The organism is Chitinophaga sp. CF418, assembly GCF_900142925.1.
Lineage (GTDB): Bacteria > Bacteroidota > Bacteroidia > Chitinophagales > Chitinophagaceae > Chitinophaga.
The window spans coordinates 115,343-173,013 of the sequence record NZ_FRCN01000010.1; the positions used below are offsets into that span (position 1 = coordinate 115,343).

The 57,671-nt window shown below is 46.1% G+C and carries 38 protein-coding genes (2 of these 38 running past the window's edge); 17 read left to right on the forward strand and 21 right to left on the reverse strand.

Annotation, left to right across the window (positions count from 1 at the left end; all coding sequences use genetic code 11):
• Positions 1-525, forward strand: partial view of a glycoside hydrolase family 43 protein gene (locus F3I09_RS21570; protein WP_149697123.1) — the 3' end only. The gene continues 576 nt to the left of window position 1, outside the view; the window shows 525 of its 1,101 coding nt (coding positions 577-1,101); the start codon falls outside the window, past its left edge; it ends in the stop codon at positions 523-525.
• 96 nt (positions 526-621) lie between these two features.
• Here F3I09_RS21570 and F3I09_RS21575 read toward each other — a convergent pair whose 3' ends face one another.
• Positions 622-2,190 carry a RagB/SusD family nutrient uptake outer membrane protein gene (locus tag F3I09_RS21575; protein WP_149697124.1) on the reverse strand — a complete coding sequence of 523 codons (1,569 nt, stop codon included), beginning with the start codon at positions 2,188-2,190 and terminating at the stop codon, positions 622-624.
• A gap of 21 nt (positions 2,191-2,211) precedes the next feature.
• A complete protein-coding gene (locus F3I09_RS21580) occupies positions 2,212-5,397 on the reverse strand; it encodes a TonB-dependent receptor (RefSeq protein ID WP_149697125.1) in 3,186 nt (1,061 codons plus the stop codon).
• Positions 5,398-5,767: 370 nt separating this feature from the next.
• On the opposite strand from F3I09_RS21580, the gene F3I09_RS21585 reads away from it, so the two are divergent.
• The gene (locus F3I09_RS21585; protein WP_149697126.1) at positions 5,768-6,559 is read left to right on the forward strand and encodes a DNA-binding response regulator; all 792 of its coding nucleotides are present in this window, start codon (positions 5,768-5,770) and stop codon (positions 6,557-6,559) included.
• Here the strand turns inward: F3I09_RS21585 and F3I09_RS21590 are convergent, their stop codons facing one another.
• The 8 genes from F3I09_RS21590 to F3I09_RS21625 form a co-directional block, all read right to left on the reverse strand.
• Positions 6,560-6,829 carry a hypothetical protein gene (locus F3I09_RS21590; protein ID WP_149697127.1) on the reverse strand — a complete coding sequence of 90 codons (270 nt, stop codon included), beginning with the start codon at positions 6,827-6,829 and terminating at the stop codon, positions 6,560-6,562. It abuts the gene before it with no gap.
• Between the two features lie 43 nt (positions 6,830-6,872).
• Entirely contained in the window at positions 6,873-8,228 is a 1,356-nt protein-coding gene (locus F3I09_RS21595; protein ID WP_149697128.1) for a TlpA disulfide reductase family protein, read from the reverse strand.
• Positions 8,229-8,240: 12 nt separating this feature from the next.
• Complete coding sequence (locus F3I09_RS21600) at positions 8,241-9,734, reverse strand: PKD-like family lipoprotein (protein ID WP_149697129.1); 1,494 nt, start codon at positions 9,732-9,734, stop codon at positions 8,241-8,243.
• A gap of 49 nt (positions 9,735-9,783) precedes the next feature.
• Positions 9,784-10,533, reverse strand: coding sequence for a DUF4843 domain-containing protein (locus F3I09_RS21605; protein ID WP_149697130.1), 750 nt, complete (start codon positions 10,531-10,533; stop codon positions 9,784-9,786).
• Positions 10,534-10,552: 19 nt separating this feature from the next.
• Positions 10,553-12,004 (reverse strand): RagB/SusD family nutrient uptake outer membrane protein, encoded by a 1,452-nt coding sequence (locus F3I09_RS21610; protein ID WP_149697131.1) that lies wholly within the window; start codon positions 12,002-12,004, stop codon positions 10,553-10,555.
• 10 nt (positions 12,005-12,014) lie between these two features.
• A complete protein-coding gene (locus tag F3I09_RS21615; protein WP_149697132.1) occupies positions 12,015-15,386 on the reverse strand; it encodes a SusC/RagA family TonB-linked outer membrane protein in 3,372 nt (1,123 codons plus the stop codon).
• Positions 15,387-15,504: 118 nt separating this feature from the next.
• Positions 15,505-16,659, reverse strand: a complete 1,155-nt coding sequence (locus tag F3I09_RS21620) for a FecR family protein (protein WP_149697133.1) — start codon at positions 16,657-16,659, stop codon at positions 15,505-15,507.
• A gap of 62 nt (positions 16,660-16,721) precedes the next feature.
• Positions 16,722-17,294 carry an RNA polymerase sigma-70 factor gene (locus tag F3I09_RS21625; RefSeq protein WP_149697134.1) on the reverse strand — a complete coding sequence of 191 codons (573 nt, stop codon included), beginning with the start codon at positions 17,292-17,294 and terminating at the stop codon, positions 16,722-16,724.
• A gap of 301 nt (positions 17,295-17,595) precedes the next feature.
• Between F3I09_RS21625 and F3I09_RS21630 the strand changes: the two genes are divergently transcribed.
• The 6 genes from F3I09_RS21630 (at position 17,596) to F3I09_RS21655 (ending at position 25,836) form a co-directional block, all read left to right on the forward strand.
• Positions 17,596-18,003 carry a hypothetical protein gene (locus F3I09_RS21630; RefSeq protein ID WP_149697135.1) on the forward strand — a complete coding sequence of 136 codons (408 nt, stop codon included), beginning with the start codon at positions 17,596-17,598 and terminating at the stop codon, positions 18,001-18,003.
• Positions 18,004-18,163: 160 nt separating this feature from the next.
• Positions 18,164-19,246 carry an efflux RND transporter periplasmic adaptor subunit gene (locus tag F3I09_RS21635; protein ID WP_149697136.1) on the forward strand — a complete coding sequence of 361 codons (1,083 nt, stop codon included), beginning with the start codon at positions 18,164-18,166 and terminating at the stop codon, positions 19,244-19,246.
• A 26-nt stretch (positions 19,247-19,272) separates the two neighbouring features.
• The gene (locus F3I09_RS21640; RefSeq protein WP_149697137.1) at positions 19,273-22,440 is read left to right on the forward strand and encodes an efflux RND transporter permease subunit; all 3,168 of its coding nucleotides are present in this window, start codon (positions 19,273-19,275) and stop codon (positions 22,438-22,440) included.
• Positions 22,433-23,866: a TolC family protein gene (locus F3I09_RS21645; RefSeq protein WP_149697138.1), complete on the forward strand. Its 1,434-nt coding sequence runs from the start codon at positions 22,433-22,435 to the stop codon at positions 23,864-23,866. Before F3I09_RS21640 ends, F3I09_RS21645 begins: the two co-directional genes overlap by 8 nt.
• Positions 23,867-24,209: 343 nt before the next feature.
• Positions 24,210-25,337, forward strand: a complete 1,128-nt coding sequence (locus F3I09_RS21650) for a glycoside hydrolase family 130 protein (RefSeq protein WP_149697139.1) — start codon at positions 24,210-24,212, stop codon at positions 25,335-25,337.
• Between the two features lie 67 nt (positions 25,338-25,404).
• The gene (locus F3I09_RS21655) at positions 25,405-25,836 is read left to right on the forward strand and encodes an SRPBCC domain-containing protein (RefSeq protein ID WP_149697140.1); all 432 of its coding nucleotides are present in this window, start codon (positions 25,405-25,407) and stop codon (positions 25,834-25,836) included.
• Between the two features lie 24 nt (positions 25,837-25,860).
• On the opposite strand, the gene F3I09_RS21660 is transcribed toward F3I09_RS21655, so the two are convergent.
• From F3I09_RS21660 to F3I09_RS21695, 8 genes are all read right to left on the reverse strand, one after another.
• The gene (locus F3I09_RS21660) at positions 25,861-26,313 is read right to left on the reverse strand and encodes a hypothetical protein (RefSeq protein ID WP_149697141.1); all 453 of its coding nucleotides are present in this window, start codon (positions 26,311-26,313) and stop codon (positions 25,861-25,863) included.
• A complete protein-coding gene (locus tag F3I09_RS21665) occupies positions 26,288-27,460 on the reverse strand; it encodes a DUF4221 family protein (RefSeq protein ID WP_149697142.1) in 1,173 nt (390 codons plus the stop codon). Before F3I09_RS21665 ends, F3I09_RS21660 begins: the two co-directional genes overlap by 26 nt.
• A gap of 63 nt (positions 27,461-27,523) precedes the next feature.
• Positions 27,524-27,730: a hypothetical protein gene (locus F3I09_RS21670; protein WP_149697143.1), complete on the reverse strand. Its 207-nt coding sequence runs from the start codon at positions 27,728-27,730 to the stop codon at positions 27,524-27,526.
• 155 nt (positions 27,731-27,885) lie between these two features.
• Positions 27,886-29,799 (reverse strand): glycoside hydrolase family 97 protein, encoded by a 1,914-nt coding sequence (locus F3I09_RS21675; protein ID WP_149697144.1) that lies wholly within the window; start codon positions 29,797-29,799, stop codon positions 27,886-27,888.
• A 23-nt stretch (positions 29,800-29,822) separates the two neighbouring features.
• On the reverse strand, positions 29,823-30,953 hold the full coding sequence (locus F3I09_RS21680) for a glycoside hydrolase family 105 protein (RefSeq protein ID WP_223233333.1): 1,131 nt from the start codon (positions 30,951-30,953) through the stop codon (positions 29,823-29,825).
• Positions 30,954-30,984: 31 nt separating this feature from the next.
• Positions 30,985-32,697, reverse strand: coding sequence for a RagB/SusD family nutrient uptake outer membrane protein (locus F3I09_RS21685; protein WP_149697145.1), 1,713 nt, complete (start codon positions 32,695-32,697; stop codon positions 30,985-30,987).
• 58 nt (positions 32,698-32,755) lie between these two features.
• A complete protein-coding gene (locus tag F3I09_RS21690; RefSeq protein WP_149697146.1) occupies positions 32,756-35,893 on the reverse strand; it encodes a TonB-dependent receptor in 3,138 nt (1,045 codons plus the stop codon).
• 487 nt (positions 35,894-36,380) lie between these two features.
• Entirely contained in the window at positions 36,381-38,480 is a 2,100-nt protein-coding gene (locus F3I09_RS21695) for a chondroitinase-B domain-containing protein (protein WP_149697147.1), read from the reverse strand.
• A gap of 311 nt (positions 38,481-38,791) precedes the next feature.
• Here F3I09_RS21695 and F3I09_RS21700 point away from each other — a divergent pair, with 311 nt between their 5' ends.
• A complete protein-coding gene (locus F3I09_RS21700; protein WP_149697148.1) occupies positions 38,792-40,138 on the forward strand; it encodes an ATP/GTP-binding protein in 1,347 nt (448 codons plus the stop codon).
• 239 nt (positions 40,139-40,377) lie between these two features.
• On the opposite strand, the gene F3I09_RS21705 is transcribed toward F3I09_RS21700, so the two are convergent.
• Complete coding sequence (locus F3I09_RS21705; RefSeq protein WP_149697149.1) at positions 40,378-40,875, reverse strand: hypothetical protein; 498 nt, start codon at positions 40,873-40,875, stop codon at positions 40,378-40,380.
• Between the two features lie 72 nt (positions 40,876-40,947).
• Here F3I09_RS21705 and F3I09_RS21710 point away from each other — a divergent pair, with 72 nt between their 5' ends.
• The 5 genes from F3I09_RS21710 (at position 40,948) to F3I09_RS21730 (ending at position 53,209) form a co-directional block, all read left to right on the forward strand.
• Positions 40,948-45,033 (forward strand): hybrid sensor histidine kinase/response regulator transcription factor, encoded by a 4,086-nt coding sequence (locus F3I09_RS21710; protein WP_223233334.1) that lies wholly within the window; start codon positions 40,948-40,950, stop codon positions 45,031-45,033.
• 203 nt (positions 45,034-45,236) lie between these two features.
• Positions 45,237-48,434 (forward strand): TonB-dependent receptor, encoded by a 3,198-nt coding sequence (locus F3I09_RS21715; protein WP_149697150.1) that lies wholly within the window; start codon positions 45,237-45,239, stop codon positions 48,432-48,434.
• Positions 48,435-48,454: 20 nt separating this feature from the next.
• Positions 48,455-50,098, forward strand: a complete 1,644-nt coding sequence (locus F3I09_RS21720; protein WP_149697151.1) for a RagB/SusD family nutrient uptake outer membrane protein — start codon at positions 48,455-48,457, stop codon at positions 50,096-50,098.
• A 17-nt stretch (positions 50,099-50,115) separates the two neighbouring features.
• The gene (locus tag F3I09_RS21725; protein WP_149697152.1) at positions 50,116-51,375 is read left to right on the forward strand and encodes a glycan-binding surface protein; all 1,260 of its coding nucleotides are present in this window, start codon (positions 50,116-50,118) and stop codon (positions 51,373-51,375) included.
• 94 nt (positions 51,376-51,469) lie between these two features.
• Positions 51,470-53,209, forward strand: a complete 1,740-nt coding sequence (locus F3I09_RS21730; RefSeq protein WP_149697153.1) for an alpha-L-arabinofuranosidase — start codon at positions 51,470-51,472, stop codon at positions 53,207-53,209.
• Positions 53,210-53,255: 46 nt separating this feature from the next.
• On the opposite strand, the gene F3I09_RS21735 is transcribed toward F3I09_RS21730, so the two are convergent.
• Both F3I09_RS21735 and F3I09_RS21740 read right to left on the reverse strand, forming a co-directional pair.
• Entirely contained in the window at positions 53,256-53,723 is a 468-nt protein-coding gene (locus F3I09_RS21735) for a group II truncated hemoglobin (RefSeq protein WP_149697154.1), read from the reverse strand.
• Positions 53,724-53,739: 16 nt separating this feature from the next.
• Complete coding sequence (locus F3I09_RS21740; protein WP_149697155.1) at positions 53,740-54,063, reverse strand: antibiotic biosynthesis monooxygenase; 324 nt, start codon at positions 54,061-54,063, stop codon at positions 53,740-53,742.
• A 174-nt stretch (positions 54,064-54,237) separates the two neighbouring features.
• Here F3I09_RS21740 and F3I09_RS21745 point away from each other — a divergent pair, with 174 nt between their 5' ends.
• The 3 genes from F3I09_RS21745 to F3I09_RS21755 form a co-directional block, all read left to right on the forward strand.
• Positions 54,238-54,603: a helix-turn-helix domain-containing protein gene (locus F3I09_RS21745; protein WP_149697156.1), complete on the forward strand. Its 366-nt coding sequence runs from the start codon at positions 54,238-54,240 to the stop codon at positions 54,601-54,603.
• 78 nt (positions 54,604-54,681) lie between these two features.
• The gene (locus F3I09_RS21750; RefSeq protein ID WP_149697157.1) at positions 54,682-57,117 is read left to right on the forward strand and encodes a bifunctional YncE family protein/alkaline phosphatase family protein; all 2,436 of its coding nucleotides are present in this window, start codon (positions 54,682-54,684) and stop codon (positions 57,115-57,117) included.
• 432 nt (positions 57,118-57,549) lie between these two features.
• On the forward strand, positions 57,550-57,671 hold the 5' portion of the coding sequence (locus tag F3I09_RS21755; protein WP_149697158.1) for a TonB-dependent receptor. Its footprint extends 3,064 nt past the window's final position; only the first 122 of its 3,186 coding nucleotides appear in the window; its start codon is at positions 57,550-57,552; its stop codon lies beyond the right edge, outside the window.

Sequence of the window (57,671 nt, forward strand, 5' to 3'; positions counted from 1 at the left end):
ATGTATTTCGGGGGTATCTGGGGCGGCCAGTTACAGCGATGGAACAACAATCGTTATGACTCCACCAAAGGCAACAGAAAGCCGGAAGAACTGGCTATACTGCCAAGAATGGCTAAGCTGGAAACCAACATGAAATATTTCGACGGACCAGTAAAAGAAATACAAATACTGGATGAAAAAGGCCAGCCGTTTCATGAAAAAGATAATGAGAAGCGCTTCTTCGAAGCATCCTGGATGCATAAGTATAAAGGAAAGTATTATTTCTCCTACTCTACCGGCGACACTCATAATCTATGCTATGCCACGGGCGACAGCCCATATGGTCCCTTCACCTACAGAGGTGTGATACTGACGCCTGTTGAAGGATGGACCAGCCACCACTCTATCGTTGAAAAAGATGGGAAATGGTACCTGTTCTACCACGATGTACAGTTATCAGGTAAAACCTACCTGCGCAACGTCAAGATAACAGAGCTGCACTACAATGAAGATGGCAGCATTCAAACTATCCATCCTTCCATATAAAGTATAACGAAAGAATGTAAAAAGGGGAGCCTGCCGGCCTCCCCTTTTTTTTGCTACCATTTATCTACAACATAGTATGCTTGTATTCCAACACTCCTAATACCCGGGATTCTGCGCATCCACACCACCTGATCCCAGCTTAGGGTTATTGTCAATTTCCTGCTGAGGAATTGGTAACAGTTCATCCCTGTTCACCCTGAAATAACTGATCGGATCTGTTGTGAAATATCCCTTTTTTCTCCATCTGAGGATGTCACGGTTCCTTATCTCCTCTCCTCCCAGTTCCACCATCTTTTCGTGCATAAGTGCCTTCGTTACCTGGTCTTTGCTGGATACGGGGAATTGAGCGGTCGGATAATGCGGCATCAATACAGAAGGCCTGTCCCTTACCTGGTTAAGATAATCTACCGCAGCCACTGTATTACCCAGTTCATTCTCACATTCCGCCAGCATCAGCAACACTTCCGCATAGCGAATGATACGCTGATTGTTTCCTCCGGGATGATAGGACGCAGTAGATACGCTCTGCTTATAGATCAGCATAAACTTGCGCCAGCTGACCTTTTTCGTCACACCACGTACAGTGGAAGCATTACCATTCTGCATGGCATCTGTCAGTACGTCTGCATCGTTATTGAATTTGTCGCCTGTTTCATATACTGACTCTTTATACCGTGGATCTGTTTTAGCAGCACCACTCGCCGTATTCTCAAATTCGTTGAGATATTTATCGGAAGGAATAAGGTTCCTCCATGCCAGCGGACAATACTCCTGGTTGCGGATAGTAGATTGCGCCGTTCCTGAACCGTCGCCGGTACCATTCCAGTCAAAGCTATTGTCTCCCCTATCGAAGTATACCGCTTCCCATATGGACTCGGCATTAAATTCTGTTTCTTCAAGGAAGTTGTCGCTGTAATTATTCACCAGGCGATACAGCCCTGCACCCGTCACTTTCAACAGTGCTGCCTTTGCTGCTGCATAATCGCCCTTTTGCATGTTCACCCTGCCCAGCATTGCATTCGCTGCACCGGATGTTGGCCGGCCCAGGTCTGCTGTTCCATATGTAGCTTTTAATACACCACCGGCCTCTGTCAGGTCTTTGATGATCTGAGTATATACAGCATCTTCAGTAGCCCTTGCCTGGAACTGATCAGGACCACTCACCACAGTGGTATACACCGGTACTGGTCCCCAGAGGCTCACCAGTTCAAAATAAGCCCATGCCCTGAAGAATTTAGCTTCTGCAACACATTGGTCTCTTACCGCATCATTGTCGGTCACATCAGGCGCACTACCTATCACGGTATTAGCGCGGTGAATAACAGTATAGAGGCCCCTCCATACGCTATTCATCACAGAATTGTCGGAAGTAGTTGCACCGTTCAGCATCTGCGCCCTTGGCAGTTCCAGCTGTCCGCCGCCGGAAGCAACGTCATCACTTCTGAGATCTTCCACGAAGAACCATTCACGGGCAACGAGATTGCCTGCGTGAAAAGAAGAATAAATGGCATTGGTGCCTTTCTGCATCTCAACGCTATTCTTAAAATATTTATCCAGTGTGGCATAACTGGGATTTGTTTTATCCAGGTCCTTATTACAGGCTATGGTGAAAACTGCCGCCATTACAACGGCTATAGTGATCCTATTGGAAATATGTTTTTTCATGTCTGATTTTTTTGCTGCTCATTAGAAACCTACCTGCAGGCCAAACTGGAAAGATCTTGCAGAAGGATACTGGCCATAATCGATACCATTGGTGAGTGTTGTGTTCTTTGATCCGATCTCAGGGTCCCATCCTTTATAGGAAGTGAAAGTGAGCAGGTTCTGGGAAGAAACATATACCCTGAAACTGCTTACTGCTCCATGCGCAAAGTTGCGCAGGGTTGAAGAAGGAATAGTATAACCCAGGATCACATTTTTCAACCTCAGATAAGAACCGCTCTCGATCCAACGGTCCGATACGCGGGCATTCTGGTTAGGATCGCCGCTAATGGCCCTTGGCATGTCGGCATTGCGATTCTCAGGCGTCCATGCATTCAGCACTTCAACACCTGCCCCGAACAAACGGGCCATACCTTCACGCAGTACCCTCGTACCATTGAAGATCTTGTTGCCCTGTACACCCTGGAAAAAGAGTGAAAGGTCAAAGTTCTTATAGTTGGCACCGGCATTGAGCGCATATGTGAATTTAGGGATATAGGACCCCAGGAAGGTACGGTCAGCAGCTGTGATCTTACCATCGTTGTTAAGGTCTTTGAACTTGATATCGCCCGGAGCAGTTGATTTAGCCGGATTACTACCTGGTATCTGCACAGGGCTCTTGTTCACATCGTCCTGGCTCTGGAAAATACCGTCCACCACATATCCATAGAAAGACTGAATAGGCTGCCCGGCTACAGTACGGGTAATGCTACCGTTACCAAAATCGGCATCAGCGCCATCATCGATAGTAGCGCCCGGGGTATTCAGGCTTAATATTTTGTTCCTGATAAAGCCGATATTACCGGTTACATTCCATTTAAAGCTACCGCCTGTTTTGTTGTACCCTAACTGCAGGTCAACACCGGTATTCCTCATGGACGCAGCATTCAGCTGGGAACCCGTTCCACCGAAACCGAAGCTGTAAGGAGTTGGAATAGTCAGGATCAGATTATCTGTTTGACGGCGGTACCATTCTGCCGTAAAGGTGATACTGTTATGGAACAATCCGAGGTCCAGACCAACGTTCAGCTGTTTGGTCTTTTCCCATTCCAGGTTGCTGCTCGCCAGCTGATTGTAATAAGATGCATTGCCCACAGTAATGGTATTACCAAAAGGATAACTGGCGCCATTCGCCTGCACCACTGCCTGCCATGGATATTCATTGGCCAGTACAGAGTTCTGCAGGGCAGGGAAAATGCCGATTGCATTCAGCCCTGTAATACCCCATCCGCCACGCAGCTTTAACTCGGAGATCGCAGCCACCTGTTTGATAAAGGGTTCCTGGTCCATCTTCCAGCCTGCGGATACAGATGGGAAGTTCTGGAACTTCCTGCCAGGCGCCCATACAGAGAGCCCATCACGGCGGATAGCGCCACTCAGCAGGTACTTACCTGCGAAATCGTAACTGACACGGCCGATATAAGATTGTATCAATGAAGCGGTACGCGAAGAAAATGCTGTCACATTGGTAGCGCCTACAAGCGTTTCCCGGTCATTGGAACTCTGGTTACCCGTCTGTGATTCGCCAAAGTTATTCGCCTGCTGCCGCTCATATACAGCTACGGCGTTGATATGATGATTGCCGAAGGTTTTGTCGAAGGTGAGCTGTTCAGTGTATAATAATGTGGTCCTGTTCGCCCGCTCATCTGTAATAGTAGCGACAGTGGCATTCCTGCCCTTATCATTGTAAATAGGAGCGAAAACATGCTGAAACTGTGTAACATAATCGGCCCCAAAGGTAGAGCGGAAACTGAGCCAGGGGGTAAAGTTCACCTGTGCATACGCGGTACCCAGCAATTTAAAGATCTGGCGGTGTGCATCTCCCAACAACGTTGCATCCTCCACCGGGTTGGTAGGGTCAGCACCATCCACACTGTTTTCTGCATTCCGGTAGCCTCCGTTCGTAGTCGGATCATATACCGGCAGGTAAGGCAAGGCTCTTACCACATTGGCCAGGCGGGTCCTGTTGCCGGAAGTATTATCATAACGCTGTTTGGAATAAGAGAGGAGGATATTCTCTCCTACCGTGAACACCTTATTGATATTATGCTCGGAATTAATACGGAAATTGCCACGCTGATAATTCACGCCCTGTGTAATACCGTCCTGCTTAAGGTGACCGGCCGACATATAATAACGGGAAGCATCACTACCGCCGCTTACAGACACATTGGACTGTGAGATCAGGGCTTTCCTGAAATAGGCATCCTGCCAGTCGGTATTTGTCTTTGCATAGGTCTGTGAAGTACCGGTATATATAGGCTGATTGAAATTAGCGTCTTCCAGGCGGGGAGGCTTCGCAATGCCGGCTGCACCGTTCAATGCGCGCTCATACTGCAGGTACTGCTGTGTATTGAGCAGATCGATAGTTTTCCAGGCAGACTGCACGCCTACATAAGAATCGAAGTTTACATGTGGCTTACCATCGCGGGAGCCTTTTTTGGTAGTAATAATGATCACCCCGTTTGTGGCACGGGAACCGTAAATAGCCGCCGCACTGGCGTCTTTCAATACCTCAACCGATTGTACATCCCTGCTGTCAAAACTTGCCAGGTTGGAAGTTGGAAAACCATCTATCACATACAAAGGGTCTGATGCATAACTGATGGAACTGATACCCCTGATCCTCACAATAGGATCAGCTCCCGGCGTACCATTGTTGGTAACGGTTACGCCTGCAACCCTTCCCTGCAGCGCCTGTTGAACGCTGACAACGGGCAGCTCGCTGATCGTTTTGCTGCTTACCGAAGCCACCGAACCAGTGAGGGAGCTTTTCTTCTGTGCACCATATCCTATCACCACCATCTGTTCGAGCGACTGCATATTCGGGGCAAGGCTTATTTCATAATTTGCCCCACTCCCTACAGTGACATGGTTGGGAGTATACCCTATGAAGCTGAATTGCAGCACCTCTCCGGAAGCTGCATTAATAGTATAGGCTCCCTCAGCATTGGTAACCGTCCCCCTGCTGGTATTCCTGACAGAGACCGTAACCCCCGATAGTGGCTTTCCTGTCTCGTCAGTGACTTTACCTTTTATTGGCTGACCGCCCTGACCGTACACTACAGTAAACAGCAATAATGCTAGTACAGTCAGCAACGCCGGAAGTAACCGCTGCCTCCTGCCGGAAGCCGGACATCTCCGGAAAAAAACTCGTAAAGCAAGTTTCATAACGCGTGAATTGATAGTTTTTTAAATGATAAAATGGTAACAAAACAAAAAAATGTCAATTTAACACCTATAAGTAATCCCATGACGGCGTAAGGCCAATTCCGGGTAAACACAGTAATTTCAAACGGGAATCAAATCGGGTCTTACTTATCTTGGTTCTTAAGCTCAATCGCAGCGTGAAGTACATACATAATTGGCAGATTATTTGGTCTAAGCTTATCAATAATTGGTTAATATTTCTCAAATCACAATCGGTTGCGTAAATTGAGATCGTAAACCCGAAAGAATAAACAAAAAAAGATCAGGGAACAGGAACAAGAACATTGTAGTACTGATACATTAATTATTGTATTCATTTTACACACCACGTATGCAAGACACACTATTATTAGTAGATGGCAATAGGGATAAGCTGCAAGTCCTATCAGAAAACCTCGGTGAAGACTACCTTATTTTCACTGCAGAAAACGGGCAACAGGCGCTCGACATGATAGAAAAACACTCTGTCCGGATGATCATTTCCGATAGCCATACTCCACAGGTCAATGGCTTCGACCTCTGTACCCGGTTAAAAACAAGCCTGAACTACTCACATATTCCCATCATTCTGCTGACGGCCCCCAACAGGTTGCAATCCAGGCTGGATGGCCTGAAAGCGGGCGCCGACGCCTGTATTGAGACCCCATTCTCTCCTGAACATCTGAAAGCACAGATCAGCAACCTGCTGAATAACCGTAAGAAGATCAGGGCCTATTACACCAGGTATCCCCTGGCACATATGAGTACAATGGCTTATTCCAGGACAGATGAAGACTTCCTGATCATACTGCACAACCTGATCATGGAAAACATAGAAAACCCGGAACTGGATGTGGAGCTGCTGGCAAAACTGATGAACATCAGCGTACCTACCTTATACAGAAAGATCAAAACCCTGTCTGATCTTACACCAAATGAGCTGCTGACTGTAACAAGAATGAAGAAAGCTGCGGAACTATTGACGGGTACGGGTTATAAAATATTCGAAGTGGCCATCATGGTGGGGTTCAACTCTCAGAGCAGCTTTGGAAAGGCTTTTTTGAAACAGTTTAATATGACGCCTACCGCATTTCAGCAAATAAGGAAGGAAGAAAGATATTCGGCCAGAAAATTTACGCTGTAATTATCCTCTCAGCCATCTGATCATTGCCGGAAATGGCTTTGCGCCATTCTTCTGTGCATTGACGGCATCATAACAAAACCCTGCCCATTGCAGTAATGGCAGATAAAGCATATTTCCGGCGCCATATTGTTCCAGATACCAATCTGACGATCCTTTGTAACCATAAGGATGAAAAACGACCGCGGGATCAATGTTGAGATGCACACAGGCCGCATAACTCCAGGCGATAGCCATCATTTCCTCGCAGGCCTCCGCTGCAAAAAAAGGCACCCGTATAAAACGGATGCCCTTGTTCCTCTTTTATAGAAAATAATCACAGCAAACTTTCCAGTAAAGGCTTCAGTTCCGGCATAGAAGGCCTGGGAGCATCTACAGAAACAATATTACCTTGTTTATCAAATACCATAAAACGGGGAATACCTGTTACGCCATAAAATTTCGCCATATCAGACCAGCCACTGGCAAACAACTGGATACCTCCCAGTTGCTTGTCTGTTACGAAGCTTTTCCATTTTTCCCTATCCTTTGCCTCATCGACAGAAATACTTACGAAGGCAACGTTCTTACCCTCCATAGCAGATTCCAGTTCCTGCAGATATGGTAGCTCTTTTTTGCAGGGCCCACACCAGGTCGCCCACATATCCACAAGCACCACTTTGCCTTTCAGGCTGCGCAGGCTAACGGTATCTCCTGCCATATTCGGATAGGCAAAGTTATATCCTGTCGTGCCCTTTTTAAAGGTGCTGAGGGCCTTACGGGTATCAAAAAGGGCCTTCTGCATGTTGGAGGTTAAAAGATATTGCTGATTGGCAGTGAATACCTCATCAAATTTCTCCAGGGATTTGTAGGATTTGAAGTCATTGACCAACCATACTCCCTTCAGTGTATCGTTGCAGATCCTGGATATGGATAATTGTACACGGTTACTAAGGGTCATGCTGTCATGCGCTATTGACGACAGTAAAGCATAACGCTGTATAAGATCGCTACCCTCGCCTAAAGCAAGAACATCCGCGGAACAATACCTGCCAGACTGGAGGATGCCCACGTAGTAACCGGGATAATATCCTTTGGAAGGCAAGGCGCTACGGGGCACTAACAGTATGCTCATTGCGGCAAGCTCGAGATCTGCGTCCACAGTCATTGTCAGCAGGCGGTTAAACACAGTGTTCTTTGTACGGATGTTTTTTTTAAATGCCTCTGCTGATGGCTGAAATGCATCCAATGCCGGAAAGAAAGCCCTGTAAGTAGTAGTGTCGTTCAGGCTTGTTTTATTCTTCAGCGGCGTGATCATCTGCTGCCAGGAATAAAGCAACTGATTCTCGGCACTACCTTTCATCAGGGTATAGCCGCCACGATCATTCTGGATATCCAGTTCTATCTGCTCACCGGACTGCAGATATACACGGATGTAATTCCTGCTGGCCTTATCGTCAACAGACATAGCCAGGTAATAATAACCAGTTGTAGGTATAGGGATAGCAAATGCAAAATTATGCTGTTCATCCAGGGTTGTACTGGCAAATTCCACCAGCTTACCTTCCCTGACGTTATAAAGTTTCATGCCGGTAGCTTTCTCTGGTCCGCATTTACCGCTGATCATCGCTGGCATGGCATAAGTAGTCTGTATACCTGCCAGCATCGCCAGCAGGAAGAATATTTTCTTCATTGGAAAAATGATTTAACGTTCTCTGTAAGTAATGCTTTTGATTTTACCGAAGCCGGCATATGATTCATTCAATATCAGGTTGCCGTTAACACCTGGTACGGTATACAACTCGAAGGTGCCACAGCTCTCTGACGGTAGTGCAGGGTCATACACCCCCACCTGCAATTTGTTATAATAGTTCTTTGCTCCTGTAAGACCGGTGGCCATGAAGCCATCAAACTTGAGGAAAGTGACTGATTTCTGTCCATAGTCAATCATCAGCTTACTTTGTTTAGTGCTGGCATCGTATTCATACAGCTTTCCTCCTACATTGTAAAACACATATCCCATATCCGGGCTTACTGCAAAGTTCTCCGCCTGCGAGATGGAAGTGGCAGGCATTTCGTCATAGTAGGTTTGTACAATATTGGTCGCGATATTAAATCTTGCGAGATAGTATTTTACATGTGCAGAGTCAAGTATTGCATAGGTATCTCCATTATTGAACCTGGTAGTTGCCATGTATACAAGGTCTTTCCCTGTTTTGTAACTAAACACTGTTCCTGCAGGCATTTCCGTACAGTAGGCAGGCAGGCTGTAGATATGCTTTACGAAGCGCTTCTCATCCATATCATACAGAATATGTGTATTGGTAGAGTTGGATACATCGTTATAGTAAGCCACAAACGGAGACACCTTGAATGGAACAGACTGCCCATACATTACATTCACGGGCAGGCCGAAGTAGATAGAGAAGGTATATATGTAGTAGTACATATTACCGTCATTACCATGCAGGTATACCAAAGTTGCGGTACGGGAGGTAATTTTATCTGCATAGAAGCCGGCAGGCAGATCACTAAAGAAATCTGTCTGCAAGGGAGATTTCCATTTTAATGTTTCTCCATCCAGCCTGTGCGTGCCTGTAGTTGTACTTACATAGATGGTTTGACTGGAAGCTGCAGTGGTCAACCTCGCAAACTTCACGTCCACAGGTAACCCACTGAGCGTAAGACCAGCGCCGATATTCCCTAGCAGATCATAAGTAGGTTTATACCCTTCAGTACCTTTAGACAGCATATCCAGCCTGCTTGTGCCATTCACTTCCGATAACAGCAGCCATCCCTCATATACGCTGGTCACAACAGTTATCAGAAAACGCTTGCTGAAAGTAACACCTGTCTTCTTATCAGTTACGCGATAAAAGATGTCATATTTACCCGAAGTAAGGGTGATTCGTTCTTCCAGGTCCCGACTGTAAGATAGCGTATCCACATTGACGGTCTGCCCCGTATTAGCCAGGGATGCCAGCCACATATAACTATAAGCGCTTGTATCAGTACCCTTGTCTTTTGTAAAAGCGAGTATTGGCTTGACAGAGAATACGCTTCCGTAGTTAACAGTATATAAGCTGTCAATACCAGTAATACTTACCTCGTTAATATCAATATAATCATAGTTGCCTTTGTCTTTATAACAACTACTCAATGCGAATACAGAGAGGATATATAAAAGTAGTTTCTTCATGTTAAAGAGATAAAAATGATGGTGAAATGTTTACTGTATCCCATCCGGGTCATTGTGACAAAGTGCCCATGATCATTTCAGTGCCGTCGTCTTCATAGATCGTATTACCGCTGTCCTTTTGCTGATTAAGGTAACGCTGCATCGCCTTTCCGATGTAGATCACTTCTGCTACAGCTATCGTTGTAAAATCGTTCACCGTCATATTCAGCTGACTGCAGATCAGCAGTATCTTTTTGCGGGAGAAAGTACCGAGATACCCATCCAGCCAACGGCCTGGCTTTGCGATCTGATCATCGATATATAATGTGAGAGTCGAGGTGGATACACCTTTTTTGCTGTCAGGCTGCGTAATAGTAGTGTCGAAGTCCTGATTAGGCTGTAGTTGCAATTGCAACCTGTATTGCTGTTGCGACATTTCTGCTGTGCGGTAAATGTGTACCGGTATATAAACTACTGACTGATTGGCCGGCAGCACATATGTAGTTGTCAGTGGCTCATAATGTACACCCGCTATTGCGGTGGTGGCACTGTCTACCACCTGTATGTTAATAGCCCTGTCATGATCTGCCTGTATACCCATCAGGGAGATCTGTACCTTCAATGTACTATCAGTGACTTGTTCATTTGCCAGCGAGAAAGTGAACAGCGTAGTATCTATACGCTCAGGATTCCTTTGGTTGCTGGTATGTAATGAGTAATCAAAGTACAGCAGCGACTTGCCACTGTAGAGATCTATAGTTTCTTTTCTGCAGCCGAGCAGTGCGAAATACAATATGGCTGCTATATAAAATCCTTTCATGATGTCAGTAATAAGAAGATTAACGATAATCCGTTTCGCTCTTTGGAAGTGGCATTACATAGGTAGCGGCAGTCATGGTAAAATTGCCGCTGGCAGCCCCTCCTTTCGGTATAGTGGCCTGGTTCTTCCTTTTATAGTAAAAGAAAAGCTGCCCTTCCCCATAAAACTCTTTCTGATATTCTTTTCTGATCTCAGTTTCCAGTGTAACGGTTTCCGGCAGATCTGTCAGGCCACGGTTATATCTTATTGTATTGAGATACCCCAGGGCCATCACCCGATCTGTTTCACACTCTGCAGCGATATAATACATTTCACTGAGGCGCAGCATAGGAACCCGGTAACGGAACATATCGGCGCTGTCCTTATTCGTTACATCTGCATACTTATAGAAGCAGCGATAGGTTTTGTCGCCTACGCTGGGAATGATCCAGCTTGGATTATAGCGATAGTCGCTCTCCAGCCCTTCAAAAGTAGCAGTGAGCCTGGTCGGATGAGCCGCCAGTATGCCCCTGTCAGCTACGTCTGGTGAGAAGTTAGCGCTATAGGACAGATATAATTTGGGGCAGTATATATCAAAGAGATGTTCTGTAGAGAATGTGCGGTCAGGAAAATCTGCATTACCACTTGCTTTTTTCAGGGTGGTCCATGGGAACCAGGGACCAGCACCTTCAATGACAGTTTTAGCCTGTGCCAATGCGCCTGTTTTATCTCCACGGTAAAGCAATACCCTGGCCTTGAGGGCTTTCACTGCGTAATAGTTCAGGCGTCCGTCACGTTGCTGATAAAAGAAATCCACCTCCCCGGCGCCATGAATACGCATAGGACCGCCGCTAATAACAGGATCTGTCTGCAGGCATCTTTCTGCATGGTCGAGGTCTTCCAGTATACTATCCATCACGTTATTGGCAGGCAATAGCGGACGGGTAGTAATATCCGCATGGGTAATATATGGGATGCTCTCGGAAAGAGAATCTGTTACATAAACAGGTCCATACAGCCGTAACAGATCAAAGTGCATATATGCCCTGATAGCCAGTGCTTCTCCCCTGATAATGGAATCCCGGAACGGTTTGAGCACGCCTGCGTACTTATCCATGTTCTCCAGCAGGTTATTGGCAGACATTACTACTTCGTAAGCGTTACTCCACACCTCTTCTATTGCAGGTTCTACCAGGGAGTTAGTATAGGCATAGTTCGCATGCTGGTACCAGTTATGAGAACTGTTGGTGGAGATATTATATTCCTGCCCCAGTATACTTACCAGCGTAAAACTGAGATCTCCTCCATACAATGCTACCTGTCCCATATCCAGGTAGATGCCGTTAAGGTGATTGATGAATCCTTTTTCACTGGAGTATACAGCACTTTCCACGAACTGATCTTCCGGCTTTACGTCCAGGTATTTGTTACAGGAAAAAAGACCTGCAGACAACATGATTATAATCGCAGAGATCTGTAATGATCTTTTCATAATAATACTTTTAGAAAGTTGCCCTTACACTAAAGGAATAAGAATTGGAGAAAGGATATTCTGTTCCCCGTTCACTTTTAATCGTAGCCAGCCGGAACACATCGTTAGTGTAACCGGAAAACCGCAATACGGACAGTCCTGCATGACGCATCCAGGGTTTATTCAGCAGTTCATAGCTGACATTGATCGATTCACCGGACAGATAGTTATTACGCTGTACGTACCTGGAAGTCATCTTCACCGTAGAGAAATTGTTGATTGCCTTGAACTGCGCTACATCGCCCGGTTGTTTCCAGCGTTCGTACAGCGCACGTTTGTCAAGATTCTCTTCTGCCACTTTCCTGGTAGAGATATTCTCTATACGATCATAAAGGGCATCGTTAAATACGTCTCCGCCGTATGTGTATCTTATATTAGCGCCAAAGGAGAAGGCACTGATACGCAGGTTGGCACTTAATACTCCTTCCATTTTAGGTTGTGCATTTCCTGCTACAACTTCATCAGATGCATCATAGTCAAAAGTCTGCGTACCATCTTTCTTAATAAACACCTCAGCACCGGTACCTGGATCTATGCCAGCAGAGCGTACCGCCCATATGGCATCCGGACTATTCCCGTCACGGAAGCGCTGCAGCGAATTACTTGCTTTCGCCAGATCATTCTGTTTCTCCAGCATATTGTCAAACCCACCGTATTCGCTTTCCTGATAACGGCCGGTAAAGCCAAGTACGAGATAGATATTTTTCCTTGCATTGAATATGGGTGTTACTTTCAGATTCCAGTCAATACCTTTTGTATGCTGATAACCAATATTGAAAGGATAGGCAGAAATACCAGTAGAAGATGGAGTTGTGATCAATGCGATCAGCGGATCCGTATTCTTCCTGTAATAGTCCACCGTCAGTGAAATGCGATTCTGCAGGAAAGCCATATCAGCGCCAATGTCCACCATTAGGGAATTCTGCCATTTCAGGTTGGGATTACCGAGACTGCTCACGTTATATCCTTGTCCGAACTGGTTATTGGCGGAATTGATGGCATAAATAGTTTCGGATGACAGATTCTGGAAATTCTGATTACCTGTCAAACCAATGTTAGCGCGTATTTTCAGCAGATTGATCCACTTGTAATGCCTGAACATGGCATCATTATGCAGATTATAACCGATGCCGGCAGACCAGAAAGGAGAATACTTATTGTTGGTACCAAATGAAGTGGAACCATCAATACGCCAGGAAGCATCCAGCAATAGCCGGCGATCGAACACATAGCTGGCGGTTGCCAGGGCAGCTACACTGCGTTTGGTAGTTTTGGTATACCCGGGAACTCCGTTTTCCTCATAACCATAAGCAAAAGCGGGATTACCAACTGCCCCAACAGGAAAGCCGGTAGCTTCGAAGGAAGTATAATTGTAAGCATCCTCCCTGATCTCACCACGGGCATTCATATTCAGCTGATGTACCTTGTTGATCAGCTTTCCGTAAGAGAGCATCAGGTTGCCGTTGTAACCAAATGTCCTTTCATTGGAGTAATCGTAGGTACCCCGGCTCTCCGCAGTTTTCCCGATGAATGTAGTATTGGAAGGAGACAGAAACACAGTACTGGTAGTATTGCCACTGGTGATATTTAACCCTCCTGTGATGCGCATATCATTGTTGATATCGTAGATCATCTGGAGGTTGTTGCTGATAGCCTGTTCTTTTGTATAATTATAGCTATTGAGCGTTGCATTATACAGGGGGTTCCCCGCCGTATCCCGCTGATTGAGAGAAGTGATATAGATATCAAGATATGGGCTGATGGTGCCATCATCCTGCGTCTTTTTAAAGTAAGGCAATACTTTTACCCAGTCAGCGAAAGAACCATAGGGAGATTCATCCGCCCTGTAACCATTGAGGTATAACTTATTGCTGATATTGAATTTTCCTTTCCGGTACTGCAGGTCAACGTTTGCCCCCCAGGTATTGCGGCCGGAACCTTTCATCACGCCATCCAGGTCTTTATAATTAAGGCCCACGCCATAACGCATCTGGTTGTCGCCACCTTCTGCATAGAGTGCATGGCCATTGGTGATCCCCACACGAAGTGGTTCACTCAGCCAGTAGGTATTTACACCTCTTTTCACAGCAGCCAGGCGCCTTGCATAGAGTTCATCCAGCGTATTCTGCGCATCAAATAGGACAACCGAACTTTTATTGGCAGTATACCTGCCAGCCAGCCGCTCATATTCGAGCTTCTCGCTGGCATTCATCATGTTATAACTGGTGAGGTCGGGTGCTTCCACGCGGAAGTCGTAGGTATAGCTTACGCGCATAGCACCTGGTCTGGGCCTCAGGGTTTCGATCACCACCACGCCATTGGCAGCGCGGGCTCCATACAGGGCGGTGGAGGCAGCATCCTTTAAAACAGTGATTGCTGCCACCCGGTTCATGTCCAGGTCATTCACCACCTGCAGGCTTGTTTCAAAACCGTCTAATATAAATAATGGTTGGTTGGCGTCGGTACCTGTCTGTGTCTGTACAGCAATAAGGCTGCTCTTACCACGCACTTCTATACTTGGCAGAGCATTGGGATTAGCACCCATCACATTATTCTCTACTATTCTGAAAGAAGGGTCCAGTGTTTTCAGGCTTTGTAATATGTTCTGATTCCCCACAGTTTTCAGCTCACCCCCCGTGAAGCTTGCAGCCGCTCCTGTGAAACTTTCCTTTTTACGCGTGAACATCCCGGTCACGACCACTTCTTTTGTGTTGCTCTTTGCCGCCAGTGTAATATGCAGGGAGGTACGGCCTTTTACTGGTATGATCTGTTGCTCCATACCGATATAGGATACTTGCAGCGTAGCGTCTGGCGAAGTAGCTATTTCGAAGTTGCCTTTCTCGTCAGTAAATACCCCTATACGGGCTTTCACATCCTGGATAGTGGCTTTCTCCAGTACTTGTCTATTCTCGTCGGTCACCGTCCCGCGAATAGTGAACTGTTGCTGCGCAGGTTGTTGTGGCGCTTCTGGCGCAATGACACGGCGTTTGATCATCAGCACGCCTCCTTCAATACTCCAGGAGAGCGGATAATTGGCCAATATCCTGTTCAACACATCATCCAGAGAGGCATTTTTCACACGCAGGGTTACCGGCGGCAGTTTTTTCAGCTCCTCCTGATCGAAGATGAAGCGGAGGCCAGCCTGTTTGCGTATTTCATGCAGTAGCGCCGGCACACTGATATTGCGGACATCTAGTGTGATACCGGGACTTGCCGGCGCCTGCGCATATACACCCGAGGGCAGCAGGACCAGGGAAGATAAAAGCCCTCCGGGAACTGCAGCGAGTAGTATCCATACGGCGCTCCGCCACAAATGGCTCCCATAACAATACTTTTTTTTCATTACTTTTAAAGCGATTTTAGATAATAGAACCCCAGCCCTTGTCTCCGACAAGGAACAGGTTTTATTAAGACGGGTCTTGTTGCAACCAGGATCCGTCTTTTTTTAGTTGATAAATGTGCTATTTGTTGACTATATACCCTGTTATTGTTCTCTCATTTTGGTTGATGTTAAAATGAACATCTGTCATTTTCTCCAGTAATTGTAATAAGGTGCTGATTTCTTTGTATTGCGGCAAGTTGGCTTCTATTTTACGTTCTTTGACCTTTCCCTCAGGCAATATGATTGTATAGTTATACACCCGTTCCAGGCGACGGCAGATGTCTTCCAGTGTAGTACCATCGAAGATCAGTTCTCCGTCTTTCCAGGCGGTATATATTTCCGTGTCCACTTTATGTACCTGCACATTGTTATAAGGAGCCTTGCTCATCAGCTGCTGGCCCGGCTGCAGGTAAGTACTGTCCCCCCCATGCAGCACCATTATTTTTCCCTGTACGAGTGTAGCTGCGATGTTACTATCATAAGTATTAATATTAAAAACAGTGCCCAGCACCTTTATAGTGGCATGCGCGTTTTGTACCATAAATGGTCTCTCCGCATCGCTGGCCACTTCAAAATAGGCTTCTCCCTCTACGGTCACAAGACGGGCATCTTTAGAAAATAAAGAAGGATACCGCAGGCGGCTGTCGGCATTCAACCATACCTTTGTCCCGTCTGATAACACGAGATGATAGGTATATCCTCTTGGCACTATCAGGGTGTTGTAGGATATATGTTGCATCGTTCCCTGCGCTTTCTCATATATCAGTTCCTCATTGCTGGCGGTAGTGGTACCTTTTAAGTTCCTGAGCGTGTCCAGCACCACTTCGCTACCCTCTGCGGTCAACAATGTAATGGCAGAAGGTGCTTTCTTTGCGGATGTTTCTCCGGCAATCTGGCGCCCATACCTGTCTGCATCCCGGAAATAAAACCAGGCGGTTCCTGCCAGCAACAACACAACAGCTGCCGCCGCGTATCGCCACAGACGCAGTATTTTGGGTTTCCTGATCATTGCCCAGTCAGCATCCTGCTGTTCCAGTCGTTGTGTCAGCGTCTGCCAGCCATCCTCCACATCAGCCTTCGCCCATTCTTTCAGATCGAGCCGCTCTTTCAACGCCTGGTATTCACGCAGCAATTCCTGCTCTGATTCATTCAAAGCGGAATAATCCTGCCCCTGACCACTTTCCAGGTAGCGGAGCAGTTTATCGTTGTCGATATTCTTTTTACTGTTTCCCATGGGCTGCTACTATAATGACAGGTGAAGTTTAAAAAAGGGTGACTGGCCTCAGCAATTTTTTTTTAAAAAAACAATGAGGTATAGAAAATCTTGAACACTACCAGTGAGATCAGCAGCTTCTCCAAACGTTCGCGTTCCTGCCTCAGCGTCTCATAGGCCTTACGCAGCTGCGTTTTCACGGTATTGATGGAAATATTCAGCTGATCTGCAATTTCACTGTATTTGTACCCCTCTCCATTGCTGAGCAGAAATATTTTACGGCGTTGTTCGGGCAGGCCTTGTATAGCGAGCAATAAGGCAGCCTTCAGCTGGTCTTCCTTTTGCAGGACAGATTCCTCGCTTTGGGGATCGTAGATATCGGGAGCTGCCGACTGTGTGTTGTGTCGGTTGCGGGTTGCGATGCTTTGCTGATAATTAATAACACTGTTTCGGATGGCACGGAAAGCATATTTTTCAAAACTGTCGGGAGTACTAAGCGATTCCCGCTTTCCCCAGCAACGGAAAAAGAAATCCTGCACTACATCTTTTGCAGCATCCATATCTTTCAGATAGCTGTAAGCAAAAAGGCATAATGGTTGATAATGGTCCCTGAACAATTGTTCATACCGTTGCTTGTCTGTCCACGACTCATGCATCAATATCAATTATTGTAATCCTGACTTAGCGAAGGCACAAAATAAAAACAAAATCGGAATTTATTCCAGGAGAAAAAAAGTACTTCCGTGAACCGGTCAGGGGTAATTATAGTTAGATATTGTCCATTTGTCGATATTTATTGTCAATCTGACCAATATTCATCATGATCATATCACATTGCCCTACATATACCATTTTTCAGTAGCTCTCCTTAAAAACACACATCGAATTATTAAATCATACTTAAAATTTGACCATCCCATTTAATTAAGATAAACTTTCTGCTATTTTTGTTACCCGATGACAAGGTTGTTAATAAATTTTTTCTTATCGCTCTGCTTTTTCCTGTTGAAGGGACATGGCCATCTGTATGCAGATACAGATCAGGACTATGTTTACAGGTATATGCTACAGCATTCGGAAAGTACTGTACATATACGCATCGCCGATGTACAGAGCAACCATGCAATGATCAGTAATACGCCTGCTTCCGGCGCCAAAAAAGAAAAGCTCAAGGCCACGGAAGTTGAAGACGAAGAAGAAAGTCTTTCAGGCAGAAAGCATATACAGATCAGCCACTACTACCATTTTAACCCATTGGAACCTGCAGTTTACTACAATTATCTTAAGAACCCATTACCTTTCTGCAACCATTTTTCCTATCTATCTTCTGACAAGTTCATTATACACCGTGTTATCAGGGTGTGATCTTTTACTGTAGCTACAGGCAAAGCATTATTGCCTGACCATCTGAAAATAATATTTATGCCGCCTGCCGTCATAGCATCTGCTATCGGGGTTAGAGAGCTATACACCTTATAAACCACCATTAACAGGGAAACCGCACTTATTTAAAACATATAATACTATGAAGAGAATTGTCATGCTCATGGGCTTATCTGCCATGTTGTGCCATATAGGCTGTAAATCGGCGAAAGAAGAAAAGGAAGGAGATACCAAACTGCTCGTTACCAGCCCTTTGAAAATGGACACGACAATCACCAGTGAATACGTGTGTCAGATACGTTCTATACGTAACATCGAACTGAGAGCCCAGGAGAAGGGTTATCTGCAGAACATTTATGTAGATGAAGGCCAGTTCGTAAAAAAAGGGCAGCTTCTTTTCAAGATCATGCCTACCATCTATGAAGCTGAGCAACAGCGGGCAGAGGCAGAAGTGAATATCGCAGAAATTGAGGTACAGAATACCAAACCTCTTGCCGATAAAAACGTCGTATCAAAAAATGAACTGGCCATGGCCCAGGCCAAACTGATCAAAGCCAAAGCAGAACTGGCATTGGCTAAAGCACACCTGGCTTTCACAGATATCAAGGCGCCCTTTGATGGCTTAGTGGATCTCCTGCACCTGAAACTGGGAAGTCTTGTAGAAGAAGGAGAACTGCTTACTACTTTGAGTGACAATAACAAAATGTGGGTTTACTTCAACGTTTCTGAACCTGAATACCTCGCTTATAAAGCCCAGGCCAACACCGGCAAAAAGCTGGAAGTGAACCTGCTGACGGCCGATAAACAATTATTCAAATATCCGGGTGTTGTTGAAACCATTGAAAGTGAGTTCAACAATGAAACAGGGAACATTGCATTCAGGGCAACATTCCCCAATACAGAGGGCCTGCTGAGACATGGTGAAACAGGCACTATACTGATCAAAAGACCGATCAAAGATGCACTGATCATTCCGCAGAAAGCTACCCTTGAGATCATGGATAAAAAATATGTCTATGTAGTAGGTAAGGACAATGTGGTGAAATTAAGACCCATTTCCATTGCTGCTGAAATACCGGATCTGTATGTAATAAAAGAAGGAATAGCCGACGGAGAAAAGATACTTCTTGAAGGACTAAGAAAGGTGAAAAACGACGATAAGATCGCATACGAATATGAGGAGCCCAAAACAGTGCTCTCTCATTTAATACTGGCATCGGAATAAAGTAAGTATCTAAAAAAAGCAAGAGAATGTTTAACATATTCATGAAAAGGCCCGTCTTTGCGATAGTGATATCTCTTATCATTGTCTTCATGGGCGTACTCGCCATTAATACCCTACCTACCTCACAGTTCCCGTCGATTGCACCTCCGAGGGTAATTGTGAGTGTAGCCTATCCCGGCGCCAGTGCGGATGTACTGGTCCAATCCGTTCTCATTCCGATGGAAAAAGCGGTGAACGGTGTGCCGGGTATGAAGTATATGACCTCCGACGCTACCAGCGCCGGTGAAGCCAATATACAGGTAGTATTCGACCTGGGTACAGATCCTAATCAGGCCGTAGTAAACGTTAAGAACAGGATTGAGCAGGTAACGAGCAGGCTCCCGCCACTCGTACAACGTGAAGGTATCGTTGTGAACATTCTGCAGCCAAACATGCTGATGTACGTGAACGTATACAGTACAGATCCTAAGGCTGATGAGAACTTCCTTTACAACTATGCTAACATCAACATCTTAAATGAGCTCAAAAGGGTAAAAGGTATCGGTAATGCCCAGATCCTTGGTAGCCGCCAATATGCAATGCGTATCTGGCTGAAGCCCGACCGTATGCGCGCTTATAATGTTTCTACAGATGAAGTGATGGAAGCATTGAGCAATCAGAGTATCATCGGCTCTCCTGGTCGTTTGGGTAGAAGTGATGGTAAACGTTCTGAGTCGCTCGAATATGTGTTGACATACCAGGGACGATATAACAAACCTGAACAGTATCAGGATGTTATCATTCGCGCTAATCCGAACGGTGAGATCCTTTATCTGAAAGACGTTGCGGATGTTGAATTCGGAAGTGAATTCTATGATATCTATTCCAACCTGAATGGCCATCCTTCAGCGGCGATCGTGTTAAAACAGACTTACGGCAGTAACGCTAGCGATGTAATTAAAGCGATCAAGCTCAAACTGGACGAAATTAAAAAGAGCTCTTTCCCTCCGGGAATGGATTATGAGATCGATTATGACGTATCCAGCTTCCTGAATGCCTCTATCGAAAAAGTAGTGCATACATTGGGAGAAGCCTTCATACTGGTGGCGATAGTGGTATTCATCTTCCTTGGTGACTGGCGTTCTACCCTCATCCCGACGCTGGCGGTGCCGGTATCGCTGGTGGGGGCGTTCTTCTTCATGCAGCTTTTCGGACTCACCATCAACCTCATCACACTGTTCGCACTCGTACTGGCTATCGGTATTGTGGTGGACAACGCCATTGTGGTGATAGAGGCCGTCCACGCGAAAATGGAGGAAGAACATCTCTCGCCCTATCAGGCAACGATAAAGGTGATACATGAGATCAGCGGTGCGATTGTCGCCATTACCTTCGTAATGACGGCGGTGTTCATTCCGGTGGCATTCATGTCGGGCCCTGTAGGTATTTTCTACCGGCAGTTCGCCATTACCATGGCTACTTCCATCGTACTCTCCGGTGTGGTGGCGCTGACGCTAACGCCTGTGCTTTGTGCGATCATCCTGAAGAATAATCACGGACAACCAAGGAAAAAGACACTCATGAACAGGTTCCTCGATGGTTTCAACCACCAGTTCGAGAAGATGACCGGCAAATATGCCAGCTTCCTGAAACTGATCGTGAACCGTAGAGTAGTCACCTTTGGTATCCTGCTGGCTTTCGGCGCAGGTATAGTAGGCATCAACAGTAATCTTGCTTCCGGCTTTATTCCCAATGAGGATCAGGGTATGATCTACGCGATCATCCAGACACCTCCGGGTGCTACCCTGGAAAGGACCAATGATCTGGCCAAAAGAGTACAGGAAATCGCCGAACATATAGAAGGTATCCAATCCGTTTCAGCGCTGGCAGGTTACGAGGTATTGACTGAAGGTAGGGGTTCCAACGCAGGTACCTGTCTGATCAGCCTGAAAGACTGGTCTGAGCGTAAACATAGTGTGACAGAGATCATCGAAGAACTGGAAAAAAAATCAAAAGACATCCCCGGCGCCACCATCGAGTTCTTCGGACCTCCGGCCGTACCTGGTTATGGTGCTGCAGGTGGTTTCGCGTTACGTCTGCTCGATAAGACCAACAGCGATGATTACAAAGAGCTGGAAAAAGTGAATGATCAGTTCATGGCAGCACTGGGTAAACGTAAGGAGCTGACAGGCCTGTTCACATTCTTCAGTGCCAACTATCCTCAGTATGAGCTGCAGATCGACAACAAGGCAGCTATGCAGAAAGGTGTTTCTATCGGTAAGGCGATGGACAACCTCTCCATCCTGATCGGTAGTACCTATGAACTTGGTTTCATCAGGTTCGGTACTTCTCTGAAAGTATATGTACAGGCGTCCCCTGAGTACAGAAGGCTGCCTGACGATCTGATGAAGTTGTATGTGAAGAATAATAAAGACGAGATGGTGCCTTATTCAGCTTTCATGTCCATCAAAAAGACACATGGTCTGAATGAGATCACCAGGTACAATATGTATACCTCTTCAGCTATCAGGGGTGAGCCTGCGGCCGGTTACAGCAGTGGTGAAGCTACCAAAGCCATCCAGGAAGTAGCTAAACAGACGCTGCCACGCGGATACGACATTGACTGGGAAGGTTTGTCGAAGGATGAGGTAGAACGTGGAAACGAAGCGCTTTACATCTTCCTCGTCGTACTGGCCTTCGTGTATCTGATCCTGGCTGCGCAATACGAGAGCTTCCTGCTACCGCTGGCGGTGATACTCTCCCTTCCTGCGGGTATTTTCGGGGCCTTCCTGCTGGTGAAGGTAATGGGGCTGGCAAACGATATCTACGCCCAGGTAGGTCTGGTAATGCTTGTCGGTTTGCTGGGTAAGAACGCTGTATTGATCGTGGAATTTGCGGTGCAGAAACACCGTGCCGGCGCCACAGTAGTTGATGCGGCCATAGAAGGTGCGAGAACGCGTTTCCGTCCGATTCTGATGACGTCTCTGGCATTTATTGCCGGTCTGATTCCGCTGCTGTTTGCTACCGGTCCGGGTGCTATCGGCAACCATACCATTGGTGCTGCATCTGCCGGTGGTATGCTGTTGGGAACAGTTTTCGGGGTAATTGTCATTCCGGGACTGTACTACATATTCGGCGGTCTTGCAGCAAAACGTAAGCTCATTAAAGACGAAGACGGAAACCCCTTAACAGAAGAAATCGATCACAATGTTTAGAAAAAAAGTATATAAGTATATAGGAATAACCTGTGTTTCCTTAGCTGCTGCGGCCTGTGGCGTACCTGCTTTAACGGAAAAGACAGAAAACAGAACAGTGCCTGCGAGTTATAACAACTCGCAGGACACTGTTAATATCGCCAGGATGAAGTGGAAGGAATACTTCACCGATCCTTACCTGGCTACGCTCATTGATACGGCTTTAAAGAACAACCAGGAGCTTAATATCACCTTACAGGAGATAGAGATCGCCAGGAATGAGATAAGGGCCAGAAAGGGCGAATATTTGCCATTTGTAGGGGTCCGGGGCGCTGCCGGGGTAGAAAAGGTAGGCCGTTACACCAGCCAGGGCGCAGGTGACGCTACCACTGAGATTGAACCTGGAAAAGAAATGCCGGATCCACTGCCTGACTTCCTGCTGGGAGCCTATGCTACATGGGAAGTAGATATCTGGCATAAACTGCACAATGCTAAAAAAGCAGCAGTGACCAGGTACCTGTCGACCGTAGAAGGAAGGAACTTCATCGTTACCACCCTGATAGCAGAAATAGCTAATTCCTACTATGAATTACTGGCGCTGGACAATCAGCTGGGCATTGTAAAACAGAATATCGACATCCTGAACAATGCGCTGGAAGTGGTAAAGCTGCAGAAGGAAGCTACCCGGGTTACCGAACTGGCCGTACGTAAATTTGAGGCAGAGGTACTTAACACCCAAAGTCTTCAGTACGATATTCAGCAGAAGATCACTGAAACTGAGAACAAGATCAATTTCCTGCTGGGTAGATATCCACAGCCCATTCAAAGAAATCTCCAGACTTTTGACAATCCGATGCCGGACATCATTCATTCCGGTATTCCATCTCAGTTACTGGCCAACCGTCCTGATATCAAACAGGCAGAACTGGATCTGGCTGCATCCAAACTGGATATAAAGGTCGCCAAAGCCCAGTTCTACCCTTCCCTGGGTATTTCTGCCTCTTTTGGTTATAACGCCTTCAATCCGGCATATCTTTTCAGGACGCCTAAGTCGTTGATGTATTCTCTGGCAGGCGATCTGATCGCGCCGCTGGTCAACAAAAACGCGATTAAAGCATCCTATTATACTGCCAATGCGAAACAGGTCCAGGCAGCTTACAACTACGAGCGTACTATCTTAAACGCCTATGTTGAGGTCGCCAACCAGCTGATCAAGATCGGCAACCTGGCGAAAAGCTATGATCTGAAAGCAAAGCAGGTACAGACCCTCACCGAGTCAATTACCATCTCCAATAGCCTCTTCCAATCAGCACGGGCTGATTACATGGAGGTACTGCTTACCCAAAGGGATGCACTGGAATCGAAATTTGAGCTGATCGAAACCAAAAAACAGCAGCTGAACGCTATGGTAAATGTTTACCAGGCCCTGGGCGGCGGCTGGAATTAGCATATCCAACAAAAACTGAAAAACGAGGAAAAATCGCCCTGATAACCTTCAGGGTTACATCTTTCCTCGTTTCTTCCATATCGCTTTACCGTCATTTCCATATCACTTTATCGTCGTTTCTATATCGATTCGATATAGACATGACGGTAAAGTGATATCCAGATGACGCTTAAGCGATATAGAGATATAGAAATCAGGTATAACCCAGGTCCTTATTAGGATCCCGTAAGTACTGACAGACAGCCCTTTAGCTTTGTAACCCAATATTTACCAAAGGAATTTGACTACGGCTGTGAAGTATCACCTTCATTTATTATTTTCGTGATAACCCGTTAATAACCACATGAAAAAGTCATTTCCCATCCTCTCTTTCCTGTTAGCCTTTAGTTGCCAGCTCCTTGCACAACAACCGATCAGCCGGCTCCCCGATTGGGCCCTGGGGCCATTCATCAGACCTGCCGGTGTCAATCCTGTCATCTCACCGGACTCAGGCAGCCGCTTTTATGACCCTATGCAACAAAAGCAGCTGGACTGGGAAAGCAATGATACCTTCAACCCTGCCGCTGCCGTAAAGGACAGCAAGGTGTATGTGCTTTACCGTGCAGAGGATAAATCCGGCGTAGGCATTGGGCACCGCACCTCGAGGATCGGACTGGCAGAAAGCAAAGACGGCATTGTGATGAAACGTATGGGCAAACCAGTGCTCTTCCCCGGTACCGACGACCAGCAGGAGTTTGAATGGACAGGAGGCTGTGAGGATCCCAGGGTGGCTGTTACGGAAGATGGAACTTACCTGATGTTATACACTCAATGGAACAAAAAAGTGCCCCGTTTGGGCTCCGCAACGTCAAAAGACCTGGTGCACTGGAAGAAACATGGCCCCATCTTCCAGGACGCTTTCAATGGCAGGTTCCATAACATCGCCTCCAAATCAGCTTCCGTGCTGACTACTTTGAAGAATGGCCAGCTCCGGATCACGAAGTATAAGGGCAAGTACTGGATGTATTGGGGAGAATATCATGTTTACGCTGCTACTTCTGACAATCTCGTTGACTGGGTACCGGTAGTGGATGAAAAAGGTGCACTTAAAGAGCTCATATCTCCCCGTAAAGGACACTTCGACAGTAACCTGACCGAGTGTGGCCCTCCGGCAATATTGACCGATAAAGGCATCGTACTGCTCTATAACGGGAAAAATCTGGGCGGCAAGGATAGAGATACCAACTATACCGCCAACTCTTACTGTGCCGGGCAGATGCTATTTAGTGCGGATGATCCTTCGAAATTCATTACCAGGCTTGATCAGCCATTTATGGTCCCCACCGAACCATTTGAAAAAAGCGGGCAATATCCTGCCGGAACGGTGTTTATTGAGGGACTGGTCTATTTCAAAGGTAAATACCTGCTTTATTACGGGTGTGCTGATTCCAGGGTTGCAGTGGCTGTTTATGACCCGGCAAGGGCGAATTAGCTGAATAAATTTCCTGATATTTGTTGCCTGCTCCTCAAAGCATCTATCGACAGAAATCAAAGTAACAATGGAAGAAATACTAGACAAGAAGATACTGATCAATGCACCGGCAGCCAGGGTATGGGCATCACTTACCGACACAACAGCAATGAAAGCATGGATGGGAGCTCCGGAAATGGAACTGGAAATTACCACCAGCTGGGAAGTGGGTGCTCCTATACTTATCAGGGGGTTTCATCACGTTAAATTTGAGAACAAAGGAATTGTGCTTGAGTATTCACCGGATAATGTAGTTAGTTATAATTTCTTAAGCTCTATATCCCGGTTACCGGACGAAAAGGATAGTTATTCCATCCTCCGGTTTCAGTTAGCACCCGAGGTAGCGCATACAGCCTTATCATTGACGATAAGTAATTTCCCTACAGAAACAATCTATCATCATCTGAATTTTTATTGGAATGGTACACTGGCGATGCTGAAAAAGTATATCGAGCAATGACATGCAGCGTTAAACGGCTCCTGTCTATTTTCTCACCAGGTCATTCAACCCGTCGCTATCCGGACTTTGATAGGTAACCTTATCAATACGATGATCTTTCATGCTGATAATCATCGGATAGATCTCTTTTTCCTTGTCAGGATATGTAATTATATCGGCTGTATCCAGCAATACCTTATTGCTGGTCATGACATCATTCCCCAGTTTTATCTTTAGCAATTTAGCAGATTGTATCCTGGTAAAAATATACCTGATGCTATCAGACATACCAATGTTATTCTTTACAAATGCTTCTGCTGTACTAATACAACCTTCACAACCCTGGTTGGGGATAATCACGTAACTGCCTGTAACAAGTTTATGCTTATCCAATGCATCTATAGCATGACTTAGACCTGCATGTTTATCTGAACAAGCTGATACCAGGAGTATAATGAACAGGAACAACAGCTTACAATTCAATCTTACATTGTACATACTGAGCGATGTTTTGATCCTTATTATTTGCATTCAGAAAATATAAACCCTCACGGGTAACAAAGAAGTTATCCAATGCCAGTGCATCGGGCAATGCAGCTTCTCCCAGGTATTTAAAGTCTTTGTCAAATGCGATCAGGCTGGCTTGTTTTCCCCGCAATTTACCAGCGCCTGTTACTTTACCGGCAGGAGGTAATTCCAGTAACCTGTAATACCTGTCATGATACTGATCGTAAATGATATTGCGGTAAGAAGGCGTACCGGTATAATAATCCAGCGCCAGCTCCGGGTCAAGTATCTGTTTATCACTTTTCGATAATGCCATCGATGTGATGCAGATACTGCTCCTGCTGCCGGCATACAATTCCTTTGTCTGCCAGTTGCTGTCAATGACCTGTATGTTATGATCAACGGGAAGACTAACCAACATCTGCTTTGTCTGCTCATTATAGGCAGCGTATGGCGTACGCATATGCGATCCTCCCCAGTTATGCTGCCAGTAAACTTTTGAATAAGGCTGATGATGACTGATGTTTCCTGCAGACAGATTAATCTCTGTGCAGATGGTACGCCCGTTTACATACTCGTCCTCCTTCTCCCCCAGCAGAAAGCCGGTACCGATAATTTTATTGCTCAGGAAAAAAACGGGTGATGCTGCATTTGCATAAGGCCAGGCAGCAGCATTACCTTTCATGCGGGGAGCTTCACGGTTAATGAAATCAAGGCTTTTGTAAACAGTATCACGGCTCAGTGAATAATAAGAGAGCTTAGCGCTGCCATAGGTGTAAAGAACAAGGCTATCAGCAGAGAGATATTTCATGTAAGATATCTTCTGTTTTATATTCACCGGATGGATACTACCCGGGTGTATCAGCCCTTCTTTTCCAATCGGGTATTGCAGCAGGCGCTTGTTATAGCTATCAAATGTATACAATACATTTTCTTCAGCATGATAATCGACAGGTGTTGAAACGCCCATTACCATCAAACTATCGAGGAACAGGTTCAGTGTATCATTTGTGGATATGGCCAGTGGGATGACAGTACCGGCAGTGTTACAATTTGACCAGGGCTTTTCTGTTACACTGTTACAGGCATAAAGAGATATAACAGCCCCCCATAGTAAAAACAAAAATCTTCCTGACATATGTCTGTTTAGACTTGAAATAAATAAAATAAACAGGGCGGGTCACGCCCTGTTTATCATCCGCTATTCTACATAATACGTACAATTGGTCTCATCCGGATTAACGGCAGATACACAGTCATAGTGGTACACACCACCTACAACAGTGATCCTGCATTTTCCGCGCAGGCCATGATGATCATCCTGGCAGGCACTTCCGGAAGATGATCCTGATACGAACAAAATAATTGCTGTAACAGCAAGGCCAAAAAGCATGAGGGATCTTTTCATCTTGTATTGTTTTAAATGAAGGAAAAACAAGGCAGCAGCACTGACGTTAACAAAATCACAACCGGGCATAACACATTACAGATTACAGGATATTGGCATCAGCGGGTATTCATAAATTTTTCAGTATTACTAAATTTAGGTAAAAAATTTATAATTCACCAAAACTGTTCTGAAATAGCTACGCTCTTGTCCGGAGAGGACGCAACGAACATTGCCACATATCCCCCACCAGGCGCCAATTGCAGGGAGATCGCATCTTTCTGTGTATAGGCAGCCTCTTCTACCTTCACAGCGCCTGTACTATCAGGACTATCTTTCACTACAGACACTTTGTAATTCGCTCCTTTCAGAAAAGAGAGCGGGATGCTTATCTGCTGAGGGGCATCTCCATTCATAACAGCCAGGAACCAGGTAGCGCCCTTACGCCGGGCAAATACTGCCAGCTGGCCTATTTCAGAGGGAGGCAATACGATGGTTTCATCCCAGGTGGAAGGAATCTGCTTTATCAGGCCATTGGCAGGATTATCCAGGATATGTTGCGGCCGGGCAGCATATGTAAGCAGTGGCGCACTCAGGATGGCTGCACTGGCTATCTGGTGAGCCCAGGAAGTATTCTTTCTGCGTTCTCCGAAATGGACTACTGTATACTCTGCCGGACCAGCAAGAAAACGTGTGAATGGCAGCGTGGTTTCATGTACAGCTCTATCGGTGAGCTTACTGGCTTCCATGCCTTTCACCGCTTCGCGTGTCAGTTCATTGGGCCAGGTGCGTGACAGACCCGTTGGTTTGTTAGCGCCATGAAAATCCGTTAAGAGATGATATGTTGCCGTTTCCTGCAGAATAGCAGTATACAGGTCGATCACCTCTTTTGCTTCACTATCAAAGAAATCGATCTTGACACCGGTTATACCCAGGTCATGACAGCGTTTGAAAAAAGCCTGGCGGACAGTTTTATCGCGTAATGCTTTGGAATGCTTCCACACCCAGATACCTACATGATGGCCTTTAGCATCGTTGACCACGTCCCTGATCTGATCGTCTGTCCATTTATCCCAGAAGCCTTCCAGGATATTATGTTCAAAACCTAAAGCGCCTGCTTCTGCAGAAAACTGTTTCATGACGGCGGGCGTACCATCTCCGCCACCATCCAGGTATTTCCATACAGCGCGCCCCGGTCTGATCCAGTCGGTGTGTATACCTTTGGGAAAGAGCTTAGGATCGGGCGGCGGACAAAGATTCTGCACCATATCATTGTTGACCATTGTATTGAGGTCCGCACCTATCATCACTACCCGCCAGGGAGTAGTGATGGTGCCACTGATTGCTGCAGGTTTGAGAGAACGTTGTACATCTTCTTCACTGTAACGCAGCTTATAAGGATATGAAACCGGCTGGTGTTGCGCTAGACGCACTACCAGCCCATGTTTGCCATTTGCTTCCAGCGCCATACCGCTGTAATTCACCAGGTCAGCTTCCGTAACGGAAGCATAAATGCCCTGCGGCAATTTGAAGGTAGCAGGCGGCGCTACCCACTCCCCCGCCTGTAAAGCCGATATCTCCTTCTTTGCATACACACTTTCATAATGCATGTTCAGATCATGATACCATATCTCACTGCCGGAGGGTATATTGAATACTGTCGCCTCATCAGGAACACGGGCAAGTCCGGCAGCGCCAGGCACCACTGTGCGGAAAGCAATACCATCGTTAAATACCCTTACATCAAGTGTATAACTGCTAAGGTCCTGTTTCAGGCCAATCGTAGCGCCCTGGCAGTTATTGACGGCAATCGCATGCACTCCGTTCCAGGGATAGCGTTCGCTGATGGTATACCGCTTCACAGTACCCGTTGTTACGTTGTCGGTCAGCAGATGATCATCCACGGATAATATCATCGGTGATGCTTCAATGACAGGAATATTCCTGAAAGTAACTGAATAGAATAACTGATGATGATCAGGAAATAACCTGAACCGGATCTGCCCATCCGGACTGGTCACCAGCGTAGTATCGGCAGCAAAAGCCTTTGCCGCCAGCAGCAGCGTGCAAAGGAGGACCTGTATCTTCATAACATTTCTTTATTGGATATAAACTATCTTAATAGTGCAGCTGCACACCATAACAAGGGCGCCTGTCCATGCATATCACCGGTAATGCGCTTGCGGTCCAGGTAGTACTGCCGGTCATTCTTTTTGTTGGTACCTTCGCATACCTCACGCACATCGCCATTCCCATCAATATACGTTACCAAAGCAAGCCATGCCTTACGCGCTGCAGGTCCATATACTTTTGCGTCAAGCCATCCCTGCTTTACACCTGTGATCATAGCAAACGTGAACATACCTGTACTGGATGTTTCCGGCCATGAAGCAGGATCGTCTATCAGCTGCCGCCACATGCCATCTTCTGCCTGGTATTTCAGCAATGCAGCCATCATCTTTTTGTATCCCTCCATGATGCGGGGCCGGGCCGGATTATCTCCCGGCAATGAGCGTAATAACTCGCTCATACCTGCTGCCATCCAGCCATCACCTCTTCCCCAGAAGAAAGGAACATCCGGCGCATGATAAAAGAGTCCATTAGGCTGCTGCAATGAATCCAGATAAACCACCATTTCCCTGGCAGTGCGATCTATATACTCTTTGTTTCCAGTAGCACGGTAGGCCTGCGTCTGTACAGCCGTGATCATGAACATATCATCGATCCACATGCGGGTCTGCCAGGTAAGGCCCTGCTTGTAATAGGCAAGACCCTCCGGTTTCACATGTGGCCCTTCCGGTGATCCCCATTGTTTGTCTGCAATACGTTTTCCCAATGCCAGGTAACGCGGGTCTTTTGTTTGCTGATACAGCTCCAGTGGCACAGATCCGAACACGGTATGATCCACATGGTCAGGTTTGGGCACCAGTCCTGTATCTGCGGCAAAAAGAGGTTCAAAGCGTTGAGCAAGTTTTGTCGTCAGCGCTTTGTCCTTGCTTTCCTTTGCAAATGCCAATGCGCCATACCATGTACACACCTCCGGATACGTGATAACAGAAGGTGGCGTAGCCCTGCCGAAATTGGAATGCGGGGATGCAACGAAACGGCTTGCCACACGCGTTCCTACCTCCTGCGGAGAGCTGCCTTTGGGAAAATTCTTCAGTGTGCTGGTTTGCGCATAAGCCACACTACAATGGATTAAGACCGTCATGGACAGGAGCATGCCTGCAGGCTTTCTTTTCATATAATTGTTTTTACGGTTAATAGCAATAAGTTTACCATTGCGGGTTCTGTGGGTACTTGGCGCCAGTCGTTGTTGCATCTATCTGCGACTGCGGAATAGGCCGGAGTTTATGTTTCTCCTGTATATTCTTCTGCCCATCTGTGTTATGCAATCTTACCCGCGTCAGTAATTGTCCTGTTCTTACCAGGTCCTGCCATCTTGTTAATTCTCCGCATAGTTCCCGGGCACGTTCATCCAGGATAAAATCCAGCGAGAGCGCTGAGGCCTCTACTTCCATCTTTTGCGGATCACCTGTAGGATAAGCCGCCCTTCTGCGGATAGCGTTGATGAAGGGGAGCGCATCACCCGGCCTTCCATCCATAAACGCAGCTTCCGCAGCTATCAGATAGGTGTCTGCCAGGCGGTAAACAATGATAGGCCTGATAGATGGCGCGTTCATATCGGTACGCTTGGTATCAAAATATTTCGTCAGCGTGGGCGCTAAAGCAGGCACATATTTAGCGGGCGTAATGATCTGGTAACTCGTAGCCTTTATCTGTGCGTCTGACATTTCATAACCAGGCATAAATATGGCCGTATCTCCAATTCCGAACTTCGGCTGACCGGGATGTGCATTAGCCGGTGCTCCCGGTGGCAAAGGATCAGGCCAGTTAGGGATCAGCTTCCGTGCATTACAGATCCAGGCGATCTGAAAGGACTTGTTATACCTGGTATCATTCACCTTATCAGCGAATACTGTATCTGTCAGCCAACGGGTAGGAATCACCCGTATATACGGACGTCCGTAAAACACATCCCGCTGCATGCCAGGCTGGTTCTCATACTGGGGAACCCACAGATGGCACAAAAGATTGTCCGCATCGCGGTTGTCCTGTTTTGGAGAACCATTGTATGCAAGATTGGAAGTATGCTGCACTGTCCACAGCACTTCCGTATTCGCTTCATTCCCTTCCTGGAATACCTTTCCGAAATCGGGCAGCAGCCCTATACCAGACGCCGCACCGTTGTTGATCAATGTAGCCGCTGTTGTATATGCGTTTTTATAGTCATCTCCTTTTTTAGCAAGAGAACCAGCCCTTGTGAGATAGACCTTCGCTAACAGGTGAGTGGCAACAGCTGCAGTAGCCCTGCCCGGCTGTACACCGGAAGTAAGAGGCCCCGGCGGCAGACTGGCAATAGCGGCAGTAAGATCTTCAATAATGAAATCATATACATCCGCCATAGGGTCACGTACAGCAGAGGTGGTAGGTGTACTCTGGAAATGCCTGTTCAGTGTTACATCTCCCCATAACTGCACCAGGATGAAATAATAATTGGCCCGCAGGAACCTGGCTTCACCCACCATTCGCTTTTTAAGTGTAGAATCCATTCCCGGTATCCGGGGCGCATTATCCACCAGGCCATTGCAGGTATTGATATACGTGTAACAATACTTCCAGACATTCGTCACATTGGTATTTGATGCCGTATAATTGCTCGAATAAGTATTCAGATCGCTACTGCCATCTACACCTCTTTTAAATTCATCGGTGCCACATACCGTCAGACTATAATAGTCCTGCGGTCCCCATATCCAGCGGGTGCCTGAATAGGCAGCATTCAAACCGGCATCAAAGCCCTGAGCTGTGGTGAAAAAATCAGGCGTAAGAACAGAATGAGGTTCTTCCTCCAGCTTCTTCTGACAGCCGTAAAACAGCGCTGTTACAAACAGGAGATTGATAAGATATATACTGACCTTTTTCATATACTAATAGTTTTTGTAGTTCTTCCGGAACCATGGTTCCGGCTTTCACTATATGTTATCACAGCGACACGTTGACACCAAATATCATAGACCAGGTACCGGGAGTATCCACATTCAATCCCCCCTGGTTGCCGGTTCCGGAGCCTGACCCCATGGCGGTTTCAGGATCTATACCTTTGTATTTGTTCCGGTATGGAGAAAAGAGAATAAAAGGGTTCTGGGCAGTAGTATATATCCTTACTGCGCCAACGCCCCATCGTTTCGCCAGGTTTGGTGTCAGGCTATAACCCAGGCTGAGCGTCCGTATCTTCACATAGCTTCCGTCGAAATAACTTAACAGGGAACTATTGGGCGTATTGGTATTGGCATGGTTTGGTTTGGGATAAAAGTTCTCACCGCTACCAGGTGTCCAGTATTGCACGTCCAGGTTATTGTAATTACTCTGGTAGGTATTGATAAAACTACCGCTCTGGTGCATCTTACTTACGATCATTCCACCCATTCTTACGAAGGCAACAATTGTAAGATCAAAGCCTTTAAACGTAAAGCGGTTGGTGATACCTCCCTCCCATTTCGGTTGATTGGAGCCTAATATTACCCTGTCGTCTGCATTGATCAATGAATCCCCATTAGTATTTGCGAGCCTGAGCTGACCTATCACTGAGCCGGGATATGTTACGGTTAGTCCATATCCTTTAGCGATCAGAGAATCTTCTTTTGTATTCTGCCAGATGCCTTCCTTCTTATAGTCGAAGATGACGCCGATAGGATATCCTACAAACCAGTTGTTATTGATATCTCTTGTGACGCCATTTGCCAGCTGGGTGATCTTGCCACGGTTAATGAATACATTGAGGTTTGTTGTCCAGCCGAAGCCATTGCCTGCATCGCGGATATTCACGGTACTGAGCTGTAACTCGATGCCCTTATTAGAAGTCTTTCCGACATTCGTCAGGATAGCATTCGGAATACCTGACGTAGGTGGTAAAGTTTGTGGTAATAACAAAGACCGTGTTTGCTGTTTATACACGTCTATTGATCCTGTGATGCGGTTATCCCACAGGCTGATGTCGAGCCCTGCATTCCAGGTGGCTGAATATTCCCATGTAAGGTCCGGATTGGCCACATTCGTGGGATAAGCGCCGGTAACATTGGTAGAGCCATAATTGTATGTAACAGGCGATAGCGCACCCAGGGTCTGATAAGGAGAAATGGCAGTATTACCAACAGAACCATATCCTACTCTCAGTTTCAGGTTGGTGAGCGCGTCTGCCTTTGACAGGAAGTGTTCTTTGGACAGGTTCCAGGCCGCAGATACAGATGGGAATACATGGTATTTATTGCCCGGCGCCAGACGGGAAGAACCGTCTGAACGCAGGGTCAGGGTCAGTAAGTATCTTTCATCATAGTTATAGTTGAGTCGCGCCATGTAAGAGAGGATATCCCATTTCTCATATTTCCCCTGTCCTGTAAGGTTGGCTGAATACTGCGGATTATAGTACTGCAGGAAATCTGCGAGGATGGAATTATTATTGAATGTATTGGACTGCAATGCAGACTCCTGCAAACTGTATAAGCCGGTGAAGTTGATGTTATGTTTCCGGGCAATCGTCTTCTCATAGATCAGCAGGTTCTCAAGGGTATAGTCGAGGGTCATATTCGTCTGATTGCTGGAGGTAGACAATGTACCCTGGTTGTAGGTTGTTTTGCTGGCATAGAAATTTCCGTACACATCATTCCTTAGTTCTGCACCTGCATTGAACCTGTATTTCAGGCCTTTCGCCAGATTGATCTCCGCATAAAGCGTAGTGAAGGTGCCTGATCTTTTACGTGTTTCCACAGCCGCACCCGGCAGGAAATTAGCCAATGGATTCCACACCTGGCTGGCGGTACCGGGTACGTATGCATTCACCAACGCGCCCGTACTGTCATATGGAGATACCAGCGGATTAGCGCGTAATACCTGTCCCATCGGATTGGCATTTTCTCCGTTTGTAACGGAATAAGTATTCAATGTATTGAGCCCTATTTTTACTGATTTCCCAAGCTGCTGATCAACGCTGGCTTTGACAGAAAACCGTTCAAAAGACTGACCGGAATAGATGCCTGTCTCTTTATAGTATCCACCGGATAAGGCATATTGCGTAGTCTCTGATCCGCCGGTAATGCCCAGCTGATGGTTTGTTGTCATCCCTGTTTTGTAGATCAGTTTCTGCCAGTTAGTGTTGCGGCCCATTTTGATGCCCTGCACTTCTTCCTGGCTGAAGCTGCCATTGGTGTAAAAAGAAGGATCGTCTAAACCGGTGTACTTACCGGGTGTTTCATTAATGAGCGCCCATTTTTTGAAGGTGGTGAACTGCTGTCCATCCATCACATCATACTCGCCGAGGTTCTTAACAAATCCAGCATAGGCACTGTAGGTAATAAGTGGCCGGCCTGTTTTCCCTCTGCGGGTACTGACCAGGATCACCCCATTGGCGCCTCTTGAACCGTAGATAGCGGTGGCAGAAGCATCTTTTAGTACTTCTACAGACACTACATCATCTGGATTCAGATCATTGATATCCCCGTTAAAAGGAATACCATCTACAATGAACAAGGGATCATTGGATGCATTCACTGATCTTGTTCCTCTTACCAGTATTTTGGGCTTTGCACCGGGCTTGCTGTTACCTCCGTTTTTCTGCACATCGATACCAGCGCCCTGTCCCTGTAATGCCTGACTCAGATTGGCCACCGGCACTGCTCTGAGGGCCTGTTCTTTGATGGAAACAATCGCACCTGTTACATCTGATTTCTTTTGTGTACCATATCCCACCACTACTACTTCATTCAGGCCTTTGTTATCTACCTGCAGGGAAACGACCAGTGCAGACTGATGATCATTCCCCACAACAATCTCTTTGCGGACATAGCCAGTAAAGGTGATACTGAGTACAGATTGTTTCGGTACAGTGATACTAAACTGACCTCCGGCCATAGCGGCAGTTCCATTCGTACCCCCTTTCACTCTTACGATCGCCCCTGGCAAGGGTTCTCCCTGCTCATTAGTGATCATTCCCTTTATCACTACCCCCTCATTATTCTGGGCATATACACTGCCCGATAAAAAAATTAAGTGATACCATATGGCAATGGCCCATATCTTCCTGGTTCTGCAACCATTGCACGTAATTGCAGTGATCAGATTTTTCATAACGGAATTTTTAATTTGTTAGGCGGAACTTATACTGATGGAACCTGGATAAATGCTAAGCGACACTGACAATGCCAGACGTGAATTGAATAGAGCATACATGCAAACGATTGCATAAATAGAGAATAGAATTCCCTTCCCATATGTTTCAATGAGAATACCAACGTTGACAATTTATTCTTTATTCATGCAAACGTTTGCATGTATTTGCAAAAGGAAACTGTTACAGAATAATTAATCTCATAATTTAATCAATTGGATTTTGGTGAAGAAGATAAGTAAATGCTAGCGGGCCAGGAACGATCAAACTTTCATAACGTAATAACTTGAGAGACTAAGCTATCAACTGCGGAACACTGTTTTAAAGGTAAACAAAAGGCATTGAAAAAAAGCCTCATACCACTTGTCTAATTTTATCATTTACTTATACTTTTTTCTCATCTACAAAGCTATTCAGGTTGTTTACCTGAGAATATCCTCTCTTTAGTTACAGTTTCTGTAGCTTCTTTGTACCCGATTTTCCGTTATGCTGCAACTCCAGCAGGTACATACCGGCAGGGGCTTTATCGGACTTAAAGGGTACCGTGTATTTTCCTGCAGACAGCTGTGCATTGATCAGCACTGCTACCACTTTACCATTCATATCATATACTGCTAGGCGGGTCCTGCCGGGATCCGGCAGTGTGAACTGGATAGTGGTCTGGTCTGAGAATGGATTAGGAGAAGTGTTCAGGGTCATTTCAGGCATAGTGCTGCTCTTTGCAGCAGTGATAGCCTGCCTGCTGCTACTGGCTGTCTGTATATTCACTTCTGTGTAGCTATTCCATGTATTCACACTGTTGCCATGGCCCAGTATCCGTACATATTTCGCCTGCCGGGCAGTGAAGGTGAAAGTCTCCAGGTTGAGGGAGGTGCCACTACTTACCCTACCTGTAGCGGCATTGGTCCAGGTCGCGCCATCGTTGCTTGTCAGAATATCGAAGGTGGATGTGCGCGTATTGCCGTTATAAAATGCAATCTGTACACCGGAAACGGATACGGTATTGTCCAAACAAAATTGTATCCATTGCCCGTCACCATTGGCAGACCAGCGTGTATTCAGGTCTCCGTCCAGTACATTGGCAGGTACGTTTCCGTCGTCAGCGCTGGCAGATACCGGTTCGCACGTACCAGTATCGCTGCCTGCATTAGGCCCTACCATAGCTGATGTAAGTATACGTGCAATGACTGGGGCGCTGGACACCTCATCAGCTCCGATTTCCAATGAAGATGTACGTGGTTGACCGTCCATATCTGCCGTTACAGCAGAGTAAGAGCCGGTGGCGGCGCTGATGGCAGGACTGCCTGACTGAAGATGGAAAGTACCGGTTGCATCCCTTGCCAGCAAGGGGTTTGCAGTGGTGTATCCACTGGAAGGCATGTCGCCGTCACCGTTCGTGTTGTAGAGCATATTGCCGCTCCATACTGCACCGGTATAAGGACCGGCAATCGTAGCTGCTGCTCCACCACCCTGTACGATGTTGTTGGCTATGGTAATAGCGGTAGCTCCCAGGCCATTGGTACGTCCGGCCTGGATGATATTGGCAGTGTTATTAACCAGTGTATTAAAGGCGATCAATACACGGTCAGGACGGTCGTGAACAGTCAGTGCATCCCCATCAGCCACTTCTCCATCGCCGTTACCCACATTGATAGCAGGGTTGCAATTCTCAAAATGATTGCTGAATACCTTATGATCATCTCCAAAAATGCGAATACCGGGCGTATTGATAAAGTAATTACCATACACCGTGTTGAAATTACCATGCCGCAGGGTCAGATGAGCAGGACAATTGCGGATCGTATTGTAGCGGAATAGTACCGCGGATGATTTGATGGACACCAGCTCATTCTCCCCTTCACATTCCTCAAACAGGTTATACTCGATAGTACTATTGCTGGAAGATAAACTGTATCCGCTAAGGCCGATCTGCACTGATTCTGCGCCATTGCCTGTCTGGGGATTGTGATCAAAGAAATAGTTGTGATGAATATGTATACGCTGGCATATCTGGCTGCCAGTGCCCCGCATGGTGATAAACCGGCCCAATGCATTCTTGTGCTGGAATGTATTGTAATCTATTTCATGATCATTACCATTGATGGACAGGTTCTCTCCTTCCCCGGGAGTTTCAAAGACATTACGGGTCCAGCGACAGAAACTGGTTCCGCTGGCCATTGTTGCCTGTGAGGCACTAAAAGTAAATTTAAAGCCGCGGATGATGATGTACCTGGCAGGACTAACAATATTAAAACCGGCAGTGCCACTGATAACGGCCCCTCCTATCGACTGCGCGGCAATCGTAATAGGCTGGGCAGCAGTACCCTGCTTGCTGATGGTAATGTCGCTGCTTGCCGTATAGGTGCCATTCGCCAGAATGATCACATCTCCGGGGGCGGCATTGTTAATAGCAGTCTGCAGGGCGGATAAGGAAGAAACATTAATAGTGGCTGCGCGTAGGTGTCCTGACAGACACAGGATAAAAAACAACAGGCAGGTTTTCAGGTTGCCGGGCAGGCACAAAAAGGGCTTGATTAGCTGTTTCATGTGGATTGTTTTTACAATAATTGATTAAGGGAGTGATGAAAACAGGTTATGACATGTGGGAATTCTGCACCTGCTTTTTAAAGCGGAGTCAACGTGGTAATTCTAAGATAGGATTTTTTTTGTTAACAAACAATCGGTTGCAGCTATCCGATAGTGCAGCATCAGTATGCACGAATAATAGATAAAATGCGTGAACTGATTGCAATTTCCATCAATTTGTAACGAAAATCACGTTATAGATAACGTTATTTTTTGAAATTTTAATAAAAAATAGCATTTTTACAACGTACTTAACGTAAAAAGTAGGCATTATGCTAATAAGATTCACCGCCGAAAACTTTCTTTCTTTTAATCAAGAAACGGAATTCAACATGCTTGCGGGGGACATTAGAAGACATCCGGACCATCTCTTCAAATTTCCAAAGATCGAATTGCTAAAAAGCGCTGTTGTCTATGGTGCTAATGGGGCTGGCAAAAGTAATTTGTTTGACGCATTGCGTCTTCTTCATGACATTGTGTTAAAAGGAAACATTGATCTGATTCCTCTTAATAACTATTTCAGACTTGGACAAAATGAAAAGAAATCTACTACACTTGAAGTTGAGTTTATTAATAACAAGACAGGATATGCGTACGGTGTATCATATCATGCCGGCGTAGTGAAAGAAGAATGGTTATACATGCTGCATTATGGCAGAAAAGACGATGAAATTATCTTTGAACGAAAATCGAATAACAAAGGAAAAGAAACACTTAAGTTAGCTTCTAAATATACTAAATCGCCAAAAGAAAAACTGCTGGTAGAACTCTATGAAGAAGACATCTTAAAACCTAATAATCTTTTTATTCATTTGGCGAAAGATAAGTTCAAAGAAATTACCGCTGCGTTTGAATGGTTCTCTGAAAAAATTCATTTTGTCTTCCCTAAGATGAGAAATTTTGATTTTATAACATCATTCCTTCGCAGTACGCATTTCAAAACATTTGTTAATGAAAGCATTTCCAGTTTCGAGACTGGTATTGAAGAAATTGATGTTCGAACCATTCCTTTAAATAGTTATTTTGGAGAAAATAACATTCACGAAAGAGATCGTGTTTTAAGAGCTATCCAGGACGGAGAAACGCTCAAGGTTGGTTCAACAGGAAATGCCATTGCCTTAATAGAAAATGGTATTCCGGTTGTTAAAAAGATCGTTTCATATCATCTAAATGAAAAAGGAGAGAAAATAGAATTTGAATTAATGGAGGAGTCAGATGGCACACTAAGGTTATTTGATTTTATTCCATTGTTATATTTGCTAATGAAAGCACCTATTTCTATTTTTATTGATGAAATTGATCAAAGCTTACATCCTTCTTTATTGAAAGATTTTGTTACTAAGCTGCAACAGCTCCCCAATAGAAAAGGACAATTAATTTTCACGACGCATGAATCCAATCTGCTTGATCTCGACTTGTTCCGTCAGGATGAAATCTGGTTTGCAGAAAAGAACAAGAAGGGTGAAAGCCATTTTTATCCTTTGAGTGATTTCAATGTGCGACCCGATCTTGATATCCGTAAAGGATATCTTTCCGGCAGGTTTGGTGCAATTCCTTTTCTGGCTAATTTAAAAGATCTTAACTGGGATAAGTATGCCGAGAAAGAACAGGGAGTATAAAAAGGGGGCACCACATAGAGATTACCGTAAATTTATCATTGTAGCAGAGGGAATGCGGGAGGACGACTACTTCAGTTACTTCAACCAATTAACGCCAAGAGTAGAAGTGAAAATCGTAGCACGTGAAGGTGGGAAGTCACCAAGGTTTATAGCCTTGCTAATCAGTTATTGCAATTTTTAGGTAATAACTGGCAATAGGCGTTCATCGCTATATTGCCGGGACCGATATCCCGGGAATTTCAGTGCTGCTCCGTCTTATAATAACTCAATCTTACATGATACACCCCATCCCTGTATTTACGCGTATAAGTTCCGGAAATATCATGATACGCACCAGACCCTCCGGTAACAGGAAAATCATGATCCGGGGCAATCGTATCTCCCGGAGTCAGGTTAAATAATCCAATCGCCGAAATAGATCCGTCAGGCAACTGGAAAACAGTTGTTGTAACACAATCATAGCGCCTGCTATGCAGATTGTAGTACATGCTGGAAAATACATCCTGTGTAATAGCCCCTCCCTTGCCTGTACTGTCATGACATATCGCAAGCGCCTGTTCTATCAGACCGCTGTATACTCCGGAATCTGCCTGCTGGTGATTGTATAAGGTATCAAACTGTTTTTGTATATCTGCCTGCTGGTAAGTCAGTTCGATAACAGCAGGATTTGAATCCTTATGCTGTTTACAGGCGGAAAAGGCAAGTAATATTGTACAAATGACAAGAATAGGCTTCATAGCTGGCATTTTAGTAAATCCATGGCTAAAATATCGTATTTTTATAATAGTATAGATGCCTATTCCATGTTGATGAAACTACTACTGATTCCACTGTTATTGCTGGTGAGCTATGCCTATCCACAACAGCCATCTTACCAGTTCTCTTCTTTGAATGTCAATAATGGCCTGTCCCACAACCAGGTCAATTACATATACAAAGACGCTAAGGGATTTATGTGGTTCGGAACAATGAGCGGATTGAACCGTTACGACGGTTATTCCTTTAAAATATTTCGCCATAATGTGGCGGATTCCAACTCCCTGAGTGATGACTATATCATGGGCATCTATCCCGCTCCGGATAACCGGCTATACATCAAAACCCGCAACGGCGATAATATCTACGATCCTGTCAGAGAACAATTCTCAGACGCCACTAAATGGCTGAGCAGGAAGGGACTGCCAGGCTACTATGTGAACAGTGTTGCACAAACAGGCAATAGCTGGTGGATTTCCTATACAGGGGGAGGATTGTACAAGGTAGACAGTACAGGGCATGCCACTAAAATACTCGTTCCCGGCGCCAGCAACATTCCAGTTGCAGACCTGAAGAAAGATGCGCATAACAGGCTTGTGATCCTCTACACCAACGGCAGGGTGGAAAAATTGGATGTCGGCACCAACAGGATCGTTTACCGCAATGACCGCATCATCCCTATGATAGAAAAACAACCTGCCGCGCTGCGCTTTTTTATAGATGCACAGGATGATATGTGGATATATATGCCGGAGAATGACTTTGGCGTCATCTACCTGAATCCGGAAAAAGGCACTATAAGACAGTTGTCAAGCCGGAATGGCTCCCTGAATAATGACATCGTCAACAGCATCGTACAGGATGACAAAAACGTTATCTGGATAGGAACGGATCATGGCGGCATCAACCTTGTAAATAAAAGCGACTTCTCTTCCCGCTTCCTGCTGAATAAGGAAGAAGATCCTAAAAGCGTTGCGGAAAATGCCATTTATGCACTCTACAAAGACAACTTCGGCATCGTATGGTGTGGCACCTATAAAAGGGGCATCAGCTATTTCACAGAGAACATGCTGAAATTTCCCCTCTTCAAACATAGTCTTACCGATAAACAGAGCCTCAGCTACAATGACGTGAACTGTTTTGCCGAAGACAAAAAGGGAAATATCTGGATCGGCACCAATGGAGGCGGCCTCATTTACTACGATCGTAGCGCCGGTACTTTCACCCGGCATCAGCATAATCCCGCCGATGAGAACAGCATCAGTAAAGATGTCATCGTCAGCCTTTATGTAGATGAACACGACAATCTGTGGATCGGATATTATTTCGGAGGAATGGATTACTTCAACAAAGGCAGGATCACGCATTACCGGCACAATGACAAGAATCCCAACAGCCTTGGCAACAAGACTGTCTGGAAAATATACAGAGATAAACGTAACAATTTCTGGGCAGGTACCCTCGGTGGCGGATTAGACAGGTTTGATCCCGGCAACAGCATATTTTATCATAATAATGTAAATCAACCGGCTTCCGTTCATTCCAACTTCATCACCGCCTTTGCAGAAGATAAAAAAGGGAATCTCTGGATAGCCACTGCTTATGGTATCGACGTGCTGGACAACTCCAAAGGCATCTTTGTGCATTATCTGAGCGCCACCCATCAGCTGAGCAATGACAACGTGTTCTCCCTGCTGTACGACAGGAATGGACATATGTGGGCAGGTACCCGGTCCGGCCTGAATGTATTTGATGAAGCCACACAGACATTCAAATCATTTACTGTAAAAGACGGACTGCCGGACAACAATATCATCGGTATACTGGAAGATAATGAAGGATATCTCTGGGCAAGTACCTCCAATGGACTTAGTAAGGTAACTGTAAAGGAGGCGCCTGAAGGGCTGAGCATCAGCTGCCGGAATTATGATGACAAGGACGGCCTGCAGGGTAAAGCCTTCAACGTTAACGCCGCCTGTAAACTCCGTTCAGGTGAGCTTATTTTTGGCGGTGCTGATGGATTCAACCTGTTCAACCCTGCATCGCTGTCACATAACACCAATAAGCCGGCCATCGTGCTGACTGGTTTACAGTTGTCCAACAAGACGATTGAGGTCAATGAAAAGGTGGGGCACCGCGTCATTCTGCCTGCCTCCTTGTCGGAAATCAGGGAGATCGTGCTGAAATACAATGAAAATGATTTCTCCATTGACTTTGCGGCCTTAAACTTCATCAATACCGACAAAAACCAGTATGCCTACAAGCTGAAGGACTTTAACAAGGAATGGCTGACCACAGACGGTAAAACAAGGCGTATCACTTATACCAATATCAATCCCGGCACTTATACCCTGCTATTGAAGGCCGCCAATGAGGACGGCTACTGGAATGAGGAGGGTATATCATTAAAGATCCGCATCAAGCCACCGTTCTGGAAAACGCCTCTGGCCTACCTCATTTACCTGGTATTGGTAGTTTCAGTATTGCTGCTTTTAAGAAGAAGGGTGATCAAACGCGCCCATACCCGCTTCGTACTCCAGCAGGAAAGAAAAGAAGCGCAACGCATGCATGAACTGGACATGATGAAGATCAAACTGTTTACAAACGTCAGCCATGAGTTCCGCACGCCGGTGTCACTGATACTGGCGCCCATAGAAGAGATCATCCAGCATACGAAAGAACAGGATGAGAAAAACAAGTTCCAGCTGATCTACCGCAATGCCAAACGCTTACTGAACCTGGTCAACCAGCTGATGGACTTCCGGAGAATGGAGATGCATGAACTGAAGCTCGATCCTGTCAGGGGAGATATAGCCGGTTTTATAAAGGATGTTGCCTGCTCCTTTACAGATCTGGCAGAAAGGAAACAGATCAATTTCTCCTATCAGAGCAGCTGCAGCCAGTTGCATACCAGTTTTGACCATGATAAGATCGAACGGATCCTGTTCAACCTTTTATCCAATGCCTTCAAATTTACGCCCCGGGGAGGCACCGTAAGTGTCGAGATGACTGCCAGTTCTATTGACGATAAAACATGGCTGGAAATAAGGGTTAAAGACACTGGGATCGGTATTCCACCTGAAAGACATGAAAAAGTCTTTGAACAATTCTTCCAGAGTGATATGCCAGGAGGCTTTGTGAACCGGGGCAGCGGTATAGGGCTGGCTATTACAAAGGAATTCGTAAAACTCAATAGTGGAACTATCACCGTAGAAAGTGAGGTGAACAAGGGTAGCTGCTTTATTGTGAAACTGCCGTTTGAGCCATCCGGCGAACCGGCCACTCAAACCGAACCTGTCCTGGTCGCTTCAGCAATACCTGTAGCTAAGCCTGAAGAAGAGGTCCTCCCCTTACCTGCCGACGACCTAAATGAATTGGCGACAGAAAAACAGACCATCCTCCTGATAGAAGACAATGATGACTTCCGCTTCTACCTGAAAGAGAACCTGAAGGCCTATTATAATATTACAGAAGCTGCCGATGGCGGCGCGGGATGGCAAAAGACATTATCCGGACATCCTGATCTGGTGGTGAGCGACATCAATATGCCGGTCATGGACGGTGTTGAACTGTGCGGGAAGATAAAACATGACAACCGTACCCGTCACATCCCTGTCATACTGCTGACAGCTATGGCGGGGGAAGAAGAGCAGTTAAAAGGACTCGAAACCGGTGCGGCAGATTATATGGTGAAACCTTTCAACTTCGAGATCATGCTGTCCAGGATCCGTAACCTCCTCGCCAGACAAACCCTGGTGAAACACATCATAGGCTCCCCCGAAACAACAGGTGAAGGGCATGTCCCCTCCCCGAACGAGAAATTCCTGGAGAAGGTGCTGGCGATAGTGGAAAAGAATCTTTCCAATGCCGGTTTTTCCGTGGAAGAACTCAGCAGGGAGCTCTGTATGAACCGGGTATCTGTATACAGGCGTATTTTCTCCCTCACAGGACAGACGCCGGTAGAGTTCATTCGTACCGTGCGCCTCAAAAAGGCGGCCCAGCTGCTGTCCAAAACAGAAATGAACGTGACAGAGGTGGCCTATGAGGTAGGATTTAACAATCCTAAATACTTCACCAAATATTTCAAAATGGCCTACAACATGCTGCCGTCCGCATACGTCGCCAGCATGAGAAAATAGGCCCCTGCAAAGAGCAATACCCATCCGTGTAACATTTGATACCCCTGCTGCAACATTTTATCCTATTTAATAAACATTGTACGACCCTCACTTTCCTCTCATAACGATACTTTTATCCTATCGTTATGAGGGACATCATGCCGTTATTTGATAAACCAAAATCAAAAGATCGCGCATTAATTTAAACACTTAATCTCCACGCTATGAAACGAGCCAGTATTACTGGAAGATCATACCTGATGGTATGGGTCATGATCTTCTTTTGGGCTTTAAGTATGCCAGCCCGGGCACAGAATCAATCCGGCAGTGAACGGACTGTCTCCGGCACAGTCACTTCCAAAGAAACAGGCAATCCCGTTCCGGGCGCCTCTATTATTGTTAAAGGAACAAAAAAAGGAACCACAACTGATGACAAAGGACATTTTATTATTCAGGCAGCTCCCGGCCAGGTAATCAGTATTGCCTCTATGGGATTTATGCCCCGGGACGTTAAAACCGGCAATTCCGGAACTGTCAGCATCACCTTAGAAGACGATTACCGCAAGTTGAATGACGTAGTCGTGATCGGTTACGGTACAATGAAGAAAAGAGACCAGAGCAGCGCCCAGGTATCCATTAGCGCCGCCGACGCAGACCGCACGATAAATACGACCATCGATCAGGCCATCCAGGGCCGCGCAGCTGGTGTATATGTTACCCAGAACTCCGGTCAGCCGGGGGGAGGGATCTCGGTAAATATCCGGGGTGTCAATACCCTGAGCGGTACCAACGAGCCTTTATATGTAGTGGACGGAGTACAGATCCAGCCATCCACCGTCTCTTATGGTAATACCAGCTCTGTGAATGCACTGGCAGGTATCAATCCGGCAGACATTGCATCGTACGACATCCTGCAGGGACCTTCCGCCACCGCAATATATGGTTCCCGTGCCACCAATGGTGTTGTGCTGATCACTACAAAACGGGGAAAGTCCGGTCAGGTGAAACTGTCCTACAATTATCTCTACACCCTTCAGGACAGACCTGATGACCTCAACACCATGAACCTTCAGCAGTTCGCAATAATGAACAATGAAATTGCGACACTGCTGAATCGTACCCCTAATCAGGAATTCCAGAATCCCAGTGTATTGGGACAAGGCACCAACTGGCAGAACGCGCTGTTCAAAACAGCTCCTATGCAGAAACACCAGGTGAACCTGAGCGGAGGCTCCGACAAAACCACCTATTATATGTCGGGCGAGTACTTCTCGCAGGAAGGGGTGGCCATTGGCTCCAACTTCGACCGCTACTCTTACCGTCTGAACCTGGACAACCAGGCTTTCAAATGGCTGAAACTGAGCACTTCGCTGAGCTTCTACCAGACAAAGGAAAAACTGGCTTCCACCAGTGAGGACGTGATCAGGAACGCTATTAACCTGGCGCCCAATATACCGGTGAAGAATCCGGATGGCAGCTGGGGCGGCGCTACTGAAAACGAATACGGCGGCAACGCAAAATATGCACCGCTCAATCCCGTAGCTATCGCCAGCCTGGTACGCAATGATTATAAACGTACCGGCGGACTGGGAGGAGCTACTGCGGAAGTAAATATCATCAAGGGACTGACCTTCCGCACCAGCTTCAATGGCAACTTTGAATATGCTGACGGCAGCAAATTCATACCTACCTATCAATTAGGGTATAATGTCAATGAAAAGGCCTCTTTAAGCGTCAACAACGGAAGGAACTTTTACTGGAACCTGAATGAACTGTTACAATATAACAGGGACATGGGTAAACACAGCTTCAGCGTGATGGTCAGTCATGAAGCGCAGGCATGGAACTCCCAGGGCTTCTCTGCACAACGTATCGGATTTGCCAGCAATGACATCCCTTCACTGAACCTGGGAGACGCGCTGGGACAAACCACCGGCAGCTACAAAAATTCAGGTGCACTGGAATCATATCTGGGCCGTATCAACTACACCTATGATAATAAATACATCCTGCAACTGGCAGGAAGGGCAGACGGTTCGTCCAACTTCGGTGTAGATAACAGATGGGGATATTTCCCTTCCGTGTCTGTTGCCTGGCGACTGACCGGCGAAAACTTCATGAAGGAGCTGCCTTTTATCAATGAACTGAAGATCCGCGCTGAAATTGGTACTACTGGTAATAACGGCAGCGGAGGCGCACAGTATTCTTCTCTGAGCTCCGTTACTACTCCATGGGGAGCAGGTTTCCGCACCGGGCAGTATGGCAACGCAGGCCTTAAATGGGAATCTACCGAAACAAAGAACATAGGTTTTAACCTGAGCGTACTGAAAGACAGGATACAGCTGGAAGGCGATTTCTATATCAAGAAAACAGACAACCTGCTGATGCCTAACCCACTCCCTGCCTATATGGGTACACAGGGTGAAGGCGCCATCAATTCTCCTGTAGTGAACATTGGTGCAATGCAGAACAAGGGCTTCGGTATTACGCTGAACACTGTGAACATCGATAACAAAAGCGGTTTCACCTGGAGGACGAACTTCAATATCTCATCCTTCAAAACCAAGATCACCAAATTCTATTCTGATGCAGCCTTCCTGTCCCGGTCTGCCTGGTATATGAATAACTTCACCTCACGCTCTGCAATAGGTCTCGCACCATGGCAGTTCTATGGTTACATTTCAGATGGGCTGTTCCAGTCAGTAGATGAGATCAACAGCAGCGCTGTTCCGGCACAATCAGACGGTACCCGCTTGCCGGTATCAAAAGATGGTGGTGTATGGGTTGGAGATGTGAAATATAAAGACCTCAACGGCGACAAGATCATCGACTCACGTGACCAGACCTACATTGGTAATCCCTGGCCTAAGTTTACATTCGGTTTCACCAATACATTCTCTTATAAAGGATTTGACCTCAGTATACTGGTGACTGGCACACAAGGCAATGATATTTTCAACTACCTGCGTTTTGAAAATACCAGCCCCAATAACATCAACCTGGGCAGGAACCTCCTGCAGGAAACCTTTGGATATGCACGTCTCTCTGAAGAAGGCGGCAAAACAGTGCTGCTGAATCCGGGTACGAAGGTGCCCAGGATCGTAGGTACCGATGTAAATGGTAACGGTAACCGCTTCACTAACCTCTACGTGGAAGACGGCTCCTATATCAGGATCAAAAATGTACAACTGGGCTACACCCTTCCACACTCGCTCATCAACCATCAGTCTGTTGTAAAGAATATCAGGCTGTCAGCGGGCGTTCAGAACCTTGCCACTTTCACAAAGTATAAGGGTTTTGATCCTGAGGTAGGCGCCTACCTGGGAAAAGAAGTACAGTTAAGCAGTCAGCTGATAGGTGTGGACGCCGGCCGCTATCCTTTAACCAGGTTATATTCTGCCAGTGTTGCTGTTGATTTTTAATGAGCCTTTAAACTATCACCATGAAAAAGAGAAACTACAATAAATACCTGATCACGTTTATATGCCTCATTGCCCTGTCAGCCTGTAGTAAGGACTTCCTGAACAGGCCACCGCAAGATGCGATCGTTGACGTGAACTTTTATAAATCATCCGACCAGGTACTGGCAGGTACTGCACCATTGTACAACATCGTGTGGTTTGCCTATAATGACAAAGCATCTCACGGTATCGGAGATGGCAGGGCCGGTGTACTGATGTCAGGATCCTACCAGGTGCAAAATATCAGGATGCAGACAACAGATGTAACGCCTGAAGTATACAGCTCCTGGACTGCCTTCTTCAATGTTGTAGCCCAGTCCAATATGGTTATCAACAACGTTACTAAATATACATCCCCCAGCGTGCCTGAATCCGTTAAACAGGCAGGTATTGCGGAAGGCCGTTTTATGAGAGGACTGGCCTATTCTTACCTGGTACAGAACTGGGGCCCTGTTCCCATCATTGTTGATAATAACGTACTGCTTACCGATACTTCCATTACCAGGAACACGGTAGAGTCAGTATGGGAGTTCATTATCCGTGATATCCGTTTTGCTGCGCAGAATCTGCCTGCTACACCACTACAGAAGGGACGTTTGACTAAATGGGCAGCCGAAGGTATGCTGGCCAAGGCGTTCCTCACACGCGCCGGTGTTTCCGGATCCCGCAACCAGTCAGATCTTGACAGTGCTGCATGGTATGCCAATGATGTGATCATGAATAGCGGCGCGTCTTTGATGAGCAACTACGAAGACCTGTTCCTGATGAAGAACAACAACAATCCGGAAAGCCTCTTTGCATTGCAGTGGAAATATGATGGCGACTGGGGTACACAGAACAGTGTACAGGCATTCCTGGCCTATGGTTCTGAAATAACAGGTTTCGGAGACGGATGGGGTGGCGATCTTGGTGCATCTCTCGACCAGCTGCAGTTATACAGGACTGATGACAAACGCCGTAAAGGTACATTCATGTTCCCTGGCGACCACTATTCCTACATACATCAGTCAGTAGACGATCCTAATAATCCTGGTAAAAAGATCATACAGGAACTACAGGTACCCTGGAACTATGTTGGTACCGAAAGATATAACACAAGGGCCTGGGTGAAAAAATATGTGGTAGGACGTCCTGAAGACAATGATGGTAAAGTTACACAGCAACATACAGAGATCAACACCTATATGCTTCGCCTGGCGGATATATACCTGATATATGCGGAAGCTATACTGGGTAATTCACCCTCTACCGGCGACAGCAAGGCGCTCCAGTATTTTAATGCCGTGCGTACAAGAGCCGGAGTGCCAACAAAAACCAGCATCACCTGGGATGATATCTATGTAGAAAGAAGATTGGAACTGGCCATGGAAGGACAGGCATGGTATGACATCGTAAGACTGCATTATTATGATCCGGCAAAAGCGATCACCATGCTGAATAACCAGAACAGGGGCACTTACAGGATCGTTGCTAATGCAGCCACCAATGCTACTTCCTGGACCGTTACCTCAGATACGCCTGCATTCTACCCGGTAACAGAAAGCAATTTCCAATTGCCCTACCCTGCCGCGGAAATGACAGCAGCACCTAATCTGAGAAAACCACCGGTACCATACAAGTTTTAACTAAAAAAGAAAACGTTATGACTCACTATATATCAGCCACTATCAGAAAGATGAAATGGATATTTTTTTGCATCCTGCCGGTGGCGCTTTCCCTGTTCGTAGCCTGTTCCAAAGATGAGAGCCATACAGGTGTACCTATTGTCAGCAGCGTTACCCTGCTGGATTCTACTAAACAGGACAGCGCCTTTGTAAGGGCATTGCCTGGTACGCTTATACTGATCACCGGTCAGAACCTGGGTGGTATTACCGAGGTGGCTTTCAACGGGAAGAGCGCTTATTTTAATCCAACATACAATACCGATACACGCCTGATCATTACCATACCGGATAATGCGCCGACAGAGGCAACAGATCCGGATGTTCCCAATACGATCCGTATTGCGACCACTCATGGCGAGACGTCCTACTCTTTTGTAGTAGATATACCACCGCCTTCCATTGCGGTTATTTCAAACGAAAATGCACTCCCTGGTGATTCCCTGATCATTTATGGATCCAGTCTCTGGTTGATCGACAAGATCACCCTGCCCGGCGGTAGAGATATCACCAACTTCGTTGGCAACGAAGCCGGCACCAGGGTTGGGCTGATCATGCCAGACCTGGGTACTGATACCGGCAGGCTGGTTATCCATGCAAAATATGGTTCCACTATGTCTGACGGTCCATTGAATGACCACGAGAGTGGTGATGTAATCAGTAACCTGACCAATGCAGGTGAAACAGGAGAAGCACCGGTATTCAACTGGGCATGGTGGGGTGCTAACAGAACAAACGACGCTACACTGTACCCGGGTACAAGAGGTAGCTACCTCCAGAATATTTTCGGGGGCGTTGGTGTAAACGACCCGGCATGGTGGAATGGTGGCCGCTCCGGCAATTTCTCTGATATAACAACTATGTTCACCGCAGCCATCATGACACAACAGGCATCCAACTATGCATTGAAGTTTGAAATCAACACCAAGGAACCATGGACTGCCGGTATCAATGTGATCCGCTTTGGCGACAACTACGCATTCCGCTTCATGCCCTGGTCAGGAGCCGCTGATAACAAATTTGATACAGAAGATAAATGGAGAACCGTTACCATCAATTTAGCTGCCTTTAAAACATCTGCAGATGGCAAAGAAGGGACAGGCGCAGGCGCTGCTACTATGGGAGATTTGCTAAAGCCTGGCGGTGTGGTGGCATTCGGCTATCGTTTCATAACAGAAGATGCTCCCGTGGATGTGTATAATGCCGCTTACGACAATTTCAGAATTATCAAGATAAAATAGAAGACGTTAGTTAGTTACCGGGAAAAGACCAGGTCCGCGGAAGCAATTCTGTGGGCCTGTCTTAAAAAGAGCATCACTAAATAAAATTTTGCGGATGAAGAGAATATCAGCTATCTGTTCGGTATGTATGGGACTATTGATAGCGACTGCATGCAGCAAGAACGGCAACGAAAAATATAACAATGAAAATAACGGCGGTGATACAACAACGGTCGTAAAGCCTGATGACCCTTCTGTAGCAGCCAGTATAGGATTCTTCCAGGATCAGTGGGCGCCAAAGAATTTCACTGTGCCGCCTTATACCGAGGTCACTCCGCCCGCGTCAACAGAGTATACCGTGAATGTGGACGCTTCCGTTGTACTGACGAAGATCTCCCCGGCACTATTTGGCAATAATAGTAATCCCTACATGAGCCAGATGGTGACAGAGCCGGTACTGATGGAACATCTGACCAAGCTGCATCCGGGTATTATCAGGTTTCCCGGCGGCAACATCAGCAGTGTATATTTCTGGAACAGGCAACCTGGCAATCCACCTGCCGACGCGCCTGCCAAGATCCTGAATGCAGATGGTTTCCAGACAGATCCCGGGTACTGGTACGGAGGTAATACCGAAGGCTGGACGCTGTCTGTCGAAAACTACTACAAGATGTTACAGCAGACAGGCAATGAAGGTATCATCACCGTCAATTACGGCTATGCAAGATATGGTACCGGTACCGACCCTGTTGCTGCTGCCGCGCACCTGGCTGCTGATTGGGTAAGGTATGACAACGGGCGTACGAAGTATTGGGAAATAGGCAACGAAAGCAATGGCACCTGGCAGGCAGGTTACAGGATAGATGTATCGCAGAATAAAGACGGACAATCAGAACTGATAAGCGGACAACTGTATGCCCGCCATTATAAGGTATTTGCAGACTCCATGCATAAGGCAGCTGCTGAAAAGGGCAAAACGATCTATATAGGCGCACAGCTGCTGGAACATGAACCGGCATTTTGGGCAAACAATACAGATAAACAATGGAACTCCGGCGTGTTGCAACAGGCAGGCGCTGCTGCAGATTATTTTATTGTACACAGCTATTATACTCCCTATAATACCAATTCAAATCCGCAAGAGGTACTTGCTTCCGCGACCACTGTTACCAAGGCTATCTACGACTATCTGTCTTCTTCCATCACCGGCAATGGCGCTACCATGAAGCCGATAGCGCTGACTGAGTGGAACATCTTCGCCGTCGGCTCGCAGCAGATGGTATCGCAGGTAACAGGCATGCATGCAGTAATGGTGTGGGGTGAACTGATGAAGAACAAGTTCGGCATGGCCAGTCGCTGGGACCTTGCCAATGCCTGGGAGAACGGTAACGATATGGGACTTTTCAGTCAGGGAGAAGCAGCTTCCGGCGAAACCAAATGGTCGCCACGACCAGCCTTTTATTACCAGTATTTCCTGCAGAAGTTCCTGGGTGACAGATGTATCAATGCAACGGTATCTGACAGCAGTGCCAATATCAATGCGTATGCATCCACATTTACTTCCGGAGAGGTATCTGTCACATTGGTCAACCGGGGGGCTATGACTCAGAATGTAACGCTTAAGTTTAAGAATTTCAACCCCGGCGCCCGTTTTTACTGGTATGTATTAAACGGTGGAGAAGGCAGTACCGGCTTCTCCCGTAAGGTATTTATAAATGGCGCAGGCCCTTCAGGTGTTGCAGGCGGTCCCGCCGCTTACACGACTTTGAAGGCATTTGCTGCCAATACCGGCAATGGCGTAAAGATCGCATTGCCGCCTATGTCTGTCGTCAATTTGGTTGTGGATAAAAAATAGGCATACCAAAAGCCGGTATCGTTTCAACGATGCCGGCCTTTAGTCTTTAAGGCTGATAAGGGCCGCCAGGCACTCCCCATCCCCACTTAGGCATAGGCTCATCTGTACTCATGTTTACATCGGTCAGATTGGAGTTCATCACCGCCAGGCGGGTACCCCATTCCAGGTAAGCCATAAAAGCAGACCTGAACTCAGGATCTTCCGGTAGTCCCAGTTCATCAGCTGTTTCCACCAATAGCTTCACCCATTGTTTGCGGTGCTGTTCAGTCAGGTGTTTTCCCATGTGTTTCTGTATCATGCGGAAGTGGCTTCCTTCATTGGTGCTGTAAAATGCAGGACCGCCAAATACTTCGGCAATAAAATGGGCTACATGTAGCTGGTGCTCTTTGGACATATGCCTGAAAACAGGTTCCAGCAGTTCGTCCTGAAGTACTTTGGCATAAAATCGGTCTGTCAGCTTTTCAAATACGGGCATTCCTCCGGCCCATTCATACAGCGTGGGTATACTACTCATATAGGTTCGTTACTTATTATCTTTTCCAGTTCACCAATGGTGGATGATAATGTTTCATCTCAGCGATATTACTATAAAATGGTTTAACAAGCTGAAAAAATCCGGTGAACTGTTCACTTTTCCGGAATTGCTGCAGATGGTCTTCTTCTGATGTCCAGTAAATGGTTACAATGTAATGATCCGGCTCATCGCTTCCCTTGATAATGTTATAGCCCTTACAATAAGGAGATGCCTCTAATAGTTTTCCTGCATCAAGATAAGCTTTTTCAAATGCGGCATATTCCGAAGAGGGAATGTTGTACCTGATAATTTCAATACTGTAGTCTTTGTTGTCTTCCATATTTTTTTTCTTAGTTTGTGCAAAGGATTGAGCTGTTATAAACAGGCAACAAATGATGATAATGTGGGATAGCTTTTTCATGGCCTCAAGTTGCCACATTTTACCGGCTCCGGCAATAACTTACCAAAAAGTAAGCCCGGCAATAAATGTTTTATCATCTAATTTTATACGCCTATGATCAAACTAAATAACAAAACGTATACCTGTCCTGTTGATGTGACGCTTAGTTTTATTGGCGGCAAATGGAAGATACTGATCCTTTCACATCTCAACATTTTTAACGACAGAGGATTCAGTGAGATAAGAGATAATTTACCGGGCATATCAGAGAAAATGCTGGTACAACAACTCAAAGAGCTGGAAAGAGATCAGCTCATTGAAAAAAAGGTATTTTCCTTAAAACCTTACCGCGTACAGTATAATATTACGCCAACCGGCAAGTCTTTATCCCCGTTGTTTGAGTTTTTGAGCGAGTACGGTATTAATTACCTTAAAGAGCACGGTATAGACTACATCAAGGATCAACAGTTATATAAATAGGTCATTTCAAAGGATAACAGTAACTTAACATACCGCCATATCGATTTTTGCAAACTTGCTGGTTTATAACTGGAAACTATGAGGAATATTGTTACTTTTCTTGTTGCATTGTTACATGTCACACCCAGCTTTGCTCAAACAGCTGCACAACTGGAGGCAAGCGTTGTTCATTTACCCAACGGATGGTCACTAACGCCTGTAGGCGAGCATTTACAATTGGGAGATCTTCCCCTGAACATTGCTGTTTCATCTTCGAAGAAGTTCATGGCCGTTACCAACAATGGTCAAAGCGTTCAGAGCATACAGCTCATTGACGTAAAATCACAACAGGTAACGGATGCCGTGGTGATCCCTAAAAGCTGGTTCGGACTGAAGTTCAGCGCAGACGGTAATAACCTGTATGCCTCCGGCGGAAATGATAACCGCATTCTGCAGTACGCTGTGCAAGAAGGTAAACTGTTGCTAAAGGATAGTATTATCCTCGGTCCTAAATGGCCTGAAAAGATCTCTCCTTCCGGTATTGAGATAGATGACAGCAGGAAATTAATGTACGTGCTGACAAAGGAAAACAACTCCCTCTATGTCATAGACCTTACCACGAAGAATATTGCAAAACAATTATCTCTCGGTGGAGAAGGGTATAACTGCTTATTATCCCGCGATAAAAAGCTGCTGTATATCACCTGCTGGGGATGTGATAAAGTGCTGCTATTCAATACCAGACAAAACACCTTCAGCGGGGAGATCAAAGTGGGAGATAATCCCAATGATCTTTGTATGTCGAAGAATGGCAAATACCTCTATGTTGCCAATGCCAACGACAACTCCGTTTCAGTGATAGACCTGAGCAAAAATGTGGTTATAGAAACATTAAATACTGCGCTTTATCCTAATGCACCTAACGGCTCTACTACAAATGGCCTGGCGCTGAGTGAGAATGGCAAAACAATCTATATAGCCAATGCAGATAATAACTGCCTTTCTGTATTTGACGTTAGCACTCCGGGCGTCAGCAAGAGCAAAGGATTTATTCCTGTGGGTTGGTATCCTACCAATGTAAAAGTGATCGGTAAGAAGATATATGTGGCCAATGGTAAAGGCTTCTCATCAATGGCGAATCCATATGGGCCTAATCCACTACGAAAAAAAGAAGATGTGGAGTACCAGTCGGGAGATAAGAACCGTCCAAAGGAGGTGCAGTATATCGCAGGCCTGTTCAAAGGTACAATGAGCATTATCCAGGAACCGACGGATCAACAGCTGACCATCTATTCACAACAGGTATACAAGAACACACCATATACCAAAGAGAAAGAGAGTGTTACAGCAGGCGAAGCGGGTAATCCTGTTCCCATGAAAACAGGCGCCTCCTCTCCTATCAAATATGTTTTTTATGTCATTAAGGAGAACCGTACTTATGACCAGGTACTGGGCGATATGAAAGAAGGTAACGGCGATTCCAGCCTGGTGCTTTTCGGTGAGCGTATTACTCCTAATCAGCATAAACTCGCAAGGGAATTTGTACTGCTGGACAACTTCTATGTAGATGCTGAAGTGAGCGCAGATGGTCATAACTGGAGTATGGCGGGCTATGCGACTGACTATCTTGAGAAAACATGGCCTACCAGCTATGGTGGCCGTGGCGGTTCTTATGACTCAGAAGGTAACCGGGCTATTGCCAATGCTCCTAAAGGGTTTATCTGGGACCATTGTAAGCGTGCAGGAATCAGCTATCGTACGTATGGAGAATTTGCTGATAATTCAAAACCCAATATCCCGGTGTTGAAAGATCATTACTGTCCTTATTATACCGGCTGGGACATGAATACATATGATACTACCCGTTTTTACCAGTGGAGAAAAGAATTTGACTCACTGCTGGCTATTGGCCAGGTACCGCGTTTTAATACGGTTCGCATGGGTAATGATCACACGGAAGGACTACGCAAAGGCAAGTTGTCACCGTTGGCGCATGTGGCTGATAATGACCTTGCTGTAGGGCTGTTTATAGAATACCTCAGTAAAAGTGCTATCTGGCAGGAAAGCGCCGTTTTCATTATTGAAGATGATGCGCAGAACGGTGCAGACCATGTGGATGCCCACCGCAGCACTGCTTATGTAGCAGGAGGTTTTGTAAAACAGGGATATGTGGATCACACAATGTATTCTACTACCTCGATGCTCCGTACCATGGAGCTTATACTCGGTATACCGCCGATGAGCCAATACGATGCCGCCGCTACTCCTATGTGGAATTGTTTTTCAGCAGATGCACATCATGCGCCTTTCCGGTCAGTCGCCGCACAGGTAGACCTCCGGGAAAAGAATGTGGCAGTGAACGAATGGCAACGCCGTTCCGAACATTTTGATCTTTCCAAAGAAGATAATGTACCCGACCTGGAATTCAATACTGTATTGTGGAGCGGATTGAAAGGCACTCCTTTCCCGGCGCCTAAAAGGGCCGCTTTTGTGAACCTGGTGAAGAAAGAAGGCGACGATGATGATGACGATTGATACTAAAGAATAACTATCCAATTAAATAGTATACACAACGCACTTATAAGGGCATCTTATACTGTAAAACGCAGACAGTGTAGGATGCCTTTATCAATTTTTTTTATTAAATTTTATATTGTTATTTTGACACTATTATATCCGGTTTACCCGTTAAAGATATCAGTGACCCGGCAAGGAAAATAACCCACGAGATAAGCTATGACCCAATATATTCTGTATGCGTAAACAACCTACCGGATATTGAATTCCAGTTTATTTTATTATCGTTCATCAACCAAAGAAAACATTGTTATGACCTGAAGTAATGCTACACTACAAATTCCATGTTATGCAGGAAAAGCCCTATTGGTACACTTCCTGACCTGAAAAAACATCCCGGGTACACTCAGGGCGCCGGTATGTATTCTTCCATCGTTTAATGAAAAACATATGAAACCAAACAAATGGGGGGCTCCTCTATGCAAGGGCCTGTCCTCACTCCTGTTGCTTATATTACTGATCTGCAACCGGATACCGGCCTATGCCTGGTATACAACTGTTACCTGTTCTTT

What these genes read in the sequence shown, in the direction of transcription:
- F3I09_RS21715 (WP_149697150.1), top strand. Translation starts at nt 45,237, where the DNA reads ATGAAACGAGCCAGTATTACTGGAAGATCATACCTGATGGTATGGGTC.
- F3I09_RS21710 (WP_223233334.1), top strand. Translation starts at nt 40,948, where the DNA reads ATGAAACTACTACTGATTCCACTGTTATTGCTGGTGAGCTATGCCTAT.
- F3I09_RS21610 (WP_149697131.1), bottom strand. Translation starts at nt 12,004, where the DNA reads ATGAAAAGATCATTACAGATCTCTGCGATTATAATCATGTTGTCTGCA.
- F3I09_RS21585 (WP_149697126.1), top strand. Translation starts at nt 5,768, where the DNA reads ATGCAAGACACACTATTATTAGTAGATGGCAATAGGGATAAGCTGCAA.
- F3I09_RS21695 (WP_149697147.1), bottom strand. Translation starts at nt 38,480, where the DNA reads ATGAAACAGCTAATCAAGCCCTTTTTGTGCCTGCCCGGCAACCTGAAA.
- F3I09_RS21675 (WP_149697144.1), bottom strand. Translation starts at nt 29,799, where the DNA reads ATGAAGATACAGGTCCTCCTTTGCACGCTGCTGCTGGCGGCAAAGGCT.
- F3I09_RS21745 (WP_149697156.1), top strand. Translation starts at nt 54,238, where the DNA reads ATGATCAAACTAAATAACAAAACGTATACCTGTCCTGTTGATGTGACG.
- F3I09_RS21740 (WP_149697155.1), bottom strand. Translation starts at nt 54,063, where the DNA reads ATGGAAGACAACAAAGACTACAGTATTGAAATTATCAGGTACAACATT.
- F3I09_RS21615 (WP_149697132.1), bottom strand. Translation starts at nt 15,386, where the DNA reads ATGAAAAAAAAGTATTGTTATGGGAGCCATTTGTGGCGGAGCGCCGTA.
- F3I09_RS21600 (WP_149697129.1), bottom strand. Translation starts at nt 9,734, where the DNA reads ATGAAGAAACTACTTTTATATATCCTCTCTGTATTCGCATTGAGTAGT.
- F3I09_RS21660 (WP_149697141.1), bottom strand. Translation starts at nt 26,313, where the DNA reads ATGTACAATGTAAGATTGAATTGTAAGCTGTTGTTCCTGTTCATTATA.
- F3I09_RS21595 (WP_149697128.1), bottom strand. Translation starts at nt 8,228, where the DNA reads ATGAAGAAAATATTCTTCCTGCTGGCGATGCTGGCAGGTATACAGACT.
- F3I09_RS21575 (WP_149697124.1), bottom strand. Translation starts at nt 2,190, where the DNA reads ATGAAAAAACATATTTCCAATAGGATCACTATAGCCGTTGTAATGGCG.
- F3I09_RS21690 (WP_149697146.1), bottom strand. Translation starts at nt 35,893, where the DNA reads ATGAAAAATCTGATCACTGCAATTACGTGCAATGGTTGCAGAACCAGG.
- F3I09_RS21670 (WP_149697143.1), bottom strand. Translation starts at nt 27,730, where the DNA reads ATGAAAAGATCCCTCATGCTTTTTGGCCTTGCTGTTACAGCAATTATT.
- F3I09_RS21665 (WP_149697142.1), bottom strand. Translation starts at nt 27,460, where the DNA reads ATGTCAGGAAGATTTTTGTTTTTACTATGGGGGGCTGTTATATCTCTT.
- F3I09_RS21625 (WP_149697134.1), bottom strand. Translation starts at nt 17,294, where the DNA reads ATGCATGAGTCGTGGACAGACAAGCAACGGTATGAACAATTGTTCAGG.
- F3I09_RS21725 (WP_149697152.1), top strand. Translation starts at nt 50,116, where the DNA reads ATGACTCACTATATATCAGCCACTATCAGAAAGATGAAATGGATATTT.
- F3I09_RS21650 (WP_149697139.1), top strand. Translation starts at nt 24,210, where the DNA reads ATGAAAAAGTCATTTCCCATCCTCTCTTTCCTGTTAGCCTTTAGTTGC.
- F3I09_RS21730 (WP_149697153.1), top strand. Translation starts at nt 51,470, where the DNA reads ATGAAGAGAATATCAGCTATCTGTTCGGTATGTATGGGACTATTGATA.
- F3I09_RS21685 (WP_149697145.1), bottom strand. Translation starts at nt 32,697, where the DNA reads ATGAAAAAGGTCAGTATATATCTTATCAATCTCCTGTTTGTAACAGCG.
- F3I09_RS21640 (WP_149697137.1), top strand. Translation starts at nt 19,273, where the DNA reads ATGTTTAACATATTCATGAAAAGGCCCGTCTTTGCGATAGTGATATCT.
- F3I09_RS21750 (WP_149697157.1), top strand. Translation starts at nt 54,682, where the DNA reads ATGAGGAATATTGTTACTTTTCTTGTTGCATTGTTACATGTCACACCC.
- F3I09_RS21635 (WP_149697136.1), top strand. Translation starts at nt 18,164, where the DNA reads ATGAAGAGAATTGTCATGCTCATGGGCTTATCTGCCATGTTGTGCCAT.
- F3I09_RS21645 (WP_149697138.1), top strand. Translation starts at nt 22,433, where the DNA reads ATGTTTAGAAAAAAAGTATATAAGTATATAGGAATAACCTGTGTTTCC.
- F3I09_RS21655 (WP_149697140.1), top strand. Translation starts at nt 25,405, where the DNA reads ATGGAAGAAATACTAGACAAGAAGATACTGATCAATGCACCGGCAGCC.
- F3I09_RS21630 (WP_149697135.1), top strand. Translation starts at nt 17,596, where the DNA reads ATGACAAGGTTGTTAATAAATTTTTTCTTATCGCTCTGCTTTTTCCTG.
- F3I09_RS21705 (WP_149697149.1), bottom strand. Translation starts at nt 40,875, where the DNA reads ATGAAGCCTATTCTTGTCATTTGTACAATATTACTTGCCTTTTCCGCC.
- F3I09_RS21735 (WP_149697154.1), bottom strand. Translation starts at nt 53,723, where the DNA reads ATGAGTAGTATACCCACGCTGTATGAATGGGCCGGAGGAATGCCCGTA.
- F3I09_RS21700 (WP_149697148.1), top strand. Translation starts at nt 38,792, where the DNA reads ATGCTAATAAGATTCACCGCCGAAAACTTTCTTTCTTTTAATCAAGAA.
- F3I09_RS21720 (WP_149697151.1), top strand. Translation starts at nt 48,455, where the DNA reads ATGAAAAAGAGAAACTACAATAAATACCTGATCACGTTTATATGCCTC.
- F3I09_RS21620 (WP_149697133.1), bottom strand. Translation starts at nt 16,659, where the DNA reads ATGGGAAACAGTAAAAAGAATATCGACAACGATAAACTGCTCCGCTAC.
- F3I09_RS21580 (WP_149697125.1), bottom strand. Translation starts at nt 5,397, where the DNA reads ATGAAACTTGCTTTACGAGTTTTTTTCCGGAGATGTCCGGCTTCCGGC.
- F3I09_RS21680 (WP_223233333.1), bottom strand. Translation starts at nt 30,953, where the DNA reads ATGAAAAGAAAGCCTGCAGGCATGCTCCTGTCCATGACGGTCTTAATC.
- F3I09_RS21605 (WP_149697130.1), bottom strand. Translation starts at nt 10,533, where the DNA reads ATGAAAGGATTTTATATAGCAGCCATATTGTATTTCGCACTGCTCGGC.